General features: G+C 67.2%; 55 protein-coding genes (2 of these 55 running past the window's edge). 31 read left to right on the top strand and 24 right to left on the bottom strand.

The genetic code is table 11. The features are described 5' to 3' along the window. From AC5P66_RS09420 to AC5P66_RS09460, 9 genes are all read left to right on the top strand, one after another. Positions 1–500 carry the 3' end of a transporter gene (locus AC5P66_RS09420; protein WP_111096277.1) on the top strand. Its footprint begins 805 nt before the window's first position, so the window shows 500 of its 1,305 coding nt (coding positions 806–1,305); its start codon lies beyond the left edge, outside the window; the stop codon is at positions 498–500. A gap of 137 nt (positions 501–637) precedes the next feature. After that, the gene (locus AC5P66_RS09425; RefSeq protein WP_111096278.1) at positions 638–1,777 is read left to right on the top strand and encodes an SPFH domain-containing protein; all 1,140 of its coding nucleotides are present in this window, start codon (positions 638–640) and stop codon (positions 1,775–1,777) included. A gap of 20 nt (positions 1,778–1,797) precedes the next feature. Beyond that, complete coding sequence (locus tag AC5P66_RS09430; RefSeq protein ID WP_111096279.1) at positions 1,798–3,150, top strand: TFIIB-type zinc ribbon-containing protein; 1,353 nt, start codon at positions 1,798–1,800, stop codon at positions 3,148–3,150. Beyond that, positions 3,147–3,404, top strand: coding sequence for a hypothetical protein (locus tag AC5P66_RS09435; protein WP_049410834.1), 258 nt, complete (start codon positions 3,147–3,149; stop codon positions 3,402–3,404). The genes AC5P66_RS09430 and AC5P66_RS09435 overlap by 4 nt, the downstream gene beginning before the upstream one ends. A 210-nt stretch (positions 3,405–3,614) precedes the next feature. Next, the gene (locus AC5P66_RS09440; protein WP_111096280.1) at positions 3,615–4,199 is read left to right on the top strand and encodes an AprI/Inh family metalloprotease inhibitor; all 585 of its coding nucleotides are present in this window, start codon (positions 3,615–3,617) and stop codon (positions 4,197–4,199) included. A 69-nt stretch (positions 4,200–4,268) separates the two neighbouring features. Next, the gene (locus AC5P66_RS09445) at positions 4,269–5,228 is read left to right on the top strand and encodes a cation diffusion facilitator family transporter (RefSeq protein WP_049438394.1); all 960 of its coding nucleotides are present in this window, start codon (positions 4,269–4,271) and stop codon (positions 5,226–5,228) included. Between the two features lie 72 nt (positions 5,229–5,300). Continuing rightward, on the top strand, positions 5,301–5,936 hold the full coding sequence (locus AC5P66_RS09450) for a DNA-3-methyladenine glycosylase (protein ID WP_111096318.1): 636 nt from the start codon (positions 5,301–5,303) through the stop codon (positions 5,934–5,936). Beyond that, positions 5,936–6,130, top strand: a complete 195-nt coding sequence (locus AC5P66_RS09455) for a hypothetical protein (RefSeq protein WP_111096281.1) — start codon at positions 5,936–5,938, stop codon at positions 6,128–6,130. Before AC5P66_RS09450 ends, AC5P66_RS09455 begins: the two co-directional genes overlap by 1 nt. A gap of 120 nt (positions 6,131–6,250) precedes the next feature. Beyond that, positions 6,251–7,969 (top strand): sensor domain-containing diguanylate cyclase, encoded by a 1,719-nt coding sequence (locus AC5P66_RS09460; protein WP_495216249.1) that lies wholly within the window; start codon positions 6,251–6,253, stop codon positions 7,967–7,969. On the opposite strand, the gene AC5P66_RS09465 is transcribed toward AC5P66_RS09460, so the two are convergent. Next, positions 7,970–8,761: an exodeoxyribonuclease III gene (locus AC5P66_RS09465; RefSeq protein ID WP_111096283.1), complete on the bottom strand. Its 792-nt coding sequence runs from the start codon at positions 8,759–8,761 to the stop codon at positions 7,970–7,972. A gap of 160 nt (positions 8,762–8,921) precedes the next feature. On the opposite strand from AC5P66_RS09465, the gene AC5P66_RS09470 reads away from it, so the two are divergent. Further along, positions 8,922–10,508, top strand: coding sequence for an alpha-amylase family glycosyl hydrolase (locus AC5P66_RS09470; RefSeq protein ID WP_111096284.1), 1,587 nt, complete (start codon positions 8,922–8,924; stop codon positions 10,506–10,508). On the opposite strand, the gene AC5P66_RS09475 is transcribed toward AC5P66_RS09470, so the two are convergent. Beyond that, on the bottom strand, positions 10,478–11,464 hold the full coding sequence (locus AC5P66_RS09475) for a TIGR03885 family FMN-dependent LLM class oxidoreductase (protein WP_111096285.1): 987 nt from the start codon (positions 11,462–11,464) through the stop codon (positions 10,478–10,480). The two genes, AC5P66_RS09470 and AC5P66_RS09475, sit on opposite strands and share 31 nt — an antisense overlap. Positions 11,465–11,523: 59 nt before the next feature. Here AC5P66_RS09475 and AC5P66_RS09480 point away from each other — a divergent pair, with 59 nt between their 5' ends. The 3 genes from AC5P66_RS09480 to AC5P66_RS09490 all read left to right on the top strand — a co-directional run bounded on the left by AC5P66_RS09480 (position 11,524) and on the right by AC5P66_RS09490 (position 13,474). Beyond that, entirely contained in the window at positions 11,524–11,907 is a 384-nt protein-coding gene (locus tag AC5P66_RS09480) for a sensory rhodopsin transducer (protein ID WP_049410857.1), read from the top strand. 100 nt (positions 11,908–12,007) lie between these two features. Further along, positions 12,008–12,874, top strand: coding sequence for a glucose 1-dehydrogenase (locus tag AC5P66_RS09485; RefSeq protein ID WP_111096286.1), 867 nt, complete (start codon positions 12,008–12,010; stop codon positions 12,872–12,874). 6 nt (positions 12,875–12,880) lie between these two features. After that, positions 12,881–13,474 (top strand): mechanosensitive ion channel domain-containing protein, encoded by a 594-nt coding sequence (locus tag AC5P66_RS09490; protein ID WP_049410863.1) that lies wholly within the window; start codon positions 12,881–12,883, stop codon positions 13,472–13,474. A gap of 258 nt (positions 13,475–13,732) precedes the next feature. Here the strand turns inward: AC5P66_RS09490 and AC5P66_RS09495 are convergent, their stop codons facing one another. Both AC5P66_RS09495 and AC5P66_RS09500 read right to left on the bottom strand, forming a co-directional pair. After that, the gene (locus tag AC5P66_RS09495; RefSeq protein ID WP_111096287.1) at positions 13,733–14,821 is read right to left on the bottom strand and encodes a DNA glycosylase AlkZ-like family protein; all 1,089 of its coding nucleotides are present in this window, start codon (positions 14,819–14,821) and stop codon (positions 13,733–13,735) included. A gap of 45 nt (positions 14,822–14,866) precedes the next feature. Further along, entirely contained in the window at positions 14,867–15,460 is a 594-nt protein-coding gene (locus tag AC5P66_RS09500; RefSeq protein WP_049438388.1) for a TetR/AcrR family transcriptional regulator, read from the bottom strand. Between the two features lie 239 nt (positions 15,461–15,699). Between AC5P66_RS09500 and AC5P66_RS09505 the strand changes: the two genes are divergently transcribed. Further along, the gene (locus AC5P66_RS09505) at positions 15,700–17,895 is read left to right on the top strand and encodes a TonB-dependent receptor (RefSeq protein ID WP_495216250.1); all 2,196 of its coding nucleotides are present in this window, start codon (positions 15,700–15,702) and stop codon (positions 17,893–17,895) included. Positions 17,896–18,141: 246 nt separating this feature from the next. Here AC5P66_RS09505 and AC5P66_RS09510 read toward each other — a convergent pair whose 3' ends face one another. Further along, entirely contained in the window at positions 18,142–18,498 is a 357-nt protein-coding gene (locus AC5P66_RS09510) for a hypothetical protein (protein ID WP_099487128.1), read from the bottom strand. A 458-nt stretch (positions 18,499–18,956) separates the two neighbouring features. Then, positions 18,957–19,622, bottom strand: coding sequence for a TraX family protein (locus tag AC5P66_RS09515; RefSeq protein ID WP_049410879.1), 666 nt, complete (start codon positions 19,620–19,622; stop codon positions 18,957–18,959). Between the two features lie 114 nt (positions 19,623–19,736). On the opposite strand from AC5P66_RS09515, the gene pip reads away from it, so the two are divergent. Continuing rightward, positions 19,737–20,696: a prolyl aminopeptidase gene (pip, locus tag AC5P66_RS09520; protein WP_111096289.1), complete on the top strand. Its 960-nt coding sequence runs from the start codon at positions 19,737–19,739 to the stop codon at positions 20,694–20,696. A gap of 9 nt (positions 20,697–20,705) precedes the next feature. Here pip and AC5P66_RS09525 read toward each other — a convergent pair whose 3' ends face one another. From AC5P66_RS09525 to AC5P66_RS09540, 4 genes are read right to left on the bottom strand one after another with little or no spacing between them, the layout of a single operon-like run. Continuing rightward, positions 20,706–22,067: a heavy metal sensor histidine kinase gene (locus AC5P66_RS09525; protein WP_099496016.1), complete on the bottom strand. Its 1,362-nt coding sequence runs from the start codon at positions 22,065–22,067 to the stop codon at positions 20,706–20,708. Then, positions 22,064–22,753: a heavy metal response regulator transcription factor gene (locus AC5P66_RS09530; RefSeq protein ID WP_005413570.1), complete on the bottom strand. Its 690-nt coding sequence runs from the start codon at positions 22,751–22,753 to the stop codon at positions 22,064–22,066. Before AC5P66_RS09530 ends, AC5P66_RS09525 begins: the two co-directional genes overlap by 4 nt. Further along, on the bottom strand, positions 22,750–25,863 hold the full coding sequence (locus AC5P66_RS09535; protein WP_111096290.1) for a multidrug efflux RND transporter permease subunit: 3,114 nt from the start codon (positions 25,861–25,863) through the stop codon (positions 22,750–22,752). The genes AC5P66_RS09530 and AC5P66_RS09535 overlap by 4 nt, the downstream gene beginning before the upstream one ends. Next, positions 25,860–27,029: an efflux RND transporter periplasmic adaptor subunit gene (locus tag AC5P66_RS09540; protein ID WP_049410886.1), complete on the bottom strand. Its 1,170-nt coding sequence runs from the start codon at positions 27,027–27,029 to the stop codon at positions 25,860–25,862. Before AC5P66_RS09540 ends, AC5P66_RS09535 begins: the two co-directional genes overlap by 4 nt. A gap of 262 nt (positions 27,030–27,291) precedes the next feature. Between AC5P66_RS09540 and AC5P66_RS09545 the strand changes: the two genes are divergently transcribed. The 7 genes from AC5P66_RS09545 (at position 27,292) to AC5P66_RS09575 (ending at position 34,189) form a co-directional block, all read left to right on the top strand. Then, positions 27,292–27,591: an EF-hand domain-containing protein gene (locus tag AC5P66_RS09545; RefSeq protein ID WP_049410889.1), complete on the top strand. Its 300-nt coding sequence runs from the start codon at positions 27,292–27,294 to the stop codon at positions 27,589–27,591. 291 nt (positions 27,592–27,882) lie between these two features. Then, positions 27,883–28,182, top strand: coding sequence for a hypothetical protein (locus AC5P66_RS09550; protein ID WP_049439874.1), 300 nt, complete (start codon positions 27,883–27,885; stop codon positions 28,180–28,182). Positions 28,183–28,245: 63 nt separating this feature from the next. Beyond that, on the top strand, positions 28,246–31,005 hold the full coding sequence (gene mgtA / locus AC5P66_RS09555; protein ID WP_495216251.1) for a magnesium-translocating P-type ATPase: 2,760 nt from the start codon (positions 28,246–28,248) through the stop codon (positions 31,003–31,005). Between the two features lie 31 nt (positions 31,006–31,036). Beyond that, the gene (locus AC5P66_RS09560; protein WP_099496019.1) at positions 31,037–31,774 is read left to right on the top strand and encodes an MgtC/SapB family protein; all 738 of its coding nucleotides are present in this window, start codon (positions 31,037–31,039) and stop codon (positions 31,772–31,774) included. A gap of 213 nt (positions 31,775–31,987) precedes the next feature. Beyond that, positions 31,988–33,043, top strand: a complete 1,056-nt coding sequence (locus tag AC5P66_RS09565) for a sensor histidine kinase (protein ID WP_049410899.1) — start codon at positions 31,988–31,990, stop codon at positions 33,041–33,043. After that, the gene (locus AC5P66_RS09570) at positions 33,036–33,677 is read left to right on the top strand and encodes a response regulator transcription factor (RefSeq protein ID WP_049410901.1); all 642 of its coding nucleotides are present in this window, start codon (positions 33,036–33,038) and stop codon (positions 33,675–33,677) included. The genes AC5P66_RS09565 and AC5P66_RS09570 overlap by 8 nt, the downstream gene beginning before the upstream one ends. Continuing rightward, positions 33,674–34,189 carry a DUF1697 domain-containing protein gene (locus AC5P66_RS09575; RefSeq protein WP_099496020.1) on the top strand — a complete coding sequence of 172 codons (516 nt, stop codon included), beginning with the start codon at positions 33,674–33,676 and terminating at the stop codon, positions 34,187–34,189. Before AC5P66_RS09570 ends, AC5P66_RS09575 begins: the two co-directional genes overlap by 4 nt. 101 nt (positions 34,190–34,290) lie before the next feature. Here AC5P66_RS09575 and AC5P66_RS09580 read toward each other — a convergent pair whose 3' ends face one another. Then, positions 34,291–35,463 carry a low temperature requirement protein A gene (locus AC5P66_RS09580; RefSeq protein ID WP_049410909.1) on the bottom strand — a complete coding sequence of 391 codons (1,173 nt, stop codon included), beginning with the start codon at positions 35,461–35,463 and terminating at the stop codon, positions 34,291–34,293. 9 nt (positions 35,464–35,472) lie between these two features. Next, positions 35,473–35,739, bottom strand: a complete 267-nt coding sequence (locus AC5P66_RS09585) for a hypothetical protein (protein WP_049410912.1) — start codon at positions 35,737–35,739, stop codon at positions 35,473–35,475. 203 nt (positions 35,740–35,942) lie between these two features. On the opposite strand from AC5P66_RS09585, the gene blaL1 reads away from it, so the two are divergent. Next, positions 35,943–36,809 (top strand): L1 family subclass B3 metallo-beta-lactamase, encoded by an 867-nt coding sequence (blaL1, locus tag AC5P66_RS09590; RefSeq protein WP_099496021.1) that lies wholly within the window; start codon positions 35,943–35,945, stop codon positions 36,807–36,809. A 125-nt stretch (positions 36,810–36,934) separates the two neighbouring features. Here blaL1 and AC5P66_RS09595 read toward each other — a convergent pair whose 3' ends face one another. Then, positions 36,935–37,471, bottom strand: coding sequence for a DUF411 domain-containing protein (locus AC5P66_RS09595; RefSeq protein WP_080354752.1), 537 nt, complete (start codon positions 37,469–37,471; stop codon positions 36,935–36,937). Positions 37,472–38,095: 624 nt separating this feature from the next. On the opposite strand from AC5P66_RS09595, the gene AC5P66_RS09600 reads away from it, so the two are divergent. Beyond that, positions 38,096–39,124, top strand: a complete 1,029-nt coding sequence (locus tag AC5P66_RS09600; protein ID WP_099496023.1) for a DUF4034 domain-containing protein — start codon at positions 38,096–38,098, stop codon at positions 39,122–39,124. A gap of 18 nt (positions 39,125–39,142) precedes the next feature. Here AC5P66_RS09600 and AC5P66_RS09605 read toward each other — a convergent pair whose 3' ends face one another. Next, positions 39,143–41,425 carry an FdhF/YdeP family oxidoreductase gene (locus AC5P66_RS09605; RefSeq protein WP_262223225.1) on the bottom strand — a complete coding sequence of 761 codons (2,283 nt, stop codon included), beginning with the start codon at positions 41,423–41,425 and terminating at the stop codon, positions 39,143–39,145. Positions 41,426–41,667: 242 nt separating this feature from the next. On the opposite strand from AC5P66_RS09605, the gene fdhD reads away from it, so the two are divergent. Continuing rightward, the gene (gene fdhD, locus AC5P66_RS09610) at positions 41,668–42,516 is read left to right on the top strand and encodes a formate dehydrogenase accessory sulfurtransferase FdhD (protein ID WP_099496025.1); all 849 of its coding nucleotides are present in this window, start codon (positions 41,668–41,670) and stop codon (positions 42,514–42,516) included. A gap of 38 nt (positions 42,517–42,554) precedes the next feature. Here fdhD and AC5P66_RS09615 read toward each other — a convergent pair whose 3' ends face one another. Then, the gene (locus tag AC5P66_RS09615; protein WP_263467696.1) at positions 42,555–43,091 is read right to left on the bottom strand and encodes a carboxymuconolactone decarboxylase family protein; all 537 of its coding nucleotides are present in this window, start codon (positions 43,089–43,091) and stop codon (positions 42,555–42,557) included. A gap of 106 nt (positions 43,092–43,197) precedes the next feature. Here AC5P66_RS09615 and AC5P66_RS09620 point away from each other — a divergent pair, with 106 nt between their 5' ends. After that, positions 43,198–44,079, top strand: coding sequence for an AraC family transcriptional regulator (locus AC5P66_RS09620; protein WP_263467697.1), 882 nt, complete (start codon positions 43,198–43,200; stop codon positions 44,077–44,079). Positions 44,080–44,208: 129 nt separating this feature from the next. Here the strand turns inward: AC5P66_RS09620 and AC5P66_RS09625 are convergent, their stop codons facing one another. The 8 genes from AC5P66_RS09625 to AC5P66_RS09660 form a co-directional block, all read right to left on the bottom strand. Then, on the bottom strand, positions 44,209–44,766 hold the full coding sequence (locus AC5P66_RS09625) for a TetR/AcrR family transcriptional regulator (RefSeq protein WP_049411710.1): 558 nt from the start codon (positions 44,764–44,766) through the stop codon (positions 44,209–44,211). 4 nt (positions 44,767–44,770) lie between these two features. Next, a complete protein-coding gene (locus AC5P66_RS09630; RefSeq protein ID WP_263467698.1) occupies positions 44,771–46,303 on the bottom strand; it encodes an MFS transporter in 1,533 nt (510 codons plus the stop codon). Positions 46,304–46,452: 149 nt separating this feature from the next. Next, positions 46,453–47,190, bottom strand: a complete 738-nt coding sequence (locus AC5P66_RS09635; protein ID WP_049411715.1) for a hypothetical protein — start codon at positions 47,188–47,190, stop codon at positions 46,453–46,455. Further along, a complete protein-coding gene (locus AC5P66_RS09640) occupies positions 47,190–47,810 on the bottom strand; it encodes a DUF3299 domain-containing protein (RefSeq protein ID WP_263467699.1) in 621 nt (206 codons plus the stop codon). Before AC5P66_RS09640 ends, AC5P66_RS09635 begins: the two co-directional genes overlap by 1 nt. Then, positions 47,800–48,351 carry a DUF3299 domain-containing protein gene (locus AC5P66_RS09645; protein WP_099487094.1) on the bottom strand — a complete coding sequence of 184 codons (552 nt, stop codon included), beginning with the start codon at positions 48,349–48,351 and terminating at the stop codon, positions 47,800–47,802. The genes AC5P66_RS09640 and AC5P66_RS09645 overlap by 11 nt, the downstream gene beginning before the upstream one ends. A gap of 2 nt (positions 48,352–48,353) precedes the next feature. After that, on the bottom strand, positions 48,354–49,607 hold the full coding sequence (locus tag AC5P66_RS09650; protein ID WP_263467700.1) for an ABC transporter permease: 1,254 nt from the start codon (positions 49,605–49,607) through the stop codon (positions 48,354–48,356). After that, entirely contained in the window at positions 49,600–50,295 is a 696-nt protein-coding gene (locus AC5P66_RS09655) for an ATP-binding cassette domain-containing protein (RefSeq protein WP_263467701.1), read from the bottom strand. The genes AC5P66_RS09650 and AC5P66_RS09655 overlap by 8 nt, the downstream gene beginning before the upstream one ends. Continuing rightward, positions 50,292–50,825 carry a ZrgA family zinc uptake protein gene (locus AC5P66_RS09660; protein ID WP_100478211.1) on the bottom strand — a complete coding sequence of 178 codons (534 nt, stop codon included), beginning with the start codon at positions 50,823–50,825 and terminating at the stop codon, positions 50,292–50,294. The genes AC5P66_RS09655 and AC5P66_RS09660 overlap by 4 nt, the downstream gene beginning before the upstream one ends. Before the next feature lie 32 nt (positions 50,826–50,857). Between AC5P66_RS09660 and AC5P66_RS09665 the strand changes: the two genes are divergently transcribed. Continuing rightward, on the top strand, positions 50,858–51,331 hold the full coding sequence (locus tag AC5P66_RS09665; protein ID WP_100478212.1) for a MerC domain-containing protein: 474 nt from the start codon (positions 50,858–50,860) through the stop codon (positions 51,329–51,331). A 336-nt stretch (positions 51,332–51,667) separates the two neighbouring features. Here AC5P66_RS09665 and AC5P66_RS09670 read toward each other — a convergent pair whose 3' ends face one another. Continuing rightward, positions 51,668–52,570 carry a LysR family transcriptional regulator gene (locus tag AC5P66_RS09670; protein ID WP_099487083.1) on the bottom strand — a complete coding sequence of 301 codons (903 nt, stop codon included), beginning with the start codon at positions 52,568–52,570 and terminating at the stop codon, positions 51,668–51,670. A gap of 118 nt (positions 52,571–52,688) precedes the next feature. On the opposite strand from AC5P66_RS09670, the gene dkgB reads away from it, so the two are divergent. The 4 genes in view from dkgB to AC5P66_RS09690 are tightly spaced (at most 19 nt apart) and all read left to right on the top strand, a layout consistent with a single transcriptional unit that may run on beyond the window. Then, the gene (gene dkgB / locus AC5P66_RS09675) at positions 52,689–53,492 is read left to right on the top strand and encodes a 2,5-didehydrogluconate reductase DkgB (protein ID WP_263467702.1); all 804 of its coding nucleotides are present in this window, start codon (positions 52,689–52,691) and stop codon (positions 53,490–53,492) included. Between the two features lie 11 nt (positions 53,493–53,503). Further along, positions 53,504–54,451: a TIGR03571 family LLM class oxidoreductase gene (locus tag AC5P66_RS09680; RefSeq protein ID WP_495216252.1), complete on the top strand. Its 948-nt coding sequence runs from the start codon at positions 53,504–53,506 to the stop codon at positions 54,449–54,451. Positions 54,452–54,470: 19 nt separating this feature from the next. After that, positions 54,471–55,409, top strand: a complete 939-nt coding sequence (locus tag AC5P66_RS09685; protein WP_263467704.1) for a cyclase family protein — start codon at positions 54,471–54,473, stop codon at positions 55,407–55,409. Continuing rightward, positions 55,406–55,448: the 5' portion of a MoaF-related domain-containing protein gene (locus AC5P66_RS09690; RefSeq protein ID WP_111096302.1), read on the top strand. Its footprint extends 281 nt past the window's final position; the window shows 43 of its 324 coding nt (coding positions 1–43); the start codon lies at positions 55,406–55,408; its stop codon lies beyond the right edge, outside the window. The genes AC5P66_RS09685 and AC5P66_RS09690 overlap by 4 nt, the downstream gene beginning before the upstream one ends.

A 55,448-nucleotide genomic window follows, 5' to 3' on the forward strand; every position in this document is an offset into this window, starting at 1 on the left:
TGATCGAGCGCGACGACGATGACTACATCCGCTTCGCCGTACCCAGGGAACAGCCCACCGGCAATGGCGTGTGGCAGGCCAATGTGGGCCTGTCGATGGTCAAGACCGCCGATCCGGCGATCCTGTTCGCCAACGTCGGCTATGTGCATTCGTTCCCGCGTGGTTTCAGTGATATCGACAGCAACCCCGACACGGTCAACCCGGGTGACGTGAAGCTCGGCGGCGCGGTCTACTTCGGCGCTGGCGTGGCCTTTGCGTTCAACGAGCGCACCAGCCTCAGCCTGTCCTTCAGCGACCGCATCAGCGCCCGCGCATCCACCCGTTTCCAAGGCGGGAAGTGGATGAAAGTGATCGGCAGCGACGCCAACGCGGCATCACTGAATCTGGGCGTGACGTACGCGCTCAACCAGCACACCACACTGGTCACCCTGCTCGGCATCGGGCTGACCCCGGATGCACCGGACTTCACGCTGGCGTTCAAGATCCCGTACATGTTGTAGAGACAGCGCCAGGCGCGATCCTGCGCCCCGGCAGGGCCTGGATTCATCTTCCGGCACCACAGCGGTCCCTGCCCGCTGCTATATTCAGCCCAGCTCGGCAGGCATGGTGCCTGCCCTCGAATCACAGGGAGTTGGACATGGGTCTGGTACAGGCGGTGAAGGGTGCGGTCGGTGGTGTGCTGGCCGACCAGTGGAAGGACTTCTACACCGTGCCCACGGGCCTGCCCTCGACGGCGGCCCTGTTCGCGGCGGTGCCGCGCGGCACCAACGCCGGCCGCGGCTCCAACACCAACGGCTCGTCCAACATCATCACCAACGGCTCGAAGATCGTCGTGCCGGAGGGCTACGGCCTGCTGTTGTTCCAGGACGGTGCGATCACCGCGTTCGTCGCCGAACCGGGCGGCTACGAGTGGCGTTCGGACGACCTGAACTCGCAATCGATCTTCGCCGGTGACGGCCTGGTCAGCACCTTCATCAAGCAGAGCTGGGAACGCTTCAAGTTCGGCGGCCAGCCCGGTTCGCAGCAGGCGGCTTATTTCGTCTCGCTGAAGGAGCTGCCGGACAACCGCTTCGGTACCCAGTCGGAAATCTACTGGGACGACGGCTTCCTCAATACCCAGGTGGGTGCAGTCACGCGTGGCTCGTACACGCTGAAGATCGTCGACCCGATCCTGTTCGTGAAGAACTTCGTGCCGGCCAGCTACCTGCAGCCGGGCCAGGTGTTCGACTTCACCGACCTGGACAACGCCGCCGCCAGCCAGCTGTTCAATGAAGTGGTCGGCTCGCTGGCGCCGGCCTTCAGCCTGTATACGAACGATCCGGGCAAGGGCAACCGCATCACCAGGCTGCAGCAGGACTCGCTGGGCTTTGCACAGAGCCTGTCGGCCGCCGTCGAGCAGGGCTACCAGTGGAAGTCGGATCGCGGCCTGGCCATCGTCAAGACCGCCATTGTCTCGATCGAGTACGACGCCAACACCCGCGAACTGCTGAAGACCGTGCAGCGCGCCGATGCGCTGTCCGGCTCGCGCGGCAATTCCAACCTGCAGGCGAGCGTCGCCCAGGGCATCCAGTCGGCCGGCGAGAACGGCGGTGCGGCTGGCCTGGTCGGTGTCGGCATGGCCTCGGGCATGTTCGGTGTCGGCGGCATGCAGCAGCCGGTCACGCCGGCTGCCGACGATCCGGTGGCCAAGCTGAAGAAGGCCAAGGAAATGCTGGACCTGGGCCTGATCACCCAGGGCGACTATGACGCCCTGAAAGCCAAGGCACTGGGCCTGTAACAGCAGGACGCACAACCCACATGTCCGATCCCAGAAACGGCCCACCGCCGCTGCCCGGATCCGCGCCCGCAACGCCGCCGCCCTTGTCGGCGGCGTCGTTGGATGGGCCCGGTTCGCCGCAGGACGTCCCTCCCCTGCCCGGCAGCTTCCCGCTGGACACCTCGAAACTGCCTCAGGCCATCCGCGATGAAGTGGAAGCGCCCGATCCCGTGGCCATCGATACCTCGGCCAGCGAGCTGAAGGACGGCCTCAACCGCTGCCCGAAGTGCGGCGCCACCGACATCCGGCCCAAAGCCGGCACCGATATCCTCGTCTGCCTGTACTGCCGTCACGAATGGCATGGCGCGCGGGTCGAGGAGGAATTCGGGCTGGGCGAGGCCATCGACCAGCTGCGTGGCACGGTCATCGCCTCCGGTGCACGCAACATCGATGCCGACACCTCGGCGTTGATGACGTTCAAGTGCACGGGCTGCGGCGCCGAAGTCACGGTCAACACCGAAAGCACGATGACGGCGCGCTGCCACTGGTGCCGCCACGTCTTCGGCGTCAACGAACAGATCAGCAATGGTGCGGTGCCCGACGCGGTGCTGCCCTTCCACATCAAGAAGGACGATGCGGTCGCGCGCATCCGCCAGTTCGTCGACAAGCGCCGCATGTTCGCGCTGAAGGCGTTCAAGGAGCAGTTCACCCCGGAAAACGTGGTGGGCGTGTTCCTGCCCTACATGATCGTGGACAGCAACGTCAGCGCGGCCGTGGCCGGCAAGGGCGAGATCCAGACCCGGCAATACACGGTCGGCACCGAGAAGAACAAGCGCACCCTGTACGACGCCGATGTCTACCAGGTCGAACGCCAGGTGGATTTCACGGTTGATGACCTGCCCCTGGAATCCTCGGCCGAGCGCGGCAATCTGGATACCCGCGCCAACACCAACAACATCATCAACACCATCCTGCCGTTCGACACCAAGAACGCGGTGAAGTGGAACGCCTCGTACCTGGCCGGCTTCACCTCTGAAAAACGCAACCTGGATGTGGAAAAGCTGCGGCCGCGGCTGGAAGACCAGCTGCTGTCGATCGCCCGTGCGCAGGTGGAAGGGTCGGTGAGGCGCTACAACCGTGGCGTGCGCTGGGAACAGGAACAGCTGGAGGTGCATGGCACTCGTTGGGTTTCGATGTACCTGCCGGTGTGGTTGTACTCCTACCACCAGCCCGGCAAGAACGGCGGCATGCTGCACTACATCGCGGTGAACGGCCGTACCGGCGAAACCATGGGCAGCGTGCCCGTGCAGCAATGGAAGATGCTGCTGGCGGCCCTGGCCGCCGGCACCGTCATTGAAGCCCTCGCAATAGCCTTCCTGGTGGCATCGACATGAGCGACGACAGTGGCCTCTGGCTGTTGGCGGCAGGTCCAGCCGGCGCAACCGCGCTGTACTGGGCGCTGTACCGCTATTACCGCAACACCGACAAATCGCACTCCTTCGAGCACGAGACCGCCATCGAAGCCAAGCCGGTCACCGGCTCGGACCAGCAGGTCGGCCGGGTTACCGGCACCGAGGAAAAGCGTATCCGCGGCGACAATGTGTACGAGTACCGGAAACGGGTCGCTCGGGTGAAACCCGAAGAATAGAGCGAGGCCGTGCCTGGCTGCGGGTCGTGCCGGCCGCTGGCCGGCATGCCTTCGGCCTCTGGGCGCCAAAGAGGAGCCGGCCAGCGGCCGGCACGACCCGTCAGCGAACAGCGCCGACTCTTGGCACGCCCGCCCCTGGGCGCGTCCTCACGCCGTCTCCCGCCCCACCGGCTCGATACTCGCGCGGTCCACCCTGCCGAGGATCCTGCGATGGCCGCCGTTCCTGCCCGTGCCTGCCTGTCCGTCCTGTGCTTCCTGACCCTGCCCGCCCTTGCCCAGGACGCGTCGTTCGGCTTCGGTGAACAGGCCACCCGTACCGAGCAGACCACGCAATCCAGCAGTACCCAGACCCAGAGCAGTGGCGCGGTGACCACGCAGACCACCACCAGCGGCAGCTCGCAGTCCGAGTCGCGCAGTGAAAGCAAGGGGCTGGACGTGGACTTCGGCTTCCACGACAACAACGATGACTGGGACCACGACCGCCAGCGCGGCGGCCGCGGCGTGCGCGAAGGCGATCTGTTCGGCAGCTGGACGCTGGGCCAGGAGAACGGCAGCACGTGCACCATCGAACTGAAGAGCATCGAGTGGTTCGGTGGTTACAGCGCCTACGTTCCCACCGGCTGCCCGGACGGCTTCTTCTCGGCCAACCGCTGGGTGCTGTCGGGCAACCAGCTGCTCCTCACCGATACCAGCAACACAGTGTTCGGGCGCTTCCGCGCGTCAGGCGGTGGCCGCTGGTCCGGGTTCCGTGAATCCGACGGTGCGCGGTTGTATCTCAATCCGAAGGGGCGTTGAGCGTAGCGTGCACGCAGCGGGCACGCGGCGACCGCGAAGATCAGGCGTCCGCCCCGCCCGCTCACCGAAATGTCCGCTCCCACTGGTTCCCGCCTTGTCATCTATGCCGCGCTCGCGGGCAACCTCGCCATTGCGATCGCCAAATTCATCGCCGCTGGCATCTCCGGCAGCTCGGCCATGCTCAGCGAGGGCGTGCATTCGCTGGTCGACACACTGAATGAACTTCTGCTGCTGTACGGGCTGCGCCGTGCCGGCAAGGCGCCGGATTCCCTGCATCCGTTCGGCTATGGCCGCGAGCTGTACTTCTGGAGCTTCATCGTCGCCCTGCTGGTGTTCGCGGCCGGTGCCGGCGTTTCGGCCTACGAGGGCATCCAGCACATCCGCAGGCCGGAGCCGGCCACCAACCATGCGTTGAGCTACAGCGTGCTGGGCATTTCCATCCTGTTCGAGGGTGCCTCCTGGTGGGTGGCGCTGCGCGAGTTCCGGCGTACCAAAGGCAAACTTGGCTACTTCGAAGCCTTCCGCCGCAGCAAGGATCCTTCCACCTTCACCGTACTGCTGGAAGACAGCGCTGCGTTGCTCGGGCTGGGCTTCGCACTGATCGGCCTGGTGGCCGCGCAGGTGCTGGACATGCCGGTGCTTGATGGCGTTGCGTCGCTGTGCATCGCCGGCGTGCTGGCCGCCACCGCGTTCCTCCTGGCCCGTGAGACCAAGGGCCTGCTGGTCGGAGAACCTGCCCATCCCGCAGTGGCCGAGCGGATCATGGCGGTGGCCGAAACCGATCCGGATCTGCGCCGCGCCAATGGCGTGACCACCATGCAGATGGGCCCGGAACAGGTCGTGGCCATGCTCAGCGCTGAGTTCGAGGATGACCGCCGGACCCCGCAGATCGAAGCCTGCATCACCCGCATCGAAACGGCGGTGAAGCGCGAGTATCCGGAACTGGTGGCACTGTTCATCAAGCCGCAGACGCCGGAGGTGTATGCCGCCCGGCGCGCTGCATTGGCCGCACCGCCTGCGCCGGAATGACGCGGCGTCTGCGCCCGTTTCACCTGATCGATGCCACAGTGCCACGGTATTTCACCCGAGCCTGCCACCACCGTGCCGGACTGGTTGCCCGCCTCCCTGCAGATCCTGCCGCGCCGCTTCTACCGGCGTCCATCGACCGACGTTGCGCCGGAGCTGCTCAACAAGCTGCTGGTGCGCGACGATGGTCGCACTGGCCGCATCGTCGAGGTTGAAGCCTATGCCGGCAGCGACGATCCCGCCGCGCACTCCTATCGCGGGCCAACGCGGCGCACGGCCAGCATGTTCGGTGAGGCCGGCCACCTCTATGTCTACTTCACGTACGGCATGCACTGGGGCAGCAACGTGGTCTGCGGAGAGGTCGGTGAAGGCGTGGCGGTGCTGCTGCGGGCCGTCGAACCGCTGACGGGCCTGGAGCGCATGCACGAGCTGCGTCCCGCCGCGCGCCGCGACCACGATCTGGCCAGCGGCCCCGGCAAGCTCTCGCAGGCATTCGGGTTGGACCGCAGCTTCGACGGCGCCGATCTGGTGACAGGCAGCCATGGCATCGTGATCGCCAGCGATGGCACCCCGCCTCCGTCCGACCCGGAAGTTGGTCCACGGATCGGAATCTCGCGCGCCGTCGATTTCCCCTGGCGATGGCACGTCCGCGACCACCGTCACGTATCGGTGCGGCGACGCCGCATCTCCGCCCCCGCGAGGAAACCCTGATGACACCTCTCGACAAGCCGTTGCGACGCGAACTGGAGATCGATGGCCAGCCCTACACCCTGACTGTGGCCCCTGACGGCCTGAAGCTGGTGGAGAAGGGGCGACGCAAGGGCATTGCGTTGCGCTGGCAGGATCTGGTGTCCGGAGACGCGGCGCTGGCAACCGCATTGCAGGCGTCGCTGCGCGAGCACTGAACCGGCGCGCCCGCCTCACATCGGCATCACCCCGCCATGGCGATACATAACGCCGTGCGCACTAGCGTAGTCCCAGACAGCTGCCGCAAGCGCCCTCGCCACCCAGCCCTGAAAAGCGCCATGGACGAAGCCGAACGACTGCTCGAAATCGAACGACTGCACCTGTTGGATACGCCGCCGGAGCCGGTGTTCGATGCCATCGTCGCCGCCGCCCGCGCCGCAACCGGCATGACCATGGGCCTGATCAGCGTGGTGGCCGAAGACCGCCAGTGGTTCAAGGCCAACATCGGCCTTGAGGGCGTCAGCGAAACGGCCCGCGAAATTTCCTTCTGCACCCATGCCATACGCCAGGACGAGCTGTTCGAGATACCCGATGCGCGCCAGGACCCACGTTTCTCCACCAATCCGCTGGTGACAGGTGGGCCGCGCATCCGCCACTACGCTGGCATCCCCCTGGGCTCGGCGCACGGCGCACGTATCGGCACGCTGTGCCTGCTCGATCCGATGCCCGGCGTGCTGTCTCCGTCCCAGCGCGAACTGATGGTGCACCTTGCCCGGGTCACCACCCAGGTGCTGGAGCAGCGCAGCACGCTGATGGCACAGGTGGGCCAGGCCAAGGCGCTGCATCGCGAGCTCAAACGCAGCGAAGACTTCCTGGAGCGCACCAACCGCGCCGCCCGGGTGGGCGGCTGGGAGATGGACCTGGTGACCAACGAAGTGCGCTGGACCCGCGAGACCAAGCAGTTGCACGGCGTGCGCAGCAACTTTGAACCGACGCTCGACACCGCGCTGTCGTTCTATCGCGAAGACAGCCGCAACATCATCCGGGCAGCAGTGCAGCGTTGCATCGACGAAGGCACGTCCTGGGAGGTGCAGCTGCCAATGACCACCGCCGACGGGCGCGCGATCTGGACCCGGGTGGTCGGCAGCCGGCAACAGGTCGACGGGCATCCGCGCCTGGTCGGGGCGATCCAGGACATCACGGACGAGCGAGCCGCGCTCGACGCGCTGGAAGCGAGCGAAACCCGCTACCGGCGACTGTTCCACTACAGCCTGGGCCTGATCTGCACCCACACCCTGGACGGCACATTGACCTCGGTGAATCCGGCGGCCGTGCAATCGCTGGGTTTCGAGGAAAGCCAGATGGTCGGGCGCAGCCTGTGTGACCTGATGCCGCCGGAAAAACGCGAGGGCTTCAAGGCCTACCTCGCTCGGATCCAGGCAAACCACACCGACGCCGGCGTGATCGAGCTGATCGCCGCGGAGGGAACGCGCCACTACTGGGCGTATCACAACGTGCTCGACAACGAAGCCAGCCCGCCCTACGTGCTGGGACATGCTCAGGACGTCACCGCACTGCGGATGCAGGAGCAGCAGCTGCGCGAGATGTCCTTCAAGGATCCGCTCACGCAGTGCTACAACCGGCGTTACCTGCACCGGCTGGATGAACTGATTGAAGAGCGCTGGGCCTGCGTGATGTTCGATCTGGACCATTTCAAGCACATCAACGACACCCAGGGCCACAGGCGTGGCGACGTCGTCCTGGTCGAGTTCGCCACGTTCCTGCGCTCACCGCTGGGCAAGGAGGAGACGGTGGTGCGACTGGGCGGCGACGAATTCATGGTGGTACTGGTTGCGCCTGCGGACGGCCGGTTGAGCGAACTGGAGCATTGGTACCAGGACCACGCCGCGCTCTCGCCCAGCGCGTTCTCGATGGGTGCGGCCATCAGCACGCCCGGCGAGCCGGTGGCCGACACCATCCAGAAAGCGGACAGCCGCCTGTACCGCACCCGCGCACGGGTACGCCGCGAGCGACGCGAAGACCCAACCGCGCGTTGATCACGCGCTTACCGTCACCCACGCCGGCGCGTGGTCGCTGGCCTTTGCCTGCAGGCGTACCCAGCGGTCGACGCCAGCGTCCTTCAGTCGCTCCGCCAGTACGGGGTTCAACAGCAGATGATCGATGCGCAACCCACGGTCGCGCTCGGCATGCTGGCGGAAATAATCCCAGAAGGTGTAGATCGTGGCGTTGCCGTGCACCTTCCGCAACGCATCGGTCCAGCCCTGCGCCAGCAGCCGTTCAAAGGCCTCGCGCACCTTGGGCTGGAACAGCGCATCGCGGCGCCAGGCCTTGGGGTCGTAGACGTCGGCTTCGGTGGGAATCACGTTGAAATCACCCAGCAGCAGCGCCGGGTGCGGCAGCTCGACCAGGCTGCGCGCATGCCGGATCAGGCGCGCCATCCAGCGCAGCTTGTAGTCGAACCTGGGCCCGGGCTGCGGGTTGCCGTTGGGCAGGTAGAGGGCACCCACGATGACCCCGTGCACCGCCGCCTCCAGGTAGCGGCTCTGCGTGTCGCTGGGCTCGCCGGGCAATCGACGGCGGCTCTCGACCGGCGTGGCCCCCCGTGCCAGCAGTGCCACGCCGTTCCAGCGCGCCTCACCTTGCCAGAGTGCACCGTACCCAGCCTCCTCCAATGACGCAGCCGGAAACGCGGCGTCGGTCGCCTTCAGTTCCTGCAGGGCAACCACGTCCGGCGATTCCCTGTGCAGCCAGTCCAGCAGCTGTGGCAGGCGCGTGCCGATGCCGTTGACGTTGAACGTGGCAATACGAAGCGTCTTGCGTCGGGCCATGCAGGAAGCCTCCTCGGCGCCGGGAATGAGCGTTCACTGTGCGCGCCCGCGCATGCAGAGTCCGTGGATGCCATGTCACGACAGGGTGCCGTCCGTTTCACGAACCGCTGCCACGCGCCACAGCAGGCTGGTCATCCGTGGACAGTGACGGAGAAGCCCCATGGCGGTGCGCCCGCTTCGCGCGATCTACCAGGTCGACCCCTACCTGTTCCGCGACAGCGACGGCCGCGGCTGGGGCACGCTGGATGGCATCACCGAAAAGCTGGACTACCTGCAGTGGCTCGGTGTCAGCCACCTGTGGCTGCTGCCGTTCTACTGCAACGCCGGCCGTGACGGTGGCTACGATGTCACCGATCACTACCGCATCGATCCGCGCCTTGGCGACCAGGCCGCGTTCCAGCACCTGGTCGATGCTGCCGACGCACGCGGTATCGGCATCATCGTCGAGCTGGTGATGCAGCACACTGCCAGCGCCCACCCGTGGTTCGTCGCCGCGCGGCGGGGCGACCCGGCATGGCGCCGCTGGTACCTGTGGAGCGACCACGTGCCCGACGACGGCCTGCAGCCGATGTTCCCACCGATCGAGGCGTCTGCCTGGACATGGGACGCCGAGGCCGGCGCGTTCAACCGTCACATGTTCTACCGGCACGAGCCAGACCTGGAGTTGGCCCATGCGCCGGTACGCGACGAACTGCTGCGGATGATGACGTTCTGGATGGAGCGCGGCGTGGCCGGCTTCCGCGTGGATGCGGTCCCGTACATGGTCGAGCGCGCCCGCCACGCCGACCCGCGCGACGACGGGTTGTGGCTGCTGGAGGAAATGCGCGCCACGGTAGATGCGCAACAGCCAGGCCTGCCGCTGATCGGCGAAGCGGATGTCAGCGCGCCCCGCTACGGTGACTTCCTGTGCCAGGGCCGGCGGCTTTCGCACCTGCTCGACTTCCATCTGAACAATCATTTCTTCCTGGCCCTGGCGCGCGGCGACGCCAGTGAAGTGGCCCGGGTCATGGCCGAATACGGACCGCAGGCGCCGCCGCACACGCGCATCGCCTGGCTGCGCAACAATGATGAGCTTGACCTGGAGCAGCTTGAGCCGGACGAACGCGAGGCGGTGATGGAGCGCTTCGCGCCCGAACCTGGCATGCGCATCTATCGCCGCGGCATCCGCCGCCGGCTGGCGCCCATGCTGGACGGCGACACCGCGTGGCAGGCCATGGCCTGGGCCGCACTGCTGTCGCTGGGTCAGGTGCCGGTGATCCGCTATGGGGAAGAGATCGGCCTCGGTGACTGCCTGGAGCTGCCAGAACGCAATGCCGTGCGGATGCCGATGCACTGGCACGGTGGACCAGCGGCGGGGTTTACCGATCAACCGCGGCATGCCTGGCGCGTGCCTCCGGCAGACGGCGCTTACGGTTACCGGACGGTGAATGTCGAGGCGCAACGCGCGACGCCCGGCTCGCTGCTGCAGCGCGTGCGCGAGCTGCTGCAGCAACGCAATGCACATCCCGTGCTGCAGCAGGGTCCTCACACGCTCGACCCACCTTCACCTGCGCTGCTGATGCTCCGCTACGGCGAGGCCCCCCACCAGGCACTGGCACTGATCAACTTCGGCGACGACCCGGTTGAGGTAGAGGTGCCCCTGCACGGCCCGCTGCGTACGCTGGTGGGCCACGGCGCCAGGCTGCAGGATCGCCGCTGTTGCCTGCAGGGCCATGGCTATACGTGGCTGGCCGCCGAGGGCGCCTGAGTGCGCAGCGCGGGCAGCACGTGTTCGGCGAAATCATCGATGAAGCGGTCCTGCTCGCGGTTCACGTTGTGCAGATAGATGCGATCGAAGCCCAGTGACTGCAGTTCCTGCAGCCAGGCCCGGTGCTGGCCGAGATCCGCCGAGACATGCACGTGCTGGCGCAGCTCCTCGGCACTGACCGACCGGGCCTGTGCCTCGAACTGCTCGGGCTGGTCCAGGCCTTCGGCCAGTTCCGGTGGCAGGACATTGGCGCTCCACTGCTCCATCGCGCCTTCCAGCGCCGCCTGTTCGGCACGCGCGTAGGAGAGCTTGGCCTGCAGGTACATCGGCTTGCCCCTGCCACCGCCCTGTTCGAACGCCGCCACCACGCGCTGCAACTGCGCCAATGGCTGGCTGATCGTGATCAGGCCGTCGGCCCAGCCCCCCATCCAGCGTGCGGTGTCCTCCGTGACGGCTGCACCCAGCAGCGGCAGGGGAAGTGCCGGCCGGCTGTACAGTCGCGCCTGGCGCACTTGGAAGCCACCGTCGTGGTCGACCTGCTCGCCGCCCCACAGCCGCCGCATCACCTCGGCCGCATCGCGCAGTGCCCTCTGCCGCTCCCGCTTGGCTGGCCACGGCTGGCCGGTGATGCGCTCGTTCAGGGCCTCGCCGGTACCTAGCGCCAGCCAGATCCGGCCCGGCGCCAGCTGCTCCAGCGTCGCCGCTGCCTGTGCAACCAAGGCCGGGTGCTGGCGCAGCATCGGGCACGTCACCATGCCCAGGGTCAACGCGCTCTGCACCGCCAGCGCGCCGGCCCACACCCAGCTGTGGCCCGACTGCCCTTGTGCGGTCGTCCACGGGTGGAAATGGTCGGAGCACATCAGGGCCTCGAATCCCGCCTGTTCGGCGCGCAGCGCCAGGCCCAGCAAGGTGGCGGGCGGGAACTGTTCATGCGATGCGTGGTAGCCGATGGTCATCACGGATTCCGTGCGGGGACTGGACACGATGGCAACACCCCTCCAGCTAAAACGGCGTCATGGAAACGAACGCTTCCTGCATCGGGCATCGACGCTGGGCTATCGCCGAAGGCTACATTCCAGCCTGGAGCAACGGCCCGTCACCGGAGATGCAGAGTCACGAAACATGCTGCGTCCTCAATGCCGGCAACGAGGACGCACATGTCACCCTGACCCTCTACTTCGAGGACCGCGATCCGGTGGGCCCCTACCGGATCACGGTGCCGGCGCGGCGCACCTGCCATCTGCGCTTCAACGATCTGCAGGATCCGGCACCTGTGCCGCGCGGCACGGGCTTCGCCACCCTCGTCGAATCCGACCAGCCGATCATCGTGCAGCATACGCGGCTGGATTCACGGCAACCGGCCAACAGCATCATGACCACCATCGCGCATCCATTGTGAAGCCGCGCGCGCAGGCGTCCACGCTGCAACGACACCGCGCCCTCCAGCCGTTTACCCGCTTGGAGGGAGACTGGCGCCAGTTTCCTTTCGGAGAGTGACGATGGCCCTGCCCGATTACCCACGCCCGCCCTTCCCGGCCCAGCAGCAACCCTTCCCCGGCAAGACTGCGCAGATGCAGCCCCGGCCGGACCATGGCGAGGACAGTTATCGCGGGCATGGCCTGCTGCAGGGCAAGAAGGCACTGATCACCGGCGGTGACAGCGGTATCGGCGCGGCGGTGGCGATCGCTTTCGCGCGCGAAGGCGCCGACGTTGCCATCGCATTCCTCGATGGTGAGCAGGACGACGCCCGCCATGTGCAGCAGCAGATCGAACAGGCCGGGCGCAAAGCCGTGCTGGTACCGTGTGACGTCAGTGACCCGGCACAGGCGCGCTCGCTCGTAGACCGCGTGGCCAGCGAGCTGGACGGTCTCGACATCCTGGTGAACAACGCTGCCTACCAGCGCTACTACGAGCACTTCGACGACATCACCCTGGATGACTGGAAGCGGACGTTCGATACCAACGTCCATGCCGTGTTCAATCTTACCCGGCTGTGCGTCCCGCACCTGCGCGGTGGCGGTGCGATCATCAACACCGCATCGGTCAATTCCAAGCGACCGACGCCGAACATCCTTCCCTATTCTGCAACCAAAGGTGCCGTCGCCAACCTGACGCTGGGGCTGGCCGGCCTGCTCGCCGAGCAGCAGATCCGCGTCAATGCCGTGCTGCCCGGCCCGATCTGGACGCCGTTCATTCCCGCAGGCATGGCCGCCGAAGAGGTCGAACAGTTCGGCGCGCAGACGCCATTCGGCCGCCCCGGACAGCCGGCCGAGCTGGCCTCGGCCTATGTGATGCTGGCTTCGGACAGCGCCAGCTACACCTCCGGTGCACTGCTGACTATCTCCGGCGGCGCGGCAACACTGTGACTCCTCATGGCCGGATTGCCCGCCTGGATCGAAGACTGGCTGACTGTGGTGGTGCCGGTGGCCGAGGTGCTGGCCATCCTGGGCGTCGCATGGGTGATGGTGCGTGCCCTGGCGTGGCTGCTGGTGCAGGCCCGGCAGCGCGGCAGGCTGGCTCCCGAGCTTCATGTGGGCCTGCGCCGCGGCGGTGCCTTGCTGCTGTATCTGGCGGCTGCGCTGCTGATACTGGAGCGCCTGGGCGTGTCGCGCTCGGTGCTGTGGACCGCGCTGACCGGGTTCATGGCGGTCGGTGCGGTGGCGTTCTTCGCCGCATGGAGCGTGTTGTCCAACCTGTTCTGTTCGTTCCTGATCGTCGCTACGCGCCCGTTCCGCATCAATGACACCATTGAAGTGCTGGAAAGCGTGGACAAGCCGGGCTTGTGCGGTCAGGTGGTTGACATCAACCTGATCTACACCACGCTGAGTGATCGTGGCGAAGGCGCGCGTGGTTGCCTGCTGCGCGTGCCCAACTCCCTGTTCTTCCAGCGCATCACCCGGCACTGGGGTGACGGCGGGTATTCCCAGCTGCCGGGAAGCGTGCCAATCAAAGGCAAGGTGCGCTGAGCAGCTGTAGAGCCGAGATCCTATGTTCGGCTTGCTGGGCGCAGCGCTCGGTGCAGCGCGACCTGAACGGAGTGCAGCCGAGCGCGGGCTCGGCTCTACAGGTGCCATAGCGGGCGGCCCTATTCCGCCGCCAGTGCCTGGATAGGGTCCAGCTGTGCAGCACTCTGTGTGCCGGGAAGCAGCCGAAGCCCTGCCCGATCACAGACGAACACACCAACGCGGCCAGCACCCAGATAGGTACCCATGCGCCGCTTGGCGCTACAGGAACTCCGCCATGCGCTGCAACTCGTCGTCCAGCGCGCCACGAAATGCCTTGTCGCGGGCCAGCGACTTGCCGGCATAACCCACGTTCGGCACCAACTCACCGCCGCACACGCTCAGGTTGGCCCAGCCCACCACCTGGTCATGCCACAGCACCGGCAGTGCGTAGTACCCATATTGGCGCTTTGGCGCAGGCGTGTAGGCCTCGAACTTGTACACCCAGCCCCACAGCAACTCGAAGCGGCGGCGGTCCCACACTACCGGGTCGAACGGCGCCAGCAGGCGCACCTGTTCGTCCGATGCATGGCGGCGCGAACGCGGATTCTCGTCCGCCGGCCAGTACCAGGTAGTGCCCTCCAGCGTGCAACTGGCCAGCTGCTGCTTTGCCAGTGCCAATGCCTTGCGGGTCTGCTCGGCCAGGTGGGGGGCACCATAGCCCAGCAGCCGCACCAGATAGGTCAGGCTGGCCGATGGCAGCGGCGCGTACTTGCGCACCACCAGATCAATCAGGGCGGCCGCGCGTTCGACCTGCGACTGCTCGCTGGCATCCGCCTCGGCATGCTCGGCCACGGCGTAGATACGGGTGCCGTTGTCGCGCCGCGCCACGCGCAGCAGGCCACGGTAGTGCATGCCATCCAGCAGATGCGTGCTGGCATTGCTGGTGCCACCCCAGTAGTTGGTTACGCGCCCATGCGCGAACGCCTGGTCGACCTCGCGCGGATGCACACTGCCGCGCTCGCGCACGAACGCCAGCACCTCGGCGGCGCGGCGATGGGTCTCGGCGTCCCATTCACGCTTGGCCACGCGCGGGTGCATCAGTGCCAGATGCTCGCGGGGCAGGAAGCCGTAGTTCACCAGGCAGTCCTCTTCCACCGGCAAGCGGCTGTAGCGCCGCTCAAGATCGCCTGCGCGGTAGTGCTTCACCCGGTGCCGCAGGGTCAGGTCCTGCGCGCGTGCAGGTGCCCGGATCGGGTCGGCCTGCACGAAGCCCAGCTTCCGGATCGCGGTCAGCAGCGTGGTCGGCTTGAACAGGGTGCGCGCCACCGCGTAGCGGCGCAGGTCTTCAAGAGTGGGCGTGACAGGCATGGCCGCATTGTAGATCCACGCCGTGCGTGGATGGGATCACGGTGCTCAGTCCGCGCTCTCCGCGTCCAGCAGCTGCAATGACCCGATCACCAGCGCCTGCATGCCCTGCTTGAACTCGGTGATCACCTGCCCCTCTTCGTCGTCCGCAATCGCGTAGATGGTGTCGGCGCCGGCGATGCAGTAGAAGGCGATCGTGGCCAGCAGCCAGCGCGCCTTGTCCATCGGCAGGCCGAATACCTCGGCCACGTGGGCCTGGTGCGAGGCGATCTTTTCCAGCATCGGCGCGGTCGCCACCGTGCGCCGCAGCAGGTACGGCGGCAGCCCGGGGTGCGCCTTCACCACCTCGCACAACGATTCGACGAAGACCATCAGATAACCCTGCAAGCCGCCCGGCGCATCTGCCGACGCGCGCGGGATCTGCCAGCGCTGGAACACCGCCTCCGCCACCAGGCGCTTCAACGCCTCCAGGTTCGCCACGCGCTTGTACAGCGCCGCCTGGGTTACCGCCAGTTCGGCGGCCACGTTGGCCATGGTCAGGTTGGGCAGGCCCAGGCGGATGCCGATGTCGGCCAGGCGCTCGGGGGTGATGGTCGGCGGGCGGCCGCGCGGCGGCACCGTGGTTTCGCGTTGCGTGTTCATACCCTGCCGAGGGTGCCAGCAAAGGGACCCTCTTGTCCGGTTCGGTCGATTTAGTTTATTTTACTCAACTAATTCGGAATGCGTCCGGTTCGCAACCACCGCGCAGCCCGAACCGAGCCCCAGGCTCACTTCCCGCCAGGTCCCCACCCAGCCGACAACCCTGCGCTGCGCGCTCTTCCCGTGCTTGCCGATGGCAGCGCGCCAGGCGCGCTCGCGCCCAAGATTCACAGGACCCTGGCATGACCACGTACCCCTCCTCTTCCCCGCAGAACGGCGCTGCCGCCGCGTCATGCGGCCACGCGCATCTGCACGGCCTGGCCCGGCGCCACCGCGCATCGGCGCTCGCGCTTGGCCTGCTGGCATCATGTGCCGCGCTGGCCGAAACCGCGCCATCCACCCTGCCCTCGGTGCAGGTGCAGGAACAGCGCCGCGTGACGGGGGACTATGCCGGCGGCCAGGTGGCCGCTGGCGGCCGCGTCGGCCTGCTCGGCGACAAGGACTTCATGGATACGCCGTTCAATACGGTCAGCTACACCGAATCTTTCATCCGCGACCGCCAGGCCAAGGACCTGACCGACGTCATCGCCGCCACCGACCCCACCGTTTTCAGCAACGGTGTTACCGGTGCGTGGAGCGAGAACTACGCGATCCGCGGCTTCGCCTCCAGCACCAGCGACACCACCTTCAATGGCCTGATCGGCATGGCGCCGTACTACCGCACCTCACCGGAGATGTTCGAACGCATCGAAGTGCTGAAGGGCCCGTCCGCACTGCTCAACGGCATGCCACCGGGTGGTTCGGTCGGTGGCAGCGTCAACCTGGTGCCCAAGCGTGCAGGCGAGCAGCCGCTGCAGCGGGTCAGCGCCAACTTCGCCTCCGATGCGCAGTTCGGCACCCATGTGGACATCGGTCGCCGCTTGGGCACCGACAAGCAGTTCGGCATCCGCTTCAACGGCGCCTACCGTGATGGCGATGGCGCCGTGGGCAAGCAGCGCAAGAAGGTCCAGCTCGGTTCGCTGGCATTGGACTGGCGCGGCGAACGTGCGCGGCTGTCGGCCGATCTGTACAGCGCCGACGACCGCGTTGATGGCCCCGCGCGTGGTGTCGGCCTCGCGCCGGGCGTGGCCATTCCGCGGCCGCCGCGTGGCGATACGCTGATCAATCCGGACTGGGCCTACGTGGACAGCCAGGACAAGGGCGCGATGCTGCGCGGCGAACTGGATATCAGCGATACCCTGATGGCCTACCTGGCCTACGGCACCAGCAGGACCGATTACCGCTACAACGGTTCGATCAGCGCGCAGACCCTCAATCCGGCCGGCGACTTCACCACGGTGATCGGCCAGCTCGCCTTCGATATCAGGAAGCAGTCCGCAGATGCCGGCCTGCGCGGTTCGTTCCACACCGGCAGCGTCGGCCACCAGTGGGCTGCCAATGTGACCCACTATCAGCACACCCAGAACGACTACGGCCGCCGCAGCGTGCCGGGCTGGGACTGGACCACCAACCTGTACAACCCGGTGTGGGGCCCGGCCGCGCCGTTCGTAGCGCCGCACATCTCGCATAGCGAACTGCGGCTGGACAGCATCGGCGTTGCCGATACCCTGTCCTTCGCCGATGACCGCGTGCAGTTGACGCTGGGTGTGCGCCGCCAGCAGGTGGTCAGCGAGACCTTCAACGTCGCCAGCGGTGCACGCACCTCGCGCTACGACGAGAGCGCCACCACCCCGGCAGCGGCCCTGCTGGTGAAGGCGACCGACACGGTCTCCCTCTACACCAACTACATCGAAGGGCTCAGCCAGGGCGCGACCGCGCCGATGACCGCCGCCAATGCCGGCGATGTGTTCGCACCGTTCCGCACCAGGCAGAAGGAGCTGGGCCTGAAGCTTGATCTGGGCAGCTTCGCGCACACCTTCAGCGTGTACGAGATCAAGCGACCGAGCAGTTACACCGACCCGGTCACGAATATCTTCTCGTTTGGCGGCGAGCAACGTAACCGCGGTGTGGAATGGGGCTTCTTCGGCGCACCGATGGACGGCGTGCGCCTGCTCGGTGGCGTGGCCTATGTACAGCCGAAGCTGACCCGCACGGCTGGCGGCGTGAATGAAGGCCGCATGGCCACCGCCGTGGCGCAGCGGCAGGCCAAGCTGGGCGTGGAGTGGGATGTGCCCGCGCTGGAAGGCCTGACCCTGACCGGTAATGCCACGGCGATGTCGAAGCAGTACATCAGTGCCGACAACCGCCTGTCGGTGCCGGGGCGCACGTTGTTCGACGTGGGCGCGCGCTACAGCACCACCGTGGCGGGTCGGCCGCTTGCGTTGCGGGCCAGCGTGAACAACGTGACCAACAAGTCGTATTGGGGCATGCCGTTGCTGTCCAGCCTGGCACTGGGTGCACCGAGGACGGTGCTGCTGTCGGCAACGATGGATTTCTAAGCTGGCGTGGAACCCCTGTAGAGCCGAGCCATGCCCGGCTCCGTTTCGTCTGCTGAGCCGAGCATAGGCTCGGCTCTACAGGTCGTCGGGCAATCCGCGAACGGCATGCATGCATGGCGTGGTTCTACGCTCGTGGATCCTCTGAAGAGCGGAGCCATGCTCGGCTCCGTTTCGTCTGCTGAGCCGAGCGTGGGCTCGGCTCTACAGGTCGTCGGGCAATCCGCGAACAAGGTGTGGATCTGCGTTTCATTCCGGCTGCAGGCGATAGATGGCATGGCTGGTCAACGCCAATGCCGCCAGCTTCAGACCTTCCATCACGCGATCGCCGACGTACTGGTCCGGGCCGCCATTCTGGCGGGCGCGTTCGGCCGCCAGCAGGATCTCCTGCACGATGCGCAGCCCGGCCAGTGCACCGTCGGCGTCGGCCAACGCCAGGCAGCGGCCTGGCAGCTGATGGCGCTCGGGCCAGGGCTGGCCGTCGGCAGCCGCGCCCAACCCGATGCGATGCAGCAGGGCCGTCAGGCTGTTGGGATTAGACGCGATGTCGTGCGCTTCATCGGCATTGGCCGGGGCGCGCTGATGGGGAAACTCCGATGCGTTCATGGCAGGTCTCCGTGCAAGGCATGCGGGACCACCGCCCTTAACAAAGGCGGCGGACGGTACGTGTGTGGAAACCGGTAGCTAAGCGTCATTACCCGGTGGGTTCGCTTGCGCGCACCCCACGTACCGCCCGCCATGGAACGCGAACGGAATGCCAGCCGGCGCCGCGCAAGGCGACGCCGGCTGGCAAGCGTAAACAACGCATAGCTAAACGGGTTTCCACACCCGGCCACCCTTTTCCGGCGGCAATCCATCATGTGCACGACGGGGTGGCAGGCGCCAACAACCCACGTGCAGAGACAGCAACGTTCACGCAGTGGCAGCATTGTCGCATATCGACAATCGAGCCGAAGATTCAACAACTTGCACCATGCCGATGGCGGCATGCTTCACCCCCATCGGCACCGCGCATTCCTTGACCGCATCCGGCATTCAAGACAGGCGACGCGCCAGTTCCGACATTACGCAAGCAGATGGGCAGTCAACGCCAGCACCGCCAGATGTCCCACGTAGTACCCGTAGAACACCCACCGCCAGCGCGGCAGTGGCCAATTCACCCGCGCGGCCAGCAGCACCACCGGAACGGCCAGCAGCGCCCAGCCGTTGTGGTTCGCCCAGCACACCGCCGCAAGCGCGACCAGCAGCGGCCACCACGCGCGATGCCGGAACGCGATCCAGGCCAGCAGCACGGCGCCAACGCCGGCCCACTGGTAGTCCACGAACATCGGCAGCACGCCGGCAGCCATCAACAGCAGCACAGGCCGATGGTTCGCCAGCGCATGCACGGCCACCGCAGCCAAAGTGAAGGTAAGCAGGATGTTGAGCGGCAGCCAGGAACCGAACGCGAAAGCGTGCAACGGCTGGGCGATCAACCCCCATAGCGCGAGCCGGCGCATCGATTTGCGCAGGTCGGCGCCGGGCTGGGCCAGGTTGCAGGCCATCACCAGCGCGAACAGCGGGAACGCGATACGCCCCAGTTCGCTGACCACCGGCACGTAGCCCCCGAACACCACCTTGGCCACGTGGTCGCCGGTCATGGCCAGCAGCGCGATCCACTTCAGCAGCTCGCGCGCGCCGCTGCCGAGGGTGAGGTTGAAGGTGGACGTCCCGGCCGTGGTCGCTTGCATCGCGGAAGCTTATGCGCATCGGCCAGCGCATTTCCAGCGCCGCGCAGGAGCCCGCTGCTGCAAGCCGCAGGTGGCGGCGCTATGCTGGCCGCCCTTGCTTGTGAGACACCCGCCATGCGCACCCTGTACCCGGCCATCGAGCCCTACCGCCAGTTCACCCTGCCGGTGAGCGATCTGCATACCCTGCACATCGAAGAGTGCGGCACGCCACAGGGCATCCCGGTGGTGTACCTGCATGGCGGTCCGGGCGCTGGTATCTCGCCGACCCATCGCCGCTTCTTCAACCCGGCGCGCTACCGCATCGTGCTGATCGACCAGCGCGGCAGCGGCCGTTCCACGCCGTTCGGCGAGCTGCGCGACAACACCACGCAGGACCTGGTAGCGGACATCGAAAAGGTGCGTGAGCACCTGGGCATCGAGCGCTGGCTGGTCTATGGCGGCTCGTGGGGCTCCACGCTGTCGCTGGCCTACGCGCAGGCACATCCCGAGCGCGCCACCGGCCTGATCGTGCGCGGCGTATTCCTCGGCCGCGAAATGGAGAACCGCTGGTTCCCCGAGGCCAACGGTGGTGCGCGCTGGATCTTCCCGGAGCGCTGGGACCGCTATGAGGCCTACATTCCAGAGGCCGAGCGTGGTGACATGATCGCAGCCTACTGGTCGCGGCTGGACAGCGCGGACGAGACGACCCGCATCGAAGCCGCGCAGGCCTGGCTGGGCTGGGAAGACAACGCCGCCACCCTGCAGCACGACGTGGATGCGCAATCCACCGATGATCCGCTGGATACGCTGGCCAAGGCTCGTATTGAAGCGCACTACTTCCGCAACGGCATCTTCCTGGAACCTGACCAGCTGCTGCGCGATATCGATCGCATCCGCCACCTGCCCGGCGTGATCGTGCAGGGGCGCTACGACATCATCTGCCCGCCGCGCAGCGCGTGGGACCTGGCCAAGGCCTGGCCGGAAGCGCGGCTGGAGATGGTGACCTCCGGCCACAGCGCCAACGAGCCGGCCACGGTCGATGCGCTGGTGCGGGCCACGGATGCGTTTGCCGACCGGTTCGGCAACGGCACCTGACCCGCAGCGTCAACACGCCACCGTGAACCCCACCGTGGTCAGCCCGTCGCGGCTGGCCACGAACACATCGCCACCATGCAGCACGGCGATGGCCTTGACGATCGACAGGCCCAGGCCGTGGTGGCGTTCGCCCCGGTACTCGCGGGCCTGGTCAACCCGGTAGAAACGCTCGAACAACAGCGGCAGGTGCTCGGCGGCGATGCCATCGCCTTCGTTCAACACCGCAATGCGCGCGCCCTTGCCTTCGGCCTGCAGCTGTACCCGCACCGCGGTACCGGGCCGCGCATGCTGCACGGCGTTGTGCAGCAGGTTGGTCAGGGCACGCCGGAACAGCGATGGATCGATGCTGGCGGTCGCATCACCTTCGATGCGGAGGGTCAGCCCGGCTTCCTCGAACAGGAATTCAAGGAAGTCCCCGGCGGCGGCCACTTCGTCGGCCAGCGCCACCGGCCGGGTCTCCATCGCGATGTCGCCCTGCCCGGCCCGCGACAGGAACAGCATGTCGTTGACGATGGCGCGCAGCCGCTCCAGCTCTTCCAGGTTGGACTGCATCACGTCCTGCAGCTGCGCGTTGTCGCGCGGCCGTGACAGGGCCACCTGGGTCTGCCCCATCAGGTTGGCCAGCGGCGTGCGCAGCTCATGCGCCACGTCTGCGTTGAACGCATCCAGCCGCGTGTAGGCGGCCTCGAGGCGATCCAGTGCACCGTTGAAGGCATGCGTCAGGTGCCCCAGCTCTGCCGGCAACGCCTGTGTGCCGAGCCGCTGTGACAACCGCTGTGGGCTGAGTGAGCGCGCCTCGTCCGAAAGCGCGTGCAACGGGGCCAGTCCCAGGCGCGCGATCCAGTAGCCGAGGCCGGCCACCAGCAGCACGCCCAGCCCGCCGGCAACCCACAGCGCCACGGCGAAGCGCTGCAAGGCATGCGTGTACGGTTCGGAGTCGATACCGATCCACAGGTCCACCGCCGGCCGCACGCCCTTGCCGGGCACGCGCTCATACAGCGTACGCAGCGGATGCTGGCCCTCGCGCTGCAACGTGCCCATGCCACTGTCGTGGCCATTGGGTGGCTGCACCTGTGGGCGCTCACTACCGATGCGGAAGGTCGGGTCGTCACTCCAGGCCCAGACCAGCGTGTCGCGGTCGCCGGAAATCAGGTTGCCGACCTTGTCGCGCACCTTGCTCCAGCGTTCGCGGGTATCGCACATCGCCACACTGCCGCTGACCGCGTGCAGCTTGGTCTGCAGCTCGGCGTGCTGGTAACGCACCACCTGCCGTTCCAGCACGCCATACACGCCGATGCCCAGCAGGGCGAATACCAGCAGCGCGGCCAGCGCGAACATCGCCGACAGGCGCTGGGCGATCGACCACCTCATCGACCATCACCCTCATCATCGCGCACCTCCAGCACGTAGCCCATGCCGCGCACCGTATGCAGCAGCTTGCTGGGGTACGGGCCGTCAAGCTTGCTGCGCAGGCGCTTGATCGCCACTTCCACCACGTTGGTGTTGCTGTCGAAATTGATGTCCCAGACCTGCGCAGCGATCACTGTCTTGGACAGGATCTGCCCGCGCCGCTGCGCAAGCAGGGCCAGCAGCGCGAATTCCTTGCCGGTCAGGTCCAGTCGCGCACCGTCACGATAGGCGCGGCGCGCCAGCAGGTTGACCTGCAGGTCGCCCACCTGAAGTTCGGTCGGCTCCTGCTGGCGGCCGCGCCGGACCAGCGCCTGCAGGCGCGCCAGCAGTTCGATGAACGAGAACGGCTTGACCAGGTAGTCGTCGGCACCCTGCCCCAGCCCGTGCACGCGGTCATCCACGCGGTCGCGCGCGGTCAGCATGATCACCGGGGTCTGCTTGCTGCGGCGCAGTTCGCGCAGCACGTTGAAGCCGTCCATGCCGGGCAGCATCACGTCCAGCACGATCACGTCGTAGTCGAACTCGCGGGCAAGGTGCAGGCCGGTCACGCCGTCGGCGGCCAGGTCGACCGCCCAGCCCTGCTCGCCCAGGCCGGTGCGCAGGTAGTGGGCGGTCTTGCTCTCATCCTCGACGATCAGCAGTTTCATCCGGGCTCCGTCAGCGCGGCACCGGCGGCCGCCCTGCGTTCGCGTCGGCGCTGCAGGAACAGCCGGTCCAGGGCCAGGTAGATCACCGGGGTACTGTACAGGGTCAGCAACTGGCTGATCAGCAGGCCACCCACCACCGCCACACCCAGCGGCTGGCGCAGCTCCGAGCCGGTGCCGAAGCCGATCATCAGCGGAATGGCACCCAGCAGCGCCGCCAACGTCGTCATCATGATCGGGCGGAAGCGGGTCAGGCAGGCCTCGTGGATGGCCTGCAGCGGGGTCAACCCGCGGTTGCGCTGGGCATCCAGCGCGAAGTCGACCATCAGGATGCCGTTCTTCTTGACGATGCCGATCAGCAGCACGATGCCGATCAGCGCCATGATCGAGAAATCCAGCCCCCACAGCCACAGCATCAGCACGGCACCGATACCGGCCGACGGCAGCGTGGACAGGATGGTGAGCGGGTGCACGAAGCTCTCGTACAGCACACCGAGGATGATGTAGACGGCCAGCAGCGCGGCCAGAATGAGCAACGGCTGGCTGGCCAGCGATTCCTGGAACGCCTGTGCGGTGCCCTGAAAGCGCCCGTTGATGCTGTCGGGCATGCCGATCTGCGCCTGTGCCTGCTCGACCAGGGTAACCGCCTCACCCAGCGAGACGCCCGGCGCCAGGTTGAACGACAGGTTCACCGCCGGCAGCATGCCGTTGTGGCTGACCGACAGCGGCCCGTTGCCCGGTGGCTGCACCTGGGCCACCGCCGACAGCGGCACCATCTGCCCGGTCAGCGGCGAACGCAGGTGGAAGTAGGACAGCGCATCGACCTGGCCAAGCAGGCCGGGCGCGATCTCCAGAATCACCCGGTACTGGTTGGTCTCGGTCTGGAACTCGTTGATCTGGCGCTGGCCGAACGCATCGTAGAGCACCTGGTCGATATCGTTGGCAGTAAGTCCGAAGCGTGCCGCAGCAGTGCGATCGATCTGCAGCCGGGTAACGCTGGCGCCGACCTGCTGATCGTTGGACACGTCACGCAGCTGCGGCAGCCCGCGCAGGCGTTCGGTCAGCTGCTCGGCCCAGCGTGACAGCTCCCTGCTGTCCTGGCCGCGCAGTGCGTACTGGTACTGCGTACGCGCCGGCCCCGCGCCCAGGTTGATATCCTGCGCGGCCCGCATGTACACGGTGATGCCCGGCACGCTGGCCATCTTCGCGCGCAGCCGGTCGATGAAGCCGTGCACGTCCACGTCGCGGTCGCCGCGGTCCTTCAGGATGAACCAGAAGCGGCCATTGGACAGGGTCTGGCTGCCACCGGTAGCACCCACCGCATGGTTGTAGGCCTGCAGCGCTGGATCCTCGGCGGCGATCTTCGCCAGCTGCTGGTGCTTGGCCGCCATCTCCTCGAAGCCGATGTCCTGTGCCGCTTCGGTGGTGGCGAACACGAAGGCGGTGTCCTGCAGCGGAAAGAAGCCCTTCGGGATCACCACGTACGAGGCTACCGCTACCGTCACCGTCGCGCCGAAGCCGAGCAGGACCAGCCGCTGGTGGCCCAACGCCCACTGCAGGCTGCGGTCGTAGCCGGCCAACAGGCGCCCGGCCAGCGTGTCCTGGCCGTCGCGATGGGCCGGCATGCGCTTCATCAGGTGCGCAGCCATCATCGGCGCCAGCGTCAGCGAGGCCACGATGGAGATCAGGATCGCGACCGTGATGGTCATCGCGAACTCCGCGAACAGGCGCCCGACCACGCCGCCCATGAACAGCAGCGGGATGAACGCCGCGATCAGCGACAGGCTGATCGACACCACGGTGAAGCCGATTTCCTCGGCACCCTTCAGTGCCGCGTCCACGGGCCCCAAACCGGCCTCGCGATGGCGGTGGATGTTCTCCACCACCACGATGGCGTCGTCCACCACGAAGCCGACCGCTACCACCAGTGCGACCAGGGTGAGGTTGTTGAGGCTGAAGCCGGCCACATACATTGCTGCGAACGTGGCGACCAGCGCTACGACCAGCACCGCACCGACGATGAGCGTGGCCGAGAGCTGGCGCAGGAACAGCCCCATCACCAGCACCACGAGGACGATGGTCAGCACCAGGGTGACCTCCACCTCGTGCAGCGACGCGCGGATGGTGCGCGTGCGGTCGTTGAGCACTTCCACATCGACGCTGGCCGGCAGGTTGGCGCGCAGCTCCGGCAAGGCGGCCAGTACCGCATCGGTGGTGCGAACGATATTCGCGCCCGGCTGCCGGCTGATGATCAGGCCCACGCCCGGCTGCCCGTTCGGCCACGCCTGCACATAGGCGTTCTCGGCACCGTCGACCACTTGCGCGACATCGCCCAGCGTAACCGGCGAACCCTGCCGGTAGGCGACCACCAGCTGGCGGTAGTCCTGGGCATCGAACAGCTGGTCGTTGGCCTCGAAGGTGGACGTGCGCTGTTCGCCCATCAGCGCGCCCTTGGCCTGGTTGAGGCTGGCGTTCTGGGCCACGCCGCGCAGGTCGGACAGGGTCATGCCCATCGCTGCCAGCCGCTCCGGCTGGGCCTGGATGCGGATGGCCGGGCGCTGCTGGCCGACGATATTGACCTCGGACACGCCACTGATCTGGCTGATCGAACGCGCCAGGCGGCTCTCGGCCAGGTCGCTCAGCTCGGTCATCGACATCTGTGCCGAGACCACGCTGAGCACCAGGATCGGGCTGTCGGCCGGGTTGACCTTGCGCCAGGTCGGCAGGTTCGGCAGGTCGCTGGGCAGGCGCCCGGCCGCCGCATTGATTGCCGCCTGTACTTCCTGTGCGGCGGTATCGATGTTCTTTTCCAGATCGAACTGCAGCGTGATCGAGGTGCTACCGAGCGCGCTGGTGGAGGTCATCTCGATGATGCCGGGCACGCCGGTCAGCTGCGTTTCCAGTGGCGTAGCCACCGCCGACGCCATGGTCTCGGCGCTGGCGCCGGGCAGGCTGGCATTGACGCGGATGGTCGGGAATTCCGCTTCAGGCAGAGGTGCCACCGGCAACCGTGGCAACGCGGCCACGCCGAGCAGTATCACCGCCAGCGTCAGCAGCGTGGTGGCCACCGGATGCCGGACGAACCAGCTGGACAGCGAAACGCGGGTGCTCATGGTGCGGCCCCGGCCCTGGCAACCGGTGCGCCGGCTTCAGTGACGACCACACCCGGGCGCAGGCGCGACTGGCCATCGCGCACGATTACATCACCCACCCGCAGCTCGCCCTGTATGGCCACCTGCCCGTTCTCGGCTTCACCGACGGTGACCGGTAGCACCTCGACGCTCCCATCTCCCACTACGCGGTAGACGAAGCTGCCCTCGACACCGCGCTGGATTGCGGCAGCGTCCACCACCAGTGCGTCCGTGGTCTGGCCGATGCGTACCCGCACGCTGACCAGCTGCCCGGGCCACAGCCGGTCGTCGGCATTGGCGAAGCGGGCACGCAACCGCACCGTGCCGGAGGTCTCGTCGATCTGATTGTCGATCACCTGCAGGGTGCCTTCGGCGAGGCGCTGGCCACCATCGCGGTCCAGCGCCTGCACCGCCACGTCGCCGGCAGCCAGTGCCTGCCGCAGCTGCGGCAACGCGTCCTGCGGCAGCGCGAACACCACCGAGATCGGATCTGTCTGCTGCACCGTCACCAGTCCCTGCGTATCGGTGGCACGCACCAGGTTGCCGGGGTCCACCTGGCGCAGACCGATGCGGCCATCCATCGGCGCCAGGATACGGGTGTACGACAGCTGCACCTGTGCGGCATCCACCGCCGACTGATTGCCACGCCCGGTGGCCTGCAGCTGCTGCACCGTGGCCGCCTGCTGCTCCAGCATCTGCCGCGAAACCAGCTGGTCGGTAGACAGGTGCTGCAGCCGCGCCAGGTCCGAGCGCGCGGCATCCAGCGTGGCACGGTCGCGAACCACCGCAGCCTGTGCGCCACCCAGGTCGGCACGGATCGCGCGATCATCGATACGGGCCAGCAACTGGCCCTTGCGCACCTTCTGGCCCTCCTCGAACAGCACCTCGGTCAGAACGCCATCGACCTGCGGCCGCAGCACGGCGCTCTGCAACGACTGCACCGTGCCTACGCCGCTACGCCAATGGGCTACGTCGCGCTGCTCGACACGGCCGGTCACCACCGGTACCGGCGGCGGCGCGTTGGCCGGTTGCGCGTCGCTGCGCGACACACCCTGGAACAGCATCACCAGCGACAACACCACCAGCAGCAACGCGCCCAGGACAAGGTGGCGGCGACGCATTCGTGCGGACAGGAAGGGAATTCGCATGACAGGGATCCATACCGGTGCCGGCGCGGGGGCTGCGCGGGCCTGATGCTATCCTCCCGGCTGGCCTCCGGCGCCTCGCTGTCGCCTGCCTGACAATTTCGTCAGGTGCGGCCGGTACACGCATGGGGCGTGCGGGTGAACGGTGGCCCACCGCCATCTGGCGACCCGGTCGGTTCTTCGCAGCTCGCTTACAGATCCGGGCCGAATATCCGGCCGTGGCCATCCACACCCGTGGCCCGCGTCCCCACTTCTGGAGCCTGTCATGACCGGTATTCGCTACGTTCCTGCTGTCCTCGTCATCACCATCGGCCTGCTGCTGGGCGCCTGTTCCAGGACCCAGGAGGCAAGCAAGGCCACCGCCGCCGAGGACGTCACCGAAGTGAAGCTGATACCGCCTTATGAGTCGCTGGACAAGGACAAGGATGGCATTGTCACCCTGGCGGAAGTCGATGCAGTGGCGCCGGACTGGGCCGAGCGACTGCACGCCTGCGATACCGACCGCAACAAGGCGCTGAGCCGCGGCGAGTATGACGTGTGCAGGCAGACCAGCGGCGCGCATTGACCCAGCACTGAACCTCAATTGGCGCTGCGCATGCCCGGCTATACCAAGGTATAGCCGGGCTAACCCACGGGCCTCTAGGCCTGCCCCATTCAGGGGCGGACAATAGCGCCACTGGCCAGGGCAACCCTGGCTGGAACCCTCCCCTCATGGAGACGCAGATGGACCCCGACCCTGCCGGGCGCACCGCGCCCCGGATGACCGCTTGTTGCCTGTTCCTGGCGCCTGCCCGCCGGTCCCTGCCTGCCTGAGTGACGGGGACCGCCAGGCGCCGCCTGCCTGGAGATCGCCCCCATGTCCTACAAGATCCTCTACATCACCGTGCGCCGCATGATCGGCGAGCGCGATGTCGCCGCCCTGCGCAGCCAGCTGCTGCAGCACGGCCCCGTGATGTTCGCCCGTTCGCTGTCGCTCGGTTCGCCGCGTGTGGTAGCCGATGCACTGTCGCTGCTGCCGATCAGCGAGCGCATCAATGTGCTGCGCCACCTGCCCTATCCCCTGCGCGACGCGATGAAGCCACTGTGCATCGGTGGCAGCCAGCGCCTGCGCATGCAGCCGTGGTCGCCGGCGGTTCTGGCGATGCGCCACGCCTGATCTGTCTCACCCATCCCGTTCGTGTTCCGGCTGCGGCCGGCTCTGACATTCGAGGAGCGTCCCATGAGCCTGCTCAACGCCTGGTTCAACGCCTTCCTGCGCAGCCGCCGCGCAGGCAACCTGTTCCGCCGCCGTGCGATGCCCGAAGCCGGGCTCGGCCCAGGCAACGCCGAGGCCGCGCCGTTCGCGCTCACCACCGGCCTGGTCACCCTTGCCCAGCAGGATGAGACCCAGCTGCTGGCCACGCTGGGGTCGCATGCCGATGGCCTCAGCCCGCACGAGGCCGGGGAGCGGCTGGCCACGCTCGGCCCCAACGAGGTGGATCACGAAAAGCCGCTGCCGTGGTGGCGGCACCTGTGGCAGTGCTACCGCAACCCGTTCAACCTGCTGCTGACCATACTGGCGGCGGTGTCCTGGCTGACCGAGGACATCAAGGCGACGATCGTCATCGGTGCGATGGTGCTGCTGTCCACGCTGATCCGCTTCGTGCAGGAGGGTCGTTCGAACCGGGCGGCCGAGCGGCTGAAGGCCCTGGTCGGCAACACCGCACGCGTGCTGCGCCGTAATCCCGGCACCGAGGCGGCCGACGTGGCCGACCAGTACTTCGGCGCGCACCTGCACAGCCGTCGCCCGGCACGCCTGCTGGACCTGCCGATCCGTGAACTGGTACCCGGCGACCACATTGTGCTGTCGGCCGGCGACATGATTCCGGCCGACTGCCGCGTGCTGACCGCCAAGGACCTGTTCGTGGCGCAGGCGGCGATGACCGGCGAGTCGCTGCCGGTGGAGAAGTTCGCGCACCCGGGCGATGGCCTGGCCGGCCTGCTGGAACAGCACAACCTGCTGTTCATGGGTACCAACGTGGTGTCCGGTACCGCCACCGCCATTGTGCTGGCCACCGGCAACCGCACCTACTTCGGCACGCTGGCCCAGCGCAGCACTGCAACCGACCGTGCGCCGACCGCGTTCCAGGCCGGCGTCAACAGTGTCAGCTGGCTGCTGATCCGCTTCGCGCTGGTGATGGTGCCGTTCGTGCTGCTGATCAACGGCTGGACCAAGGGTGACTGGACCGAGGCGTTCCTGTTCGCGCTGTCAGTGGCGGTGGGCCTGACGCCGGAAATGCTGCCGATGATCGTCACCTCCACCCTGGCCAAGGGTGCGGTGCTGCTGTCGCGGCGCAAGGTGATCGTCAAGCGCCTGGATGCGATCCAGAACTTCGGCGCGATGGAAGTGCTGTGCACCGACAGAACTGGCACGCTCACCCAGGACAGGATCGCGCTGGAGCGCCACACCGATGTGTTCGGTCACGATTCGGAAGACGTGCTGAAGTTCGCCTACCTCAACAGCCACTTCCAGACCGGCCTGATCAATCTGCTGGACCGCGCGGTGCTGGAGCACGTGGAGCTGCAGAGTTCGCTGCGGCTGTCGCAGGACTACCACAAGGTGGACGAGATCCCGTTCGACTTCGAGCGCCGCCGCATGTCGGTGGTGGTCTCCGAGCGCGAGGATCACCACGAGCTGATCTGCAAGGGTGCCGTGGAAGAGATGCTGGCGGTGTGCAGCACCGTGCGTGAGAACGGCCAGGACATGCCGCTGGACGAGCACCGCCTGGCCCGCGTGCGGCAGACCACCGAGGAACTGAACGAACAGGGCCTGCGCGTAGTGGCGGTGGCGATGAAGGAAACCGCTGCCAGCCAGACCACCTATTCGCAGGCCGACGAGTGCGGGCTGACCCTGGTCGGCTACGTGGCCTTCCTGGACCCGCCGAAGGAATCGGCTGCGCAGGCACTGCAGGCGCTGGCTGCGCATGGCGTGGAGGTCAAGGTCTTCACCGGTGACAACGAGCTGGTGACCGCCCGTGTCTGCGCACAGGTGGGGCTGGACGCCGACACCATCCTGACCGGCCCGCAGATCGAGCGCATGGATGACGGCGCGCTGGCGCGGGCGCTGCACCACCATCGCGTGTTCGCCCGGCTGACACCGCTGCACAAGGAGCGCCTGGTGCGCGAGTTGCGCGCACAGGGCAAGGTGGTCGGCTTCCTGGGCGACGGCATCAACGATGCACCGGCGCTGCGCGCGGCCGATATCGGCATCAGCGTGGACAGTGCGGTGGACATCGCCAAGGAGGCGGCCGACATCATCCTGCTGGAAAAGAACCTGATGGTTCTGGAGGAAGGCGTCATCCAGGGCCGGCGCACGTTCAACAACATGCTGAAGTACATCCGCATGACCGCCAGCTCCAACTTCGGCAATGTGTTCTCGGTGCTGGTGGCCTCGGCCTTCCTGCCGTTCCTGCCCATGCTGCCGCTGCAGCTGCTGGTGCAGAACCTGCTGTACGACATCTCGCAGATCGCCATTCCGTTCGACAACGTGGACGAGGAGCTGGTGCGAAAGCCGCTGAAGTGGAACCCGGCGGACATCGGCCGCTTCATGGTGTTCTTCGGGCCGATCAGCTCGATCTTCGACCTGACCTGCTTCGCGCTGATGTGGTACGTGTTCGATGCGCGCACGCCGGCCGACCAGGGCCTGTTCCAGTCCGGCTGGTTCGTGGTCGGCCTGCTGACCCAGACGCTGATCGTGCACATGATCCGCACGCCGAAGCTGCCGTTCCTGCAGAGCATCGCCGCGCCGCCGCTGCTGCTGATGACCGGCCTGATCATGACCGTTGGCGTGTTCCTGCCGATGAGCCCGCTGGCCGGCTACTTCAAGCTGCAGGCACTGCCGGCTGGCTACTGGCCGTTCCTGGTGGCAATCCTGTTCGGCTATGCGGTGCTGACCACTGCGCTGAAGCGGTTCTACATCCGTCGTTACGGCTGGCAGTAAGCGCCCGCCGCTTTGTCCAGGGAGAAACACAATGGACATCAATCCCAACCTGCCGGCGTTCAACGCCGGCGCCACGCTCAGCTCGCTGATCAGCCTGTCGGTGGCGTTCGTGCTGGGCACGGTCATCGGCCTGGAACGGCAGCTGCGGCAACGCACCGCCGGCCTGCGTACCAATACGCTGGTGGCGGTGGGGGCGGCGGTGTTCGTCGATCTGGCGGTGCGCTTCCATGACCTGTACGGCGGCCCGCCGTCACCGCTGCATGTGGTGGCCTATGTGATCTCCGGCGTTGGCTTCCTCGGTGCCGGCGCGATCATGAAGGACGGCGCCCAGGTGTCCGGCCTGAACACTGCGGCCACCCTGTGGGGATCGGCGGCGGTGGGTGCGTGCGCGGGCATCAAGCTGCTGCCGGAAGCGGTGATGGCTGCGGTGTTCGTGCTGGCCGCCAACACCCTGCTGCGGCCGTTGGTGAACCGCATCCAGCGGCAGCCGCTGCCGGAAGCGTTCAGCGAGGCGACCTATGCGATCAGCGTGGTGTGCCAGCGCGAACAGCAGGCCGAGGTGCTGGACCGGCTGTTGCTGCTGCTTGAGCAGGCGCAGTACCCGGTGCGCGCGGTGGACCAGCGCCCGTTCGGCGAGCGCGATGTGGAGATTGAAGCGGTGTTGTATGCCACCACGGTGGATGCCGGTGAACTGGATGCGGTGCTGGCCACGCTGGCGGCGACGCCCGGCGTCCTGCAGGGATTCTGGAACGCCAGCCTGGAAGAGTAGTGCCGGCCGCTGGCCGGCAACCGGATGATCCGCGGACGCACCGTGCATCGCTTTGGTGGGTGCCGACCGTTGGCGGTAATGCCGGCCGCTGGCCGGCAACCTCATGAGCTCCGGCAACACCGTGCAGCTGCCGGCCAGCGGCCGGCACTACCGGTCGGCATCTAGCGTTGGCGGCTTTGCTATCCTTTCACCCCACGCCAGGGAGCCGTCCCGATGCCATCGCTGTCGCCCCGCCGCCGACTGGTGCTGCTGGTCCTGATCGTCGTGATGGCGGCGATCTTCCTGATCGACACCGTCACCGATTACGCGGTTGCTGCCGCCTGCTTCTACGCGGCGGTCATTCTTGCGGCGTCGCGCGTGCTGGGCGCGCGCGGACTGATCACCCTGGCCATCGCCTGCATCGCGCTGACCGGGCTGAGCTTCTTCCTGACCCGCTTCGGCACCTATCGCATCGGCCTGGTCAACTCGGTCATCGGCATGCTGGTGATCGGCATCACCACCTATCTCGCGCTGAACATGGAAGCGGCCAAGGCCGCCGTGCAGGAAGCACAGGGCCGCCTGCTGCGGGTAGCGCGCGCCTCCACCGTGGGCGAGCTGACCACCTCCATCGCCCATGAAGTGAACCAGCCGCTGGCGGCCATCGCCAGCAGCGCCGAAGCCTGCCAGCGTTGGCTCGCGCAGGATCCACCAAACGTGGACAAGGCGCGGCAGACCGTGGCCCGCATCCTGGCCGATGCACACCGCGCCGGCGACGTGATCGCCCGCATCCGCGGCCTGACCCAGGGCGCGGCACCGCAGCGGCGCGCCTTCGATCTGAACCAGGCCGTGGAGGAAATGCTGGCGCTGTCGCGCAGCGAGCTGGACCGGCATGGCGTGGCCGTGGCGCTGCTGCTGGACGCCGAGCTGCCACCGGTGCAGGCCGACCGTGTGCAGGTACAGCAGGTGATCGGCAACCTGATCCTCAATGCGGTGGACGCGATGGAGACCGTGCCCACCGCCGACCGACGCCTGTCCCTGCTGACCCGGCGCGACGGCCAACGGGTCAGCCTCAGCGTACGCGATCGTGGCGTCGGCCTGCCCGCCGAGCATCCCGAGCGCGTGTTCGACGCGTTCTGGACCACCAAGTCACACGGGTTGGGGCTGGGCCTCAGCCTGAGCCGCTCGATGATCGAGGCCAACGACGGCCAGATCCGTGCCGAACGCCCGGCAGGCGGCGGTGCCTGCTTCGTGTTCCACCTGCCCGTTGCCACGGACGCCCACCATGCGTAAGCCCACTGCCGCCACGCCCGATCCGGCACCCATCGTCTATGTGGTCGACGACGATCCGTCGGTTCGCGCGGCGCTGGAGGACCTGCTGGCCTCGATGGGCCTGCAGGTGCGGGCCTTCGCCTCCATCCAGGCCTTCCTCGAACACGACCTGGTAGACGCACCGGCCTGCCTGGTGCTGGACGTGCGCATGCCCGGCCAGAGCGGGCTCGAATTCCATCGCACCATGGGCAGCCACGGCCTGCAGTTGCCGGTGGTGTTCATCACCGGTCACGGCGACATCGCGATGGGCGTCAACGCGATCAAGGACGGCGCCATCGAATTCCTCACCAAGCCCTTCCGTGACCAGGAACTGCTCGATGCCATCCACAAGGGCATCGAGATCGACCGCCAGCGCCGCCGCGAGGGCGAGGCACTGGGCGCGCTGCAGCTGCGTTGGAACACCCTCAATGCCGGCGAGCGGGAGGTGGTCGATGGCGTGGTGCGTGGCCGCCTCAACAAGCAGATCGCCGCTGACCTCGGCGTCAGCGAGATCACCGTGAAGGTGCGTCGCGCACAGGTGATGCGCAAGATGGGCGCACGCACCCTGGTTGACCTGGTACGCATGTACGACCGCCTGCAGGCGGGGACGCCATGAACGCCTACGTCGCCTTGCTGCGCGCGGTCAACGTCGGCGGCACCGGCAAGCTGCCGATGCGCGAACTGGTGGCGATGTGCAAGGACGCCGGCTTTTCCGACACCCGCACCTACATCGCCAGTGGCAACGCGGTATTCCGCAGCGGGCTTGATGAAGCCGCCGTGCGGGAGGCCCTCGCCCAACGGCTGCAGGCCTACGCCGGCAAGCCGGTCGGCGTGCTGGTGCGCTCGGCCAACGAGATCGCCGGCGTGGTGGCGCGCAATCCATTTCCGCAGGCGGCCGGCAACCGTGTGGTCGCCCTGTTCCTCGACGGCAGCCTGCCCGCCGATCCACTGGACGGCGTAACCGGCCTGCGCGACGAACAGCTTGCACTCGGCACGCGCGAGATCTTCATCCATTACGGAGACGGCATGCCCGATTCGCGCCTGCGGGTGCCCTGTGCCCAGCACGGCACCGCCCGCAACATGAACACAATCGGCAAGCTTGCAGCGATGGCCGCCGCGCTGGCCTAGCCTGCCAGCATTTCTTGTGCAGCGGTGCCGAAGTCGAGTGCCAATCGACTGCTCAGCGCTTGCGCTCGATGGCGGCTGGAGCGCTTTGCTGACGCAACGGATCACGCCCGCTGCAGGCGACGCTTCAACCGCGTATCCATCAACCCCACGGCCAGCAGCACCGCACTGGTCAGCCAACCGGCGGCCAGCAGATGGGTGTGCGGCAAGACGGCGCCCAACACGACCAGCGCCATGGCACCGAACAGATGCGAATACGGGGCGCGCCCGTACACAACGCGCTTGTAGAGGGCGCTGCCAAGCAGGTAGATCAACGGCCCGGCGACCAGCACCGTTGCATATACCGGCGTCACCGCCGCTTCCGGGTGATCCATCACCAGGTCGTTGCCCACCGCGGTGGCGATGATGCCGGCGATCAGCAACGCATGCACGTAGTGGAAATTGGCGCCCATCCGCCCGGGGTCCTCGGAATGGGTGATCGCCGCGGTGGCGTCGCGGCTGGAGATGCCGAAATACAGCCACCACATGGCGATGGTGCCGGCGAAGGTGGCGAGCACCGCAGAGACCACCGCAGCACTCCACTGCTCGACCTCGCTGAGCACGCCACCGGTAGCCAGCAGCGTCTCGCCGAGTGCGACGATGACGAACAGCTGGCAACGCTCGGCCAGGTGCCCGCCTTCGATGGTCCACTCGCGGGTGTGCGACCGGCCCAGGCCCGGAAACGCGAAACCGAACATCGGCGAGATGTATTCGCAGGCCACCGCCACCGCCCACAACGCCAGGCGCAGATTGCCCTCGGCGGCGGCGCCCGCCAGCCAGAAGCAGGCCGACACGCTCACCCACGCCAGCATACGGCGGAAGTTCGGCGCCAACGGATGGTTGCGGCCGACCTCCAGCAGCACGAACACGGTGCGTCCGACCTGCATGGTGGCGTACGCCCCCGCGAAGACCCAGGCGCGTTCAGCGAAGGCCTCGGGAATGGACGAGGACATCAGCAGCGCCAGCAACATGGTGACGAACAGCAGGCCGCGGATGCGTGGCGCCTCCGGATCGAACCAGTTGCTGACCCAGCAGGCGTACTGCCAGCCCAACCAGACCGCGAACCACAGCACCAGCGTCTGCATCACCCCGACCAGGTCCAGGTGATGCAGCAGATGGTGGCTGAGCTGGGTAACCGCAAAGACGTAGACCAGATCAAAGAACAGCTCTTCGTAGGTCACGCGGGCGTGGTGGCCATCGCGCTGGCGCAGGGCAGGCAGTCTCGGTCGTGTGCTCATGGCCGTCCTTCAGCGCGCCAGGCGCCAGTACAGCAGTCCAGCCAGCAAGGCCGGCACCGCGAACACCAGCAGCAGGATCGGTAGTTCCTCCCGGACGGCGTAACCGGCCTTGCTCACGCCCACCCACATGTTGGCCAGCGTCACCAGCAGCCAGGTGGCGATGAACGCGAGCAGGGCCGTGGGCAGCTGTGAGGTGCCCACGCTCCAGAGGCGGCCAAACAGCAGGAACACCCCTAGCAGGAGCACGCCACCCAGCATCACCATGAGCACATGCATGGTCCACCTCCTTGAGCCTGAGAGCAGGCTAGCCCCGGCCGATTGTGCGCTCCAGCCTGTGGAGATGGATTCACAATCCACAGCAAGCGAACAATCCCTGCATCGGCTGCGGCGGAGCTTATGGCAGCCATGAATTATTCGCGAAACGGCCCGCCCAGGGTACGTGCTAGCTTCATCCGACCCTGCCCAGACACCTCTCCGCCATGCGCCTTTGCCTGACGACCCTTGCCCTGACTACGCTTGCCTTGGATGTCACTGCCGCCGAGGCACCGCTGCCACAACTGCGGGCCTATACCGTGGATGCGTCCTGGCTGCAGCCGATGGCGCCGCTGCAGGTTGCCGACCACACCTGGCAGATCGGCACCGAGGACCTGACCGCGCTGCTGGTGCAGACCGCCGAGGGCGCAGTACTGCTGGATGGCGGCATGCCACAGATGGCCGGTCACCTGCTGGACAACATGAAGCTGCGCGGCGTGGCCCCGCAGGACCTGCGATTGATCCTGCTCAGCCATGCGCACGCCGACCACGCCGGCCCGGTCGCCGAGCTCAAGCGTCGCACCGGCGCGCATGTGGCAGCCAATGCAGAAACGGCGATGCTGCTGGCGCGCGGCGGCAGCAACGACCTGCACTTTGGCGACGGCATCACCTATCCGCCGGCCAGCGCCGACCGCATCATCATGGATGGCGAAGTGGTCACGGTGGGCGGCATCGCATTCACCGCGCACTTCATGCAAGGGCACACCCCGGGCAGCACCGCCTGGACCTGGACCGACACCCGCGATGGCAAGCCGGTGCGCATCGCCTACGCCGACAGCCTGAGTGCACCGGGTTACCAGCTGAAGGGCAATCCCCGTTATCCGCGCCTGATCGAGGACTACAAGCGCAGCTTCGCAACGGTGCGGGCGCTGCCCTGCGATCTGCTGCTCACCCCGCATCCGGGCGCCAGCAACTGGAACTATGCCGCCGGCAGCAAGGCCAGCGCCAAGGCACTGACCTGCAACGCCTACGCGGATGCGGCCGAGAAGAAGTTCGACGTGCAATTGGCCAAGGAAACGGCCACGGCACGCTGATCCTGCAGATCCTGTAGAGCCGAGCCCGTGCTCGGCTTGCTGGCCGAACACAGCCGAGCGTAGGCTCGGCTCTACACAGGACGCGTCGGAGAGTGCCGGTCAGGATGACCGGCACCCGCCGTCCATCAGCCGCCCTGGCCGTGCTGGACAAACGGCTCGGTGCTGCCGTCGGTGCGCACCAGCTCGACGGTGTACGGCTGCACGTAGCCGTCCGGCATTTCCATGCCCGGCGAACCGGCCGGCATGCCGGGCAGCACCAGCCCGCGCGCGGCCGGGCGTTCGGCCAGCAGGCGCTTGATGTCCTCCGCCGGGATGTGACCCTCAACCACGTAACCGCCGATCTCGGCGGTATGGCAGGAGGCCTTGCCGACCGGCACGCCCAGGCGGACCTTGATCGGGTTCATGTCATCGGTGTCGCGCACATCGACCTCGAAGCCGGCGGCCTTCAGGTGGTCGACCCAGATGCCGCAGCAACCGCAGCTGGCGGTCTTGTGCACGATGGCGACCGGCAAGGCCGGATCGACCCTGGCCGGGCTGGCCTGGGCCGGTGCCGGTGCTTCGCTGGCGACCGGTGCCGCGGAGGATTCTTCGGCGGCACGAGCGCAGGCGGTCGTGGCCAACACGGTGCCCAGCAGCAGACCGAGGGAGAGAGTACGGTTCATTGAGTGATTCCTTTGCAGATGCGGGCAACGCGGCCCGCCGCCCGCGCATCGAAGGCGCGGGCAGAGTCGAGAAGAAGTCGAGCAGCTACGGCAGGCGCGTGAGGCCTGCAGGAAATCACGCGATGGGGGGCCGCAACGGGTCGAGTCTCGGCGGCGGTGCGCGTTGCTGGGTATTGGCCGGAACAGGCGCCTCGCGCCACGGCGAGGCCGGTGTTCCGTTCAATGTCGCCAGCATGCCAAGACAGGCCGGCGGGCATTCGCACTCACCACTCTGGCAGGCCGCCGGGGCCGCATCATCGCAACAGCCGGCCGCAGCCATCGCGGCCGAGTGCGGTGCAGCGCAATGCTCCTGGCTGGACGGGCCGCTGTACGAAGACGCAGCGAGCGCCGGCGCCGGTGCATTCAGCACCACGGCGACAAGCAACATCCAACGCAGCAGCAGGCCAGGCAGGTTCACACGCCGATGATAGCCGATGCGGGCACCCTCAGTGGGCTGGCAACGACCCTGACAGCTTGACAACCACGCGGCCGACTTGCGCGACGCCCCTTGCTATGGCGAGATGGCAATCGTGCCACCCTGCCTTGCCACGCCCCTGCCCCTGTCCCCGACACGGAGTTCCCCTCATGAATGGATTCATGCGAACACTGCTTGTGGTGCTGCTGTTGTCGTGCGCGACCATCACCGGCGCCGAAGAACCAAGCGAAGATGAAGCAAGCGAACGCGCTGAAGTCTCCCGGCAGGCACAGCAACTGCTGGAGAAGCAGGATTTCGCCAGACTGGAGCAACTCGCCAGTCGTTACCGGGATACGGATCGCTACTTCAGCAGTGGTGTCTGGAAGCTTTCGGCGTACTACGTAGGCATCGGCTATGTCTTCAGCATGAGGAACCGTGACCCGGCCTACTGGCAGGGTCGCGAGAAGCTCGTGCAGGCGTGGATCTCGCGCTACCCCAGGTCGCCGTCGGCGCGCCTGGCCATGGCTGAGATGCTCAGCCGCCAAGGCTGGAGCATCCGCGGCCCCGGCTATGCAAATACGGTGAAGGCAGAGGACTGGGCGCCGTTCAACGCGCTGCAGCAGCAGGCCGTTGACTACCTGCTGAAATACAAGGACATCGCCAGCACGGACCCGTATTGGTACGAGTCGATGGAACACCGGGCGATCGAACAGAGTTGGGATGCAGACCGCTTCTTCGCATTGCATGACGAAGGCATCGCGCGCTATCCGGGTTACTTCCCGCTCTACTTTGCTGCCGTGCGCTATTTCGCTCCGAAGTGGGGCGGCGATCCGGCCGGCCTGGAAGCCTATGCACGCAGGGTCATGGCCGCGGCCCCACCGCAGGACCAATACATGCTGTACGCCCGTATCTACTGGGTTGCCTCGCAGCGGGAGTACGAGGACCGTTTGTTCACCGAGTCGAAAGTGAACTGGCCGACCATGAAACGCGGCTTCGAAGACGTGCTGTCACGTTATCCCTCGCCATGGAACCTGCAATCATTCGCATACTTCGCCTGCCAGGCCAATGATCCCCTCAAAGCCCGTGAACTGCTGGCGCAGATCCAGGAACCGATCGTTGGCGCTTGGCGGGATACGGCCAACTATTTCCGTTGCTCCTTTGCTCTGGATCAACCCAATCCACATGCCGGAAGCCCATAGGATTGGACTCATCCACTGCTAGGCGACCGCCGCCATCGCCCGCATCCGCACCGGGATCGACTTGGCCGCCGGCGTGCCGCTGATGCGGTCGTAGTAGTCCAGCGGCAGCAAGGGGTTCAGTTCGGGGTAGTAGCCGGCCAGGGCGCCGCGCGGCATCGGGTAGTCCAGCACCGTCAGGCCCTCGACGCGCCGCTGCACGCCATCGCCGCTGATCGTCTCCAGGATGACCCGCGCTTCCTTCTCCAGCCCGCGCGCCAGCCGGTCCTCGATGTTCATGAACAGCACCATGCGATCGTTGTACACGCCGCGATAGCGGTCGTTGTAGCTGTAGATGGTGGTGTTGTACTGGTCATGCGAGCGCACGGTGGCCAGCCGCAGCATGTCCGGATCGTGTACGGGATCGTCAACGTCCAGGCCGGGCATCACCAGGATGTTGGCCTTGCCGTTGGGCGTGGGCCACACCCGGCGGCGCGGCGGGATGTCCAAATGGAAGCCGTGCGGCTGCTGGATGCGCTCGTTGAATCCGGTGTAGATCTCCGGGTACACGGCAGCGATCAGCTCGCGGATGGAGGCATAGTCGTGCATGCAGCGAATCCAGTCGACCTTGCTGTGCGGCAGCGTGGCCAGCGCCATCCGGCAGACGATCTCGACCTCGGGCAACACATCGGCGCTGACCGGTTCGAGCACGCCGCGCGAGGCGGTCACATTGGACATCGCGTCTTCGATGGTGACGAACTGCTCGCCGGCCGGCGTGACGATGCGCTCCGAGCGCGCCACCACCGGCAGGATCAGCGCATCGCGGCCGTGAACCAGATGCCCACGGTTGAGCTTGGTGGCGATGCCCACGGTCAGGTCCAGCCCACGCATTGCCTCGTACGCGCGCGGCGTATCGGGCACCGCATGGATGAAGTTGCCACCCAGGCCGATGAACACCTTGGCACTGCCCGCCAGCATCGCCTCGATGGATTCGACCACATGGTGGCCATGCTCGCGCGGCGGGTCGAAACCGAACACCTGCTGCACGCGGTCGAGATAGGCCGGCTTGGGCTTCTCGTCGATGCCGACGGTGCGGTCGCCCTGCACGTTGGAGTGGCCGCGGATCGGTCCGATGCCGGCGCCGGGCTTGCCGAAGTTGCCACGCAGCAACAGCAGGTTGGCGACCTGCTGCAGCAGGCGCGAGCCATACTGGTGCTGGGTCAGCCCCATCCCGTAGCAGATCACGGTGGCCTTGGAACGGATGTAGATCTCCGCACAGCGGCGGATCTGCGCCAGCGAAATGCCGGACACCTGCACGATCTGGTCCCAGTCCTGCGCCATCACGTCTTCGCGCAGCGCCTCCAGGCCCACCGTGTGTTCCGACAGGAAATCATGGTCGAGCACGCGCTCGCCCTGTGCTTCACGCTCGAACATCACCTTCATCATGCCCTTGATCAGGGCCAGGTCGCCGCCGATGCGGATATGCACGAACTCGCTGGTGATCTCGGTCGAACCGAGCGTAGCCATCTGCACCACGTCCTGCGGCTCGGCAAAGCGGATCAGCGCGCGCTCGGGCATGGGATTGACCGCCACGATCGGGATGCCGCGTTTGCGTGCTTCGGCCAGGTTGCTCATCATCCGCGGTGAATTGGTGCCGGTGTTCTGGCCGATCACGAAGATCGCCTCGGCGTGCTCGAAATCCTGCAGCACGATGGTGCCCTTGCCCACCCCGATGGCCGGCGGCAGGCCACGGCTGGTCGGCTCGTGGCACATGTTCGAGCAGTCCGGGAAATTATTGGTGCCGAACTCGCGCACGAAGATCGAATACAGGAACGCGGCTTCGTTGGGCGTGCGCCCGGAGGTGTAGAACTCGGCCTGGTGCGGGCTGTCCAGCGCCTGCAGGTGGCGGCCGATCAGTGCGAAGGCATCGTCCCAGCTGCACGGCACATAGTGGTCGGTGGCTGCGTCGTAGCGCATCGGCTCGGTCAGCCGGCCCTGCATCTCCAGCCAGTAGTCGGTCTGCGCCATCAGTTCGGTCACGGTGTGCCGGGCGAACAACTCGCGGCCGGTCCGGAACTCCGTAGCTTCCCAGGCCAGTGCCTTCGCGCCGTTCTCGCAGAACTCCAGCTTCCTGCGTTCGTCGGCATCGGGGAACGCACAGCTGGGGCACTTGAAGCCACCGGGCTGGTTCATCGCCAGCAGCGCCTTCGACCCCTTGCCGATCACACTCTGCTGCAGCAGCACCCTGGCGGTGGCACCGGCAGCACCCCAGCCTCCGGCAGGCTGGTTGTAGGGCTTGTAACGCGGCGGTTTCTGCTCGGACATGTTCGGGAACCTTACGGAAGGAACGCGGCAACAATGGGCACATCGCAGTCCGGCGGCGCTTCAATCGCACGGCCAGCCGCACAGTCAAGCACGGCCTGCGCGGCTTCGCCAGAGGGTACAGGCTGTTTTAGCGCAGCCTGCCATGACAACGGTTACACCTGCGTCAGCGCATGGCCACTGCGCTATTCTCGATGCCGTGGGTGGTCCACCACCTGCGTATCTCCCTAGCCCGGACGCGCTGCATGCCTGATTCGACCCCACCGCACACCCCGCCTGCCGGCACGGCCCAGCGTCCGTTGCAGCGCTGGCGCAGCGAGGGGCGACAGCCGCTGGTCGACGTGGTCGCTGAGGAAGTGCCGGTCGCACTGCGTTACAACGACGCCGCCTTCGCGGTGATGATGGCCACGCCCTGCGACCTGGAGGACTTTGCGCTCGGGTTCTCGCTCAGTGAGGGACTGATTGCTGCGCCCTCGCAGCTGCTGTCGATCGACATCCGCCCGCAACTGGAAGGCATCGAACTGCAGATGACCGTGGCCGAGGAGGCACCCGGTGCCGAGTTGGACCCGGCCAATGGCCGCCTGTTGCCCGGCCGTGGTGGCTGTGGCCTGTGCGGCACCCGCCAGCTGGAAGAAGTGCTGCGTCCACTGCCGCAGATCCGCGAGCGACGCAGCTACTCGCCCGCCGCTCTGCAGCGCGCGCTGGCCGCGCTGACGCAGCACCAGCCGATGAATGCGGCAAGCGGCTCCACCCATGCCGCCGCCTGGGCCGACGCCAGTGGGCGCATCGGTTGGGTACGCGAGGATGTGGGTCGCCACAATGCGCTGGACAAGCTGATCGGCGCCCTGCATCACAACGAACACGCCATTGAAGGCGGCCTGCTGGTGATTTCCAGCCGGGCCAGCTACGAAATGGTCAGCAAGGCGGTGCGCGCCGGTGCCAGCGTGCTGGCCGCGGTGTCGGCACCGACCGCGCTGGCGATCGACCTGGCCCGCAGCGCCGGCCTGTGCCTGGTCGGGTTCGCGCGGGAGAGCGGGTTCAATGTGTATACCCATGCTGACCGGCTGCAGGCGGACGACGGTCACGCCTGCTGAAGATGGCCGGGAGCACAGCGCCCCCGGCCCGGTAGACCTCAGCGCAGCGCGACCTTCGGGAAGTCCACCGGCACGTCGAACGCGACGTTGACGTAGTTGGTGAACAGGTTGAGCGCCACATGCGCGAGGATCTCGACGATCTGCTCATCGTCGAAGCCGGCCGCACGCAGCGCCTGAACATCGCCGTCGGCAATCTGCGCACGCTGCTCGACCACCTTCAGCGCGAATCCCAGTGCAGCGGCGGTCGCCGGGTCGCTGGACTGTCCGGTCTGCGCGGCGGCCATCTGCTCACTGCTGACGCCGGCCTTGCGGCCCAGTGCGGTGTGCGCGGCCAGGCAGTACGCGCAGGCATTGCGGTTGGCGACGGCCACGGCGATCTGCTCGCCCAGCAGCGGCGACAGGCGGCCGCCGCCCAGCGCGCCGAACGAACCCCACATGCTGTGCAGGGCGGCCGGCGAGTTGGCCACGGCGCGGAACATGGCCGGGGTGGCACCGAAGGCGGCGTGGACCTGGCCCAGCAGGGCCTGGCGGTCGGCGGTGGTGGTGGCGGCATCGATCAGGGGGACACGGGACATGGTGGATCTCCTTGGGAACGCGCCCGGAATTGGACGACCCGCTCATCCTAGGTAGACTCGCTGGACGCATCCTGCGCTATTCGCCACTCCTGTTGTCCATTCGTCCATGACTGCGCCCACTGACGTCGCCACGCCCGATCGCCTCTCCTCCCTGCTGGAACGCTTCCGGGTGCAGGCGGCGCTGTTCCACAGTGGCCCGCTGTGCGGGCAGCATGTCTTCGAGCCGCAGCCCGGTCGTGCGTTCCTGCATATCCTGCGCCAGGGTGAAATGGAGGTCCGTCATCCCGACAGCGATATCGCGCTGCCCCGGTTGAAGATCGACACACCCAGCCTGCTGCTGTACCCGCAGCCGCTGCACCATGTGTTCTTCAATGCGCCGCTGGATGGCCCGGATTTCACCTGCGCCACGCTGGATTTCGATGGTGGTGCACGCAATCCGATCGTGCAGTCGCTGCCGCCGGTGATGGTGGTACCGCTGGCGGCGATCGGCGAACTGGAGGACACCCTGCACCTGCTGTTCGCCGAGGCCGATCGCCAGCGCTGCGGTTCCCGGCTGCTGACCAACCGTCTGTTCGAGGTGGCGCTGATCCAGATACTGCGCTGGGTGGTGGACCACCCGGATGCGGCCGGCGTCAGTCATGGGCTGATGCGTGGGTTGTCCGATGCGCGTCTGGCCCGCGCGCTGGTGGCGATGCACCAGGCACCGCAGGATGAATGGACGCTGCCGCGCATGGCCGCGACTGCCGGCATGTCGCGCAGCGCGTTCGCGGCCGTGTTCAAGGAGGTGATGCAGGCGACGCCGGCCGCTTATCTGCTGGACTGGCGGCTGAGCCTGGCCTGCGCGCAACTGCGGGGCGGCGTGGCGGTCAAGCAGGTGGCGGTCGAGGTGGGGTTTGCCGATACCGCGTCGTTGTCGAAGGCGTTCCGCAAGCGGCTGGGGGCGTCGCCCAGGGCGTGGTTGGCCGCGAGCGCAGCACGGGCTGGGTAAATGGATGAGGGGTAGAGTCGACCGCTGGTCGACTATCGCGCGACGCGCGGGATTTTCGTTGTCTGACCGGAGGGCAGCCGACCAGCGGTCGGCTCTACCACGGGCGATGTCGGCGCGCCGGCTGGCCGCTCAACTGGACGTACCATCCGACTTCGCCAGCAGCCCGGCGATGCGCTCGGCAACGCGGGCGCGCACGCCTTCATCGAGCTGCCCTTCGTACATTGCCTCGTAGATCCACAGGCCATCGGCGGCCAGCCGCGCCACGAAATTGTCGAGCGTCGTCGGATCCACATTCCCGGGCTCCGGCGCGGACGGTGCCCAGCGCTGAACCGCCGGGCCCCACGGACGCTCGCCGGCCTCCGGGTCGGCCGATTCGAGCATGAACATCAGTTCGGCACGGGTGGCGCTCTGGGCCGACACGCGCACGAAGGTCTGGTAACGCTCCAGCGCAGTGGCCTGGTCGGCGGTCTTGCCCAGCAACGCTTCCATCGACGCCTCCCAGGCCTGCACCAGGTGCTCGTCGATCCCGCGCAGCAGCGCCTCGCGCGACGGGAAGTGGTACAGCAGGCCGCCGCGGGTCAGCTTGGCCTCGGCCGCCACCGACTCGAAGGTCACCGCGCGCACGCCATCACGATTGATCACGTTGACGGCGGCGTCGAGGATGCGGTCGCGCTTGCTGGTTCTCATCGCGTCATTTTACGCGATCGGCCGCGCCCTCGCGGCTGCCGACGCGCCCACGCAGCAGGCGCGCGATGATCGTCGCGCCCAGCGCCAGTACCGCCGTGATCACCAGCAGCACGATCTGGTAGCCACGGTCATATGCCGCCGCAGCCAGTGCGAACCAATCACCCTGCCCGCTCTCGCGCGCGGCATGCAGCGCCTGGGTGAAACCTTCGCGGGCAAGCGCGGGCATATCGGCCGAGACCGGCAGGAACGCGCTGTACATCGCGGCACTCAGGCTGCCCAGCATCGCCACCGCCAGCAGGCCACCGAACTCGTAGGACACCTCTTCCACCGATGACGCCATGCCCGCACGGTGCGCCGGCACGTTGTTGAGGATGGCGGTGGACGCCACAGAGATGGCCGAGCCCATGCCGAAGCCGGTGATCGCCATGCCCGCGACCACCCAGCCCAGGCCGTGCCGGAAGCCGAACGCCACCACGCCGACACCCAGCGCTCCTGCGGCCAGGCCGCCGCAGATCAGCGGGCGCAGGCCCACCCGGTGCAGGATGCTGCCGCCCAGCAGCGCACTGGGCAGGCTGCCCAGCGCCGCCACTGACACCAGCAGGCCCGCCTGCAGCGGCGTAAAGCCCGCCACCAGCTGGAAGCGCTGGGTGGTGACCAGCTGCAGGCCGGCCATCGCAAACAGGGTGAACACTGCCGACAGCGTGCCGGCCAGGAACGCCGGGTTGCGGAAGATCGCGAGGTCCAGCAGCGGGTACGGCAGCTGATGCTGGCGGCGTGCGAACGCTGCGCCGCTGATGACGGCCAACATCAGCGCGCCTGCGCCCAGCGCATACGACGGCGGCGTAGCGATCAGCGACTTGATCGCCAGCACCAGGCCGGACAGCGCAGCCAATGCCAGCAGCGACGAAACCAGGTCCCACGGCCGCGAGGTATCGCGCTGGCCTTCCGGCGCCAGCAGCAGCGTGGCCACCAGCGCCATCACCACCACCGGCACGTTGATCAGGAATACCGAGCCCCACCAGAAGTGCTGCAGCAGCCAGCCGCCGATGATCGGACCGAGCGCCGCACAGACGATGGCCACCGCCCCCCAGATGGCGATGGCGATGTTGCGTTCGCGCGCTTCGTGGAAGCTCAGGCCGATAAGCGCCAGCGTGGCTGGCATCATCGCGGCCGCGCCGACCGCCAGCAACGCACGTGCGGCAATCAGCTGCGCTGCAGAGTCGGCGAACGCCGCTGCCAGCGAGGCGACGCCGAACACCACCAGGCCGATCAGGAACATGCGACGGTGACCGATGCGGTCGCCCAGCGTGCCCGCGCCCAGCAGCAGGCCGGCCATCACCAGTGGATAGGCATTGATGATCCACAGCGCCTGGCCGGCACTGGCCGAGAGTTCCTCGGTCAGGGTGGGCAGTGCGGTGTAGAGCACGGAGTTGTCGAGCGTAACCAGCAACAGGCCAGCGGCGACGGTGAACAACAGTGCCCAGCGACGGGCAGGCGACAGGGCCGGGGCACCGGCCAAGGGCTGGGACAAAGCCATGGGAGAACCTGATGGGGTGGATTACAGCCATAACTATACCGGATGTCCTGTATAGTTATGACAACAACGCCACTGGTTCAGATTGGGGGCCGGCCAATGTTCATGTTGCCGCGCCCTTCATGCCGGCCCATGGCCGGTGTCACAGATCATCACCGGCAGTCTTCCGGTAACGCGGCAATCGCCGATACCACCGATGCCTGCATGCCCTGCCCGACGGCCGTGTCCAGCTCCCCACCCGTGCTCCCATGCTGGCGGCGTAGCTCGTCCTCGCACAGGCCGCGCACCCGCGCACGGGCATTCGCGCGCAGGCTGCTGCACCGCCAGTCGGTGCCGCCCAGCGGCAGCACCGAATACACCACGCTGTTGCAGGCATTGCCGGCGCGCTGCTGCAGCGACCGTGCGCCGAAATCCCGGGGTTCGCTGCTGCGCTGCGGGTCGAAATAGCTGTCCGGGAACGTGCGCGCGTACTGTTCGATGTCCACCGCCATGCTGCGCCCACCGGCCAGCGGCATCTGCAGCGGCTGGCCGCACGGCGTCGCATCGGCACGATGCTGGATGTACTGGTAAATCGGCCGGTCCAGCGATGGATCCTGCTGGGTCACCGCACTGACCGCCGCCAGCACCGGCAGCGACGCACGATTGGCCATGCGTGCCAGCAGCCCGGCCTGCGCCGGCTGGCAGCGGTCGCGCACTGTGGCCGCGAGCAGGAACAGCACGTCGTTGCGGAACGCGTGGTCATCAGCCAGGCGCTGTTCGATGCGCTGGCGGGCATCGGAAGAAGGCGCCGGAAATGCGACCGACGGCGGCGCGGTGGGGGCGCGCTGCCACCACACCAGCAGCACGAGTGCGCCCAGCAGCATCCCAGCAATGATCCAGCGCCGGCGCATCAATTGTGGATCGCCGTCAGCGTGGCCGCGGCAGCATCGTAGGAGGCGCTGGCGATGTCCGCGTCGAAGCGCTTCACCTGCAGGCGGCCGACAAGCCGGTAGGGATCCCACAGATCGCCCAGCGTGATCGGCGTCGCCAGGGTCACGTGGATGATCTGGTTCGGCGGCGGTGGCGGCACGTGGATGCAGGCACCGTAGAACGGTACGAACAGCAGTTCATCCACCAAGCCGGCATCGTTGGTGCCGAGCGGTACCACGTAGCCATCCAGGTCCACCGCGCGGCCATCGGCAGCATCGACCACCTGCGAAGAACCGAACTGTCTTGCGCGGTCCGGGCTGGAATGATCGATCTGCTGTCCCGGTGGCGTGCCGGAGCCGGTGTCGTCGATCAGCCCGCCCACCCCGTCCATGCCATTGCGTGACAGGCCGATCTGCGGGGGTGGGCGTTGATAGGTCACTTCGTCGGGCCGCAACGCGTCCCAGCGGTCAATGGGGGCTTCGGCCGTGGCGGAGGGCGCCGGCTTGTCCTGCGGCACGACCGCCACGGCATCGCCGCCCGGCGACGTACAGCCCGCCAGCCACAGGCATCCCAGCGTGAGCAAAAGGAAGCTACGGTTCATACGGCCTCAGCTCCGCATCGCGCATGGTGTAGGCCGAGCCGGCCAGATCATCATCCAGCCGTTCCGCACGCAGGGTGCCGGCCAGGAAGAACGGCGAGTACATGTCCGGCATCTCGATCGGGCGTGGCAGCACCACGTGCACGATCTGGTTCGGCGGCGGTGGTGGCACGTGGATGCAGGCGCCGTAGTACGGCACGAACAGGAATTCGGTCAGCCGCCCGTCCTGCGCATTGGCCAGCGGTACCACGTAGCCTGGCAGGCGCACCGGCCGCTGCAGGACCGTGTCCACCGTGCGGAAGGTGCCGAACTGCGGCATGCGCCGGTTGCCGTTGTGCTCGACCTCCGGGCCCTCCCCCCGCTCCAGTGCGGCCAGCTCATCCTTCGGCATCATCTGCAACCAGTCCAGCTCCTGCTCCGCCGCGCCCGCTGGGCCATCGCGGTCGACAACCGGCGAGGGTGGCAAGGCCTGTACGCCGGGATCCACCGGCCGCTCACAGGCGGCCAGCGCCAGCACCATCGGCACTACCCGCATCCATCGCATGCTCAGCCTCCCGCTGAAAGGCCATCGGCCAAGGTGCGCCGGTAAGCAAGCAACGCCGGCACCAGCCCCGCTACCGCGCTGATCAGCAGCACACCCGCAACCCATGCCAATTCCCGGCCATCCGGCCAGGCATGGGTGATCGACAGTCCGAAGGTGGCCAGTACCCAGCCGCGCCCGGCAATGCTGGCGACCACCAGCAGCGACAGGGCCAGCACGCACGCCACCGCACTGGTCGCCACCGCTTCCACTACCAGCAGGCTGGCGATGTAACCCGGCCATGCCCCGGCGGCACGCAGGATCGCCATCTCGCGCCGCCGCTCCTGCAGGGTCGAGACCAGCAGCGCCACCAGCGAGACCATGCCCAGTGCCACTACCATCGCGCTGATCAGCCGCAGCGCCCGCTCGGCGGTGCCCAGCGACTGCCATAGCTGCTGCAGCGTGACGCCGGGCAGGATCGCCAGCATCGCCTCGTCCGGATACTCGTTGATCCTGCGCTGTACCGAGAACGTGGCAATGCGCGAATTCAAGCCCAGCATGAAGGCGGTGATGCTGGTCGGGGTCAGGTCCAGATGACGCGCCTGCTCGGCGCTCACACTCTGGCTGCGCAGCTGCACGCCCGAGCGCCAGTCGACATGGATCGCCTCGATGGCCGCCAGCGAGACCAGCAGCGACGAATCCACCGGCGTGCCGGTGCGCTGCAGGATGCCGGCAACACGGAACGGCTTGTCGGCATGCGTGGCCAGCGTGACCGCGCCGGTACCGTGCGCCAGCACGATCTCATCGCCGAGGACGACCTTCTGTGCCTGCGCCACCTCGGCACCGATCACCACGTCATACAGGTCATCGAACGGCCGTCCATTCGCGAACGCAAGCGCATGCCCGGCGCCATAGCGGTAATGCTCGAAATAGCCATCGCTGGTACCGACCACGCGGTAGCCGCGCCAGGAATCGCCCAGCGAAAGCGGCACCGCCCACGTCACCTGCGGCAACGCGGACAGCGCCTGGTAGGACTGCCAGGACACGTTGTTGGTCGGGTCACCGATATGGAACACCGAGTACAGCAGCAGGTTCACCGGCCCCGAACGCGCACCGACGATCAGGTCGGTACCGGACACGGTGCTGGCGAAGCCTTCGTGTGCCTGCGTGCGCACGCGCTCGACACCCAGCAGCAGCACCACGCTGAGGGTGATGACCAGCACGGTCAGACCCACGCTCAACGCACGGCTGCGCAGGCTGGCCCAGGCAAGCTCAAGCATGTCCGGCACCTGCCTGATTGATCTGAGACAGGGCAATCGTGCAGTCGAACAACGGCTGCAGGCTGTCGTCATGGCTGACCACCAGCACGGTGGTGCCGGACGCCTGGCACTGCGCCGACATCAGCTGCAGGAACGCAGTGGCGGCGTCGCGGTCGAGCGCCGAGGTCGGCTCATCGGCCAGCAGCAACGCCGGGCGGCCGATCAGGGCGCGCGCCGCCGCCACGCGTTGCTGCTGACCGACACTGAGCGTACCCGCGCGCCGCGGCATCAGCGCCGGGTCAAGCTGCAGGGCCTGCAGCAGGCGGGCGATCTCGGCATCCAGCGGGCCGCTGATGCGCGCGCTGCGCACGCGGGAGAAGCGCAGGCCCAGCGCGATGTTGTCGCGCACGCTGAGAAACGGCAGCAGGTTGAACTGCTGGAAGATCACACCCAGGTGATCGGCGCGGAAGCGGTCGCGCGCGGCGCCGCGCATCGCCTGCAGCGCGTGGCCGGCGACCTCGACGCTGCCCTTGCCGGGCAGCAACACGCCCGCCAACAGGCCCAGCAGCGTGCTCTTTCCGCCACCGCTGATTCCGCGCAGCAGCACACTGCTGCCCTGCTCGATCCACAGCCGCGGCACGTCCAGCACCAGGCGCCGGCCATAGCCGAACTGCACGCCATCCAGCGCGATCACCGGTGGCCTGCTCACGGTGCCAGCACCACGCGCAGGTTGTCCGTGGTCAGCACGCTGCGGTTCTGGCCACGTGCGGTGGCGCTGTTGACGATCACTTCGTGCAGGCCCGGGAACAGTGCGGGCAGGCGCACGACCATGGCCCGCAGCTCGGCCGGCCTGGCGCAGTGGTACTGCAGCGTTGCGCTGAACCCCGCGTGCCGGTGCTTGCCTGACGGCGGCGCGGCAGCCGGCGCATCGAAGCCCTCGGCCTTGGCATCGTTGCCGGAAAGACGGCAGCCCGCCGCGGTTGGCAGGGTGACCCAGCTGCCGCTCTGCAGCAGCGCAGTCGCACGCGCCAGCGCGGCCTGCTCGGCTGCGTTGGCCGGCGGCCGCTCGAAATCGAGGATGCCGATGCCGGGGGCCTGCAGGACGAATTCCAGCGTCTGCTGGTCAAGCGCAACATCGACGGTGGCCTGGCCGTGCACATGCGCACCCAACTGGCGGACGTCATGGGCCTGCGCGGTGCTGGCCGCCAGCAGCAGGAAAAGAGCAGCAGAACGCTTCATGGGGGAGATTCCTATTGTTACTATGTAACATTATGGACCACATCCCCACGACGCCCGCAAGGGCCCTGGCCCAGCCGCCACGTTCGGCACGCTGGCACCCCCGGTTCGATCTTGCCGGGGCCTGGTTGTCGCTGGCCTGCGCCGCCCACTGCATCGCCCTGCCCCTGCTGCTGGCCTTCGTGCCGGCCGCGATGATGGCGCTGCGCTCGTTCCAGCATCCCGGCCATGGCGCAATGACATTGCTGCTGATGATGTCGCGCTGGGAGTGGCTGTTCGCGTTGCTGGCCTCGTCGCTTGCCTTGGTGAGTACCTCGGCCGGGGCGCATCGGCATCGGTACTGGCGCCCCCTGCGGTTGGCGTGCGTCGGCGCCATCCTGCTGCTGTCGTCCTCGCTGTACCTGCCGTTGAAGGAATCGCTGCTCTGGCACGGCGTGGCGACGGCCAGCGGTGGCGTGCTGCTGGCATGCGCGCACATCGCGAATCGGCGTGCGCTGCACAAGCGATAACGCCGGCCAGCGGCCGGCGCTACCCCTCCATGCATGGGCCACGCAACAGGTGATACGCAGCTTGGTAGTGCCGGCCGCTGGCCGGCAGTTGCGAGGTCCCGGAAGCCGGCCAGCGGCCGGCTCTACCCATCCGTACATGGGCCACGCAACAGATGATGCGCAGTTGGTAGTGCCGGCCGCTGGCCGGCAGCTGCGGGGAACCGGCAGCCGGCCAGCGGCCGGCTCTACCCCTCCATGCATGGGCCACGCAACAGGTGATACGCAGCTGGTAGTGCCGGCCGCTGGCCGGCAGTTGCGAGGTCCCGGAAGCCGGCCAGCGGCCGGCTCTACCCCGCCTTATTCGTCAAACGGACGCTGGCCGAGCGTCTGCGTCACGTGGTCGACGAAACAGGTGATGCGCGCGGCCAGCGCGGTGTTGCGGTAGTACACCGCGTTGATCGGCTGCCGCACCTCCTGCGTCTGCCTGGCGAACAACTGCACCAGGCGGCCGTCACGCCGATCCTGGCGGGTCAGGAAGTCGGACAGGCAGGCGATGCCCAGCCCGGCCACCGCCATCTGGCGCAGTGTCTCGCCACTGGACGAAGCAATCGCCGGCTCAATCACGAAAGGACCGCCATCGGCATCCTGCAGCGGCCATTCGTTCAACGAACTGGGCTGGGTGAAGCCCAGCAGGTCGTGCTCGCGCAGCTGCTCCACCCGCGTGGGCGTGCCGTGCCGTCGCAGGTACTCGGGGCTGGCCACCACGCGGATGCGGCTGTGGCCGATCGGCCGCGCATGCAGGCTCGAATCGCGCAGCACGCCGATGCGGAACGCCACGTCGGTACGCTTCTCGATCAGGTCGGTGATGCCCTCGTTGGAATTCAGCTCCAGCTCCACCTGCGGGTAGCGCTCGCGGAAGCCCTCCAGCAGCGGCACGATCACGTGCAGCATGAACGGCGTGGCGGCGTCCACGCGCAGGCGCCCGACCGGCTGCAGCCGCCGCGCGGCCATCTGTTCCTCGGCCTCGTCGACCGTGGCCAGGATCGTGCGCGCGTACTCCAGGAACGCCGCGCCTTCCTCGGTCAGCTCCAGCCGCCGCGTGGTCCGCCGCAGCAGCGTGGTCTGCAGCTTGTCCTCCAACCGCGCCAAGGTGCGGCTGGTGGCCGAGATGGTCAGCTCCAGCGCCTCGGCCGCCGCCGTGATCGAACCACCATCGACCACCGCCACGAAGGCCTTCAGCTCATCCAGGGTGGTTTTCATTATTTACCTCGCTGCAAAAGCATTTCCCGTATACACGGCTTAATCAACAAATGTAAAGCGCCCACACTTCGCCCTGTCCCGAGCCCGCCGGCTCTCTACGAAGTCCCTGGAGTCCATCATGAGCGTTCCTTCCTTTGGCGTCGGCACCTTCCGCCTGACCGGCCAGACCGTCATCGACTCGGTGCGCAACGCCCTCGACGTCGGCTACCGTGCGGTTGACACGGCGCAGATCTACGGCAACGAAGCCGAGGTCGGCCAGGCCATCGCCGAATCCGGCGTCCCGCGCGACGAGCTGTTCCTGACCACCAAGATCTGGGTCGACAACTACGCCGCCGACAAGTTGATCCCGAGCCTGCGCGACAGCCTGGCCAAGCTGCGCACCGAGTACGTCGACCTGCTGCTGATCCACTGGCCGGCGCCGGGCAATGGCGTTGAAGTGCGCGAGTACATGACCGCACTGGCCGAAGCCAAGACGCTGGGCCTGACCCGCCAGATCGGCGTGTCCAACTTCAACATCGAACTGACCCGGCAGGCCATCGAGGTGGTCGGCGCCGGCGAGATCGCCACCAACCAGATCGAACTGAGCCCCTACCTGCAGAACCCGGCGCTGACCGCCTTCCTGCAGGAACAAGGCATCACTGTCACCTCCTACATGACCCTGGCCTACGGCAAGGTGCTGAAGGATCCGGTGCTGGCCACCATCGCCGGCAAGCACCAGGCTACCGTGGCCCAGGTCGCGCTGGCGTGGGCACTGCAACTGGGTTACTCGGTCATCCCGTCCTCGACCAAGCGCGAGAACCTGGCCAGCAACCTGCTCGCCCAGGACCTGCACCTGGATGCCGATGACATGGCCGCGATCGCCGCGCTTGACCGCAACGGCCGCGAAGTCGATCCGCCGGGCCTGGCCCCGGCCTGGGACTGAGGCGCCTCGCCATGTGCAGTGCGTTGGCGCGGCTGCAGGCCGGGGGTTTCAGCATCGGCATCGAAGCACCGCTGGACAATGACTGGACGCCGCTGGGCGAACAGGCGCGACGCGCCGCGCGACGCCTGCCCGGCGAACCGGACCTGCAGCGCCATGCGGAGCTGGCACGGCTGGCCGACCGCCTCGGCTTCCGCGCGCTGTGGGTACGCGACGTGCCGGTGTACGACCCGGCCTTCGGCGATGCGGCGCAGGTGTTCGAGGTGTTCAGTTACCTCGGCTATCTCGCCGGCATCACCGAGCACATCCTGCTGGGTACCGGTGCGGTGGTGCTGCCGATCCGCGAGCCGTTGCTGACCCTGAAGTCGGCGCGCAGCGTGCAGCGGCTCAGCGGCGACCGCCTGCTGCTGGGCGTGGCCAGTGGCGATCGCCCGGTGGAGTACCCACTGTTCGGCCGCGACTTCGACAGCCGTGGCAGCCGCTTCCGCGAGCAGATCGCACTGCTGCGCGAAGGCGCCGCCGCCCACCTGCCGCAGGGCTTGGACGTGCTGCCCGCGGATGGCCCGGCCCTGCCGCTGTTCGTGGCCGGCCTGGCCCAGCAGCAACCGGCGTGGATCGGCCAGCACATGGACGGCTGCCTGGCCTACCCGGGCACGCCACAAGACCATGCGCAACGCGTGGCGGCCTGGCGCGCCGTGGCCGGCAACAAGCCCTATGCCAGCTTCATCCACCTGGACCTGGTGGCCGATGCCAATGCCCCCCTGCAGCGCTGGCGCTTCGGCCTGCGCGGCGGCCGCAACGCCCTGCTGTGCGAACTGAATGCCCTGCAGGCCGCCGGCGTTGACCACATCAGCCTACAGTTCCGCCGCAACGAACGGCCGTTGGCCGAGACCTTCCACGAAATCGCCGAGTACGTGCTGCCGCACTTCCCGGCCCATGCCGGCGCCGCCGCGGCGGCCTGACCGTTACCGGAGCTTTGCCATGAAGATGAAGACCCTGGCCGCGCTTGCACTGGCTACCCTACCGCTGTCTCTCCAGGCTACCGCCGAGGACTGGTATCCCTCTGCCTATGGCGCGAACGATGAGATCGGCGCGGCCAACCTGCTGACCGCGGATGTGGTCAAGCGCGCGGTCTCGCTGGTCAGGACCGGCAAGACCTATCCGCTGGCGGTGCCGGTGGACAAGAACCTGCCCGCGTTCCGCCACCGCAGCTTCCGCCTGTACAACGTGCAGGTCGGCCAGCAGGCCGGCAGGTCGCTGGGCCCCAACAGGTTCACCTTCAACGATGAACTGGTGAACGCGTGGACCGGCGTCGGCACCCAGCTCAATGGCATCGGCCATATCGGCATCGACAACGTCTACTACAACGGCAACAAGGCCGCCGACTTCGTCACCGTCGACGGCGTGCGCAAGCTCGGCGTCGAGAAGGTGCCGCCGATGGTCACCCGCGGTGTGGTGCTGGACATGACCGCGCACTACGGCAAGGCGATCGTGCCCGGCGGCACCGAGTTCACCGTGGCCGACATCCAGGCCGTGCTGAAGAAGCAGGGCCTGAGCCTGCGCAAGGGCGACTTGGTGCTGTTCAACACCGGCTGGCTGGAACTGATCGGCAAGGACAACACGCAATTCCTGGAAGTGGAACCGGGTATCGGCATGGAGGCGGCGAAGTGGCTGGCCGACCAGGGCATCGTCGCCTTCGGTGGCGACACCTGGGCCTCGGAGGTCTACCCGAACCCGAACGGTGCCGAGGAATTTCCGGTCAACCAGTACATGCTGGCCAAGCGCGGCATCTACAACCTGGAGCTGATCGACAGCCGTGCCCTGGTCCGAGACAAGGCCTGGGAATTCCTGTTCGTGCTCGGCCAACCGCTGTATGTCGGCTCGACCCAGGTCAACATCAACCCGGTGGCGATCCGATGAACACTGCCCCCGCCTTGCCGCTGTTCGCCGGCCGCCGCT

This window comes from Stenotrophomonas sp. YJH_SMC_122, assembly GCF_059369535.1.

Bases quoted from the DNA above. Each gene is read 5' to 3' on its own strand.
- AC5P66_RS09585 (WP_049410912.1), bottom strand. From the start codon at position 35,739: ATGCATGTGCTCATGGTGATGCTGGGTGGCGTGCTCCTGCTAGGGGTG.
- AC5P66_RS09620 (WP_263467697.1), top strand. From the start codon at position 43,198: ATGACTGCGCCCACTGACGTCGCCACGCCCGATCGCCTCTCCTCCCTG.
- AC5P66_RS09445 (WP_049438394.1), top strand. From the start codon at position 4,269: ATGTCCGCTCCCACTGGTTCCCGCCTTGTCATCTATGCCGCGCTCGCG.
- AC5P66_RS09600 (WP_099496023.1), top strand. From the start codon at position 38,096: ATGAATGGATTCATGCGAACACTGCTTGTGGTGCTGCTGTTGTCGTGC.
- AC5P66_RS09505 (WP_495216250.1), top strand. From the start codon at position 15,700: ATGACCACGTACCCCTCCTCTTCCCCGCAGAACGGCGCTGCCGCCGCG.
- AC5P66_RS09605 (WP_262223225.1), bottom strand. From the start codon at position 41,425: ATGTCCGAGCAGAAACCGCCGCGTTACAAGCCCTACAACCAGCCTGCC.
- AC5P66_RS09670 (WP_099487083.1), bottom strand. From the start codon at position 52,570: ATGAAAACCACCCTGGATGAGCTGAAGGCCTTCGTGGCGGTGGTCGAT.
- AC5P66_RS09465 (WP_111096283.1), bottom strand. From the start codon at position 8,761: ATGGCCCGACGCAAGACGCTTCGTATTGCCACGTTCAACGTCAACGGC.
- AC5P66_RS09575 (WP_099496020.1), top strand. From the start codon at position 33,674: ATGAACGCCTACGTCGCCTTGCTGCGCGCGGTCAACGTCGGCGGCACC.
- AC5P66_RS09685 (WP_263467704.1), top strand. From the start codon at position 54,471: ATGAAGATGAAGACCCTGGCCGCGCTTGCACTGGCTACCCTACCGCTG.
- AC5P66_RS09460 (WP_495216249.1), top strand. From the start codon at position 6,251: ATGGACGAAGCCGAACGACTGCTCGAAATCGAACGACTGCACCTGTTG.
- AC5P66_RS09565 (WP_049410899.1), top strand. From the start codon at position 31,988: ATGCCATCGCTGTCGCCCCGCCGCCGACTGGTGCTGCTGGTCCTGATC.
- AC5P66_RS09485 (WP_111096286.1), top strand. From the start codon at position 12,008: ATGGCCCTGCCCGATTACCCACGCCCGCCCTTCCCGGCCCAGCAGCAA.
- AC5P66_RS09425 (WP_111096278.1), top strand. From the start codon at position 638: ATGGGTCTGGTACAGGCGGTGAAGGGTGCGGTCGGTGGTGTGCTGGCC.
- fdhD (WP_099496025.1), top strand. From the start codon at position 41,668: ATGCCTGATTCGACCCCACCGCACACCCCGCCTGCCGGCACGGCCCAG.
- AC5P66_RS09475 (WP_111096285.1), bottom strand. From the start codon at position 11,464: ATGACCATCGGCTACCACGCATCGCATGAACAGTTCCCGCCCGCCACC.
- AC5P66_RS09635 (WP_049411715.1), bottom strand. From the start codon at position 47,190: ATGCGCCGGCGCTGGATCATTGCTGGGATGCTGCTGGGCGCACTCGTG.
- dkgB (WP_263467702.1), top strand. From the start codon at position 52,689: ATGAGCGTTCCTTCCTTTGGCGTCGGCACCTTCCGCCTGACCGGCCAG.
- AC5P66_RS09595 (WP_080354752.1), bottom strand. From the start codon at position 37,471: ATGAACCGTACTCTCTCCCTCGGTCTGCTGCTGGGCACCGTGTTGGCC.
- blaL1 (WP_099496021.1), top strand. From the start codon at position 35,943: ATGCGCCTTTGCCTGACGACCCTTGCCCTGACTACGCTTGCCTTGGAT.
- AC5P66_RS09650 (WP_263467700.1), bottom strand. From the start codon at position 49,607: ATGCTTGAGCTTGCCTGGGCCAGCCTGCGCAGCCGTGCGTTGAGCGTG.
- AC5P66_RS09660 (WP_100478211.1), bottom strand. From the start codon at position 50,825: ATGAAGCGTTCTGCTGCTCTTTTCCTGCTGCTGGCGGCCAGCACCGCG.
- AC5P66_RS09495 (WP_111096287.1), bottom strand. From the start codon at position 14,821: ATGCCTGTCACGCCCACTCTTGAAGACCTGCGCCGCTACGCGGTGGCG.
- AC5P66_RS09525 (WP_099496016.1), bottom strand. From the start codon at position 22,067: ATGAGGTGGTCGATCGCCCAGCGCCTGTCGGCGATGTTCGCGCTGGCC.
- AC5P66_RS09440 (WP_111096280.1), top strand. From the start codon at position 3,615: ATGGCCGCCGTTCCTGCCCGTGCCTGCCTGTCCGTCCTGTGCTTCCTG.
- AC5P66_RS09640 (WP_263467699.1), bottom strand. From the start codon at position 47,810: ATGAACCGTAGCTTCCTTTTGCTCACGCTGGGATGCCTGTGGCTGGCG.
- AC5P66_RS09470 (WP_111096284.1), top strand. From the start codon at position 8,922: ATGGCGGTGCGCCCGCTTCGCGCGATCTACCAGGTCGACCCCTACCTG.
- AC5P66_RS09625 (WP_049411710.1), bottom strand. From the start codon at position 44,766: ATGAGAACCAGCAAGCGCGACCGCATCCTCGACGCCGCCGTCAACGTG.
- AC5P66_RS09570 (WP_049410901.1), top strand. From the start codon at position 33,036: ATGCGTAAGCCCACTGCCGCCACGCCCGATCCGGCACCCATCGTCTAT.
- AC5P66_RS09490 (WP_049410863.1), top strand. From the start codon at position 12,881: ATGGCCGGATTGCCCGCCTGGATCGAAGACTGGCTGACTGTGGTGGTG.
- AC5P66_RS09510 (WP_099487128.1), bottom strand. From the start codon at position 18,498: ATGAACGCATCGGAGTTTCCCCATCAGCGCGCCCCGGCCAATGCCGAT.
- AC5P66_RS09435 (WP_049410834.1), top strand. From the start codon at position 3,147: ATGAGCGACGACAGTGGCCTCTGGCTGTTGGCGGCAGGTCCAGCCGGC.
- AC5P66_RS09515 (WP_049410879.1), bottom strand. From the start codon at position 19,622: ATGCAAGCGACCACGGCCGGGACGTCCACCTTCAACCTCACCCTCGGC.
- mgtA (WP_495216251.1), top strand. From the start codon at position 28,246: ATGAGCCTGCTCAACGCCTGGTTCAACGCCTTCCTGCGCAGCCGCCGC.
- AC5P66_RS09530 (WP_005413570.1), bottom strand. From the start codon at position 22,753: ATGAAACTGCTGATCGTCGAGGATGAGAGCAAGACCGCCCACTACCTG.
- AC5P66_RS09580 (WP_049410909.1), bottom strand. From the start codon at position 35,463: ATGAGCACACGACCGAGACTGCCTGCCCTGCGCCAGCGCGATGGCCAC.
- AC5P66_RS09680 (WP_495216252.1), top strand. From the start codon at position 53,504: ATGTGCAGTGCGTTGGCGCGGCTGCAGGCCGGGGGTTTCAGCATCGGC.
- pip (WP_111096289.1), top strand. From the start codon at position 19,737: ATGCGCACCCTGTACCCGGCCATCGAGCCCTACCGCCAGTTCACCCTG.
- AC5P66_RS09560 (WP_099496019.1), top strand. From the start codon at position 31,037: ATGGACATCAATCCCAACCTGCCGGCGTTCAACGCCGGCGCCACGCTC.
- AC5P66_RS09630 (WP_263467698.1), bottom strand. From the start codon at position 46,303: ATGGCTTTGTCCCAGCCCTTGGCCGGTGCCCCGGCCCTGTCGCCTGCC.
- AC5P66_RS09455 (WP_111096281.1), top strand. From the start codon at position 5,936: ATGACACCTCTCGACAAGCCGTTGCGACGCGAACTGGAGATCGATGGC.
- AC5P66_RS09540 (WP_049410886.1), bottom strand. From the start codon at position 27,029: ATGCGAATTCCCTTCCTGTCCGCACGAATGCGTCGCCGCCACCTTGTC.
- AC5P66_RS09545 (WP_049410889.1), top strand. From the start codon at position 27,292: ATGACCGGTATTCGCTACGTTCCTGCTGTCCTCGTCATCACCATCGGC.
- AC5P66_RS09500 (WP_049438388.1), bottom strand. From the start codon at position 15,460: ATGAACACGCAACGCGAAACCACGGTGCCGCCGCGCGGCCGCCCGCCG.
- AC5P66_RS09430 (WP_111096279.1), top strand. From the start codon at position 1,798: ATGTCCGATCCCAGAAACGGCCCACCGCCGCTGCCCGGATCCGCGCCC.
- AC5P66_RS09535 (WP_111096290.1), bottom strand. From the start codon at position 25,863: ATGAGCACCCGCGTTTCGCTGTCCAGCTGGTTCGTCCGGCATCCGGTG.
- AC5P66_RS09645 (WP_099487094.1), bottom strand. From the start codon at position 48,351: ATGCGATGGATGCGGGTAGTGCCGATGGTGCTGGCGCTGGCCGCCTGT.
- AC5P66_RS09550 (WP_049439874.1), top strand. From the start codon at position 27,883: ATGTCCTACAAGATCCTCTACATCACCGTGCGCCGCATGATCGGCGAG.
- AC5P66_RS09615 (WP_263467696.1), bottom strand. From the start codon at position 43,091: ATGTCCCGTGTCCCCCTGATCGATGCCGCCACCACCACCGCCGACCGC.
- AC5P66_RS09665 (WP_100478212.1), top strand. From the start codon at position 50,858: ATGGACCACATCCCCACGACGCCCGCAAGGGCCCTGGCCCAGCCGCCA.
- AC5P66_RS09480 (WP_049410857.1), top strand. From the start codon at position 11,524: ATGGAAACGAACGCTTCCTGCATCGGGCATCGACGCTGGGCTATCGCC.